Consider the following 55,608-nt stretch of genomic DNA (forward strand, 5'->3'; position numbering starts at 1 on the left):
GAGAACTGCTCGACCTGGGAGACGCCGAAGGTGTCGTCCTCGCCCGGGTCCTCGAAGTCGATCTCCTTGCCGCCCGACGTCATCGGCAGCAGTGCGCCGAGCGCGACGTCGCCGTCGGCGTTCCGCTTGAACCAGATGTTCGGGAAGCCGAGGAAGCGGTGCCAGGCGACGCCCATGTTGGTGTTGAGCCCGACCGTGATCGCCCAGATCATCGTCGTACCGAGCTTGATCATCGCGAACAGGTAGACCAGGTTCTGCAGCGTTTCGACGCTCAGCCCCTTGAAGGCCAGCACCAGGGGGTACGAGGCGAAGTACGCGGGCCCGTAGCTGTCCACGTGGTGCAGCGCGCCCTCAAGACCGCGGAGCAGCATGATCGCGGCGCCGATGATCAGGATGATCGCCTCGACGAAGTACGCCTGGCCCATCTTCGAGCCCGTGAAGCGCGACTTGCGGCCGGCCCGCGAGGGCAGGTTCAGCTGGCGGATCGCGATCAGGACGAGGATGCCGAGGGTCGTGCCGAGCGCGATGAACTCGATGTAGACCTCGTACGGCAGGAAGGTGCCGATGTACGGCAGCACCCAGTCGGCCTTGAAGAGCTGGCCGTACGCCGTGACGATCGTCAGGCCCAGCGTCAGGAAGCCGACCGCGACGAACCAGTGGGCGACGCCCACGATTCCCCAGCGGTTCATGCGGGTATGGCCGACGAACTCCTTGATCAGGGTGATCGTCCGCTGCTTGGGGTCGTCGGTGCGGCTGCCTGCCGGTACCGCCTGTCCGAGACGGACGAAGCGGTAGATCTGTGCGACGGCTCGGGCGACGAGCGCAACGCCGACCACCGTCAGCACCAGCGACACGATGATCGCGGCGAGTTGCATGAGTAGGGCTCCTCGGGCCTGCGAGAGCGGGATCCAGTTGACTACTGCCCACTACTACTAAGCAGTAACTTAATTAGTCTGTGCTGACACTATCCACTTAGTCCACCCCGCTGTAGCCGGACGGGCGGTGATCTGTGTCGCTCAGGTGTGCCTTGGTTCGGCGTGCCTTGGGGAGTGCCGTACGCAGGCAGTCGCGTACGGCTTCCGTCAGGATCGCCAGGTCGAGCACCACACCATGGTGCTCTGCGTAGTGCTGGTCCAGCAGGGCGGGGTCGTCCCACGGCATGCCGGAGCGGGCGCGCACCTGGGCCAGCCCGGTCAGGCCCGGTCGCATCTCCTGCCGCCACTGCCTGGCCCCCGGCCCCGCGGCGCGCGGGTCGCCCGGGGGCAGGGGGGCGGGGCCGACGAGGGCGAGTTCGCCCCGTACGACGTGGGGGAGCCGGGAAAGCACGTCCAGGCGGAAACGTCGCGTGCGCAGGGTGCGCAGTTCGAAGACCCGGCCGCCCAGACCGGTCCTGGGGCGGCGGTCCCAGGCGCCGCCCGGGGTGTGCCGCGCGGTCAGGGCGAGCGCTGTTACGGCGACGGCGGGGGCGGTCAGGATCAGCAGGGCGGTGCCGAGGGTCAGGTCCAGGACCCGTTCGGCCGTCGTACGCGGGGTGAAGTGGTCCGCCAGCCGCCCGGCCCGGTCGGTGAGGCCGGCCAGGCGTGCGGCGGGGCGCGAGGGGAAGTGGCTCCTGGCCGTTCCGGTCACTGCCGGGTAGGAGTGCGGGCGGCGCGGCTCCTCCGTCCCGTACGCCTCCGACCCGTACGCCTCCGTCCCGTACGGCTCCGAGCGGGGCTGGGGTGGTCGGCTCGGCTGGACCTGTGGGGTCTGTGGGGTCTGCGGGATCTGCCGGGTCTGCTGGTCTCCGTGGTTCTTCTGCTGATTCCTCTGGTTCGGCTTCTTCTGGCTCTTCCGGCTCTTCTGGGGCTTGTGAGTCTTCTGGTTCTTCTGCCGTACGCGCGGCTTCCTCGCGTTCTGCATCGCGCCCGCCCGGGGTTCGAGGTTCGATGGTGTGGCGATCCACGGTGAAACCTGCCGGTCGGTGACGGTTGTGACCGTCTCACGGCATTTTGTGACAGAACGATCCCATGGTGGGACGGTGGGGTGGGTGGTGCGCGCGGGGTGTGGCGTGCGCGGGTGGGGTGGTGGGGCAGCCCTGGCGGCCCTGTCAGTGCAGATGTGCTCTGCATAAGCACTTAAGTTGAGTGTGCCCGACTCAGGTCTGTTGACTCCGGGACCGGCGTCGTGCATTCTTGAGTCAGATCCACTCAAGTAGTCAGTTGGAGGAATTGAAATGGCACGTGCGGTCGGCATCGACCTGGGCACGACTAACTCCGTCGTCAGCGTTCTCGAAGGCGGCGAGCCCACCGTCATCACCAACGCCGAAGGCGCCAGGACCACGCCGTCCGTCGTCGCCTTCGCCAAGAACGGCGAGGTGCTCGTCGGCGAGGTCGCGAAGCGCCAGGCGGTCACCAACGTCGACAGGACCATCCGCTCCGTCAAGCGCCACATGGGCACTGACTGGAAGATCGACCTGGACGGCAAGAGCTTCAACCCGCAGCAGATGAGCGCCTTCATCCTGCAGAAGCTGAAGCGCGACGCCGAGTCCTACCTGGGCGAGAAGGTGACCGACGCGGTCATCACCGTCCCGGCGTACTTCAACGACTCCGAGCGTCAGGCGACCAAGGAGGCCGGTGAGATCGCGGGCCTCAACGTCCTGCGCATCGTCAACGAGCCGACCGCCGCCGCCCTGGCGTACGGCCTCGACAAGGACGACCAGACGATCCTCGTCTTCGACCTCGGTGGCGGCACCTTCGACGTGTCCCTCCTGGAGATCGGCGACGGCGTCGTCGAGGTGAAGGCCACCAACGGTGACAACCACCTCGGTGGTGACGACTGGGACCAGCGCGTCGTCGACTACCTGGTGAAGCAGTTCGCCAACGGGCACGGCGTGGACCTGTCCAAGGACAAGATGGCTCTCCAGCGTCTCCGCGAAGCCGCGGAGAAGGCGAAGATCGAGCTCTCGTCCTCGACCGAGACCACGATCAACCTGCCCTACATCACGGCGTCCGCCGAGGGCCCGCTGCACCTGGACGAGAAGCTCACGCGCTCGCAGTTCCAGCAGCTGACCGCGGACCTCCTGGACCGCTGCAAGACCCCGTTCCACAACGTCATCAAGGACGCGGGCATCCAGCTCTCCGAGATCGACCACGTCGTTCTCGTCGGTGGCTCCACCCGTATGCCCGCCGTCGCCGAGCTCGTCAAGGAGCTGACCGGCGGCCAGGACGCCAACAAGGGTGTGAACCCGGACGAGGTCGTCGCCATCGGCGCCGTGCTCCAGGCCGGTGTCCTCAAGGGCGAGGTCAAGGACGTCCTGCTCCTCGACGTCACCCCGCTGTCCCTCGGCATCGAGACCAAGGGAGGGATCATGACCAAGCTCATCGAGCGCAACACCACGATCCCGACCAAGCGTTCCGAGATCTTCACGACGGCCGAGGACAACCAGCCGTCCGTGCAGATCCAGGTCTACCAGGGCGAGCGCGAGATCGCGGCGTACAACAAGAAGCTCGGGATGTTCGAGCTGACCGGTCTGCCGCCGGCCCCGCGCGGTGTGCCGCAGATCGAGGTCGCCTTCGACATCGACGCCAACGGCATCATGCACGTCACGGCGAAGGACCTCGGCACCGGCAAGGAGCAGAAGATGACCGTCACCGGCGGCTCCTCGCTGCCGAAGGACGAGGTCAACCGGATGCGCGAAGAGGCCGAGAAGTACGCGGAGGAGGACCACGCCCGCCGCGAGGCCGCCGAGTCGCGCAACCAGGGCGAGCAGCTCGTCTACCAGACGGAGAAGTTCCTCAAGGACAACGAGGACAAGGTCCCCGCCGACGTCAAGACGGAGGTGGAGACCGCGGTCGGCGAGCTGAAGGAGAAGCTCAAGGGCGAGGACTCCGCCGAGATCCGTACGGCCACCGAGAAGGTCGCGGCCGTCTCCCAGAAGCTGGGCCAGGCGATGTACGCCAACGCCCAGGCCGAGGGTGCGACCCCGGGCGCCGAGGCCCCGGGCGACGACCAGGCCAAGGCCGCCGACGACGACGTCGTCGACGCCGAGATCGTGGACGACGAGAAGGACACCAAGGGCGGTGCGGCGTGACCGAGGAGACTCCGGGCTTCGAGGAGAAGCCCGACGTCCCCTCCGGCGCCAGCCCTGATGACGCCGAGCCGAAGGCTGCCGCCCCCTCCGAGGAGGAGGCGGCGGCCCCGGCCGGGGACACCGACCCGTCCGTCGGTCTGACCGCACAGCTGGACCAGGTACGCACCGCGCTCGGCGAGCGCACCGCGGACCTCCAGCGGCTTCAGGCCGAGTACCAGAACTACCGTCGCCGCGTCGAGCGGGACCGGGTCACGGTCAAGGAGATCGCTGTCGCGAACCTCCTGTCCGAGCTCCTGCCCGTGCTCGACGACGTCGGCCGCGCGCGGGAACACGGCGAGCTGGTCGGCGGCTTCAAGTCGGTGGCCGAATCGCTGGAGACCACCGTCGCGAAGCTGGGCCTCCAGCAGTTCGGCAAGGAGGGCGAGCCCTTCGACCCGACGATCCACGAGGCCCTGATGCACAGCTACGCGCCGGACGTCACCGAGACGACCTGCGTGGCGATCCTGCAGCCGGGGTATCGCATCGGCGAGCGCACCATCCGCCCCGCGCGGGTGGCCGTCGCCGAGCCGCAGCCGGGCGCCACGCCCGCCGCGGCCAAGGAAGAGAAGACTGACGACGAGGAGAGCGGTGGCACCGAGGAGGTCTGACGTCAAGGCGTCCGATCACCACGGTGCACACCGACCGGCCCGGCGGCCGGCCCACGGGCCGGCCGCTCGGCCGATCGTCCGGAAGGAGGGACGTCGATGAGCACGAAGGACTTCGTCGAGAAGGACTACTACAAGGTCCTCGGCGTCCCCAAGGACGCCACCGACGCCGAGGTCAAGAAGGCGTACCGGAAGCTCGCCCGCGAGTTCCACCCGGACGCCAACAAGGGTGACGCCAAGGCGGAGGAGCGCTTCAAGGAGATCTCCGAGGCGAACGACATCCTCGGTGACCCCAAGAAGCGCAAGGAGTACGACGAGGCGCGCGCCCTCTTCGGCAACGGCGGCTTCCGGCCCGGCCCCGGTGGTGCGGGCGGCAACTTCAACTTCGACCTGGGCGACCTCTTCGGCGGGGGCGCCCCGGGCGGCGGACAGGGCGGTGCGGGCGGCGGCTTCGGCGCTGGCGGCGGGGGCGGTCTCGGCGACGTCTTCGGCGGGCTGTTCAACCGCGGCGGCGCGGGCACCCGCGTCCAGCCGAAGCGCGGCCAGGACATCGAGTCCGAGGTGACGCTCAGCTTCACCGAGGCGGTCGACGGGGCCACGGTCCCGCTGCGGATGTCCAGCCAGGCGCCCTGCAAGGCGTGTTCCGGCACCGGCGACAAGAACGGCACCCCCAGGGTCTGCCCGACCTGTGTCGGCACCGGCCAGGTCTCGCGCGGCAGCGGCGGCGGTTTCTCGCTCACCGACCCCTGTGTGGACTGCAAGGGCCGGGGCCTCATCGCCCAGGACCCCTGCGACGTCTGCAAGGGCAGCGGCCGGGCGAAGTCGGCGCGCACCATGCAGGTGAGGATCCCGGCGGGCGTCTCCGACGGCCAGCGGATCCGGCTGCGCGGCAAGGGCGGCGCGGGCGAACGCGGCGGTCCGGCCGGCGATCTGTACGTCGTCGTCCACGTCGACGCCCACCCGGTCTTCGGCCGCAAGGGCGACAACCTCACGGTCACCGTGCCCGTCACCTACCCGGAGGCGACACTCGGCGGCGAGGTCAAGGTCCCGACCCTCGGTGGCCCCCCGGTCACCCTGAAGCTTCCCCCCGGCACCCCCAACGGGCGTACGATGCGCGCCCGGGGCAAGGGCGCGGTGCGCAAGGACGGCACCCGCGGCGACCTGTTGGTCACCGTGGAGGTCGCGGTCCCCAGGGACCTGGGCCAGGAGGCCAGGGACGCCCTGGAGGCCTACCGGAAGGCGACCGCGGACGAGGACCCGCGGGCGGAACTGTTCCAGGCTGCGAAGGGAGCTTGAGATGGACGGCCGTCGACGCAATCCGTACCAGCTGACCGATGAGACCCCGGTGTACGTGATCTCGATCGCGGCCCAGCTCTCGGGTCTCCATCCGCAGACGCTGCGCCAGTACGACCGTCTCGGCCTGGTCTCCCCGGACCGTACGGCCGGGCGCGGCCGACGCTACTCGGCCCGCGACATCGAGCTGCTGCGCACCGTGCAGCAGTTGTCGCAGGACGAGGGCATCAACCTCGCGGGCATCAAGCGGATCATCGAGCTGGAGAACCAGGTGGCCGCGCTCCAGCAGCGCGTCGCCGAGCTCTCGGCGGCGGTGGACGGTGCGGCGGTCGCCATGCAGCAGCGCGAGGCCCAGGTGCACGCCTCGTACCGCCGGGACCTGGTGCCGTACCAGGACGTGCAGCAGACCAGCGCGCTGGTGGTCTGGCGGCCGAAGCCGAAGCGGCCGACGGACTAGCGGGAGCCTGCTTTCGCGTTACGGGGCCGGCTTGGAGCTTAGAACTTGGAGCCTGCCTTCGTGTCACGGGGCCGGGAGAGCGTTCATCCGCTCTCCCGGCCCCTTCGCATGGGCCGTGCCCGTCCGGTTCCTACGGCAGGGCGGTGCTGATCGCGTCGACCGCCATCATCCACATCGGCTGGCCGCCGGTGCCGAACGCGGCGGCCAGCGCGTAGCCGACCGCCGCGTCGGCCGGCTCGACCGCGGCCCCGTCCCGCCACTCGGCGATCACCCGCCGGTCGCCGTCCGAGGAGAAGTCCCCGATGTGCTTGCCGTTCCGGGTCAGCCGGCTGCTCGGGATCGAGTCGGGCACGAGCCGGTAGGACGTACCCGCGCGGCGGACGTCGACCCGGTAGGAGCGGCGGCGGAGCTTCCCCTTCCCGGGCGCGATCGTCGCCTCGCGGCCGTCCACGGTGAGCGTGAGGTGGCGGGGGTCGCGGGTGCCGATGAGGATGTGGTCGTCGACCTCGGCGCCGGGGGCGCGGGTGAGGACGACGCGGGGGATTCTCTCCCCGCTCACGACGAGCATCTCGCCGTGCTCGCCGGTGAGTTCGACCAGGATGTCCCCGTGGTGGTCGTCCTCGACGGCGGCGGGTATGGGTGTGGTGTCGGTCATCTGGGCTTCGTGGTCCTTCGGTCGCGCGGAGAGTTCGTCGTCAGGTCGGTCAGGACTGACGTACGGGATCCTCTCAGGAGGCGACGGCGGGGAGGGGAGCCCGGCCGCCTCCCTCGGCCACGAGCATGACGGTACGCATGAGGTGGCCGCCGTCCTCCCCGGCGGTGAGGACAGCCGCCGCGCCGTTGCGGTGGGCCACCTCGGCGGTGACCCGGTCGCCCGGCGAGACGAAGACGGCGAACGCCTGATGGAGCGCCAACTCGCGGAGGACGTACAGCTGGTTGCGCAGCGGCTCGGCCCGTCCGGAGCGGGCGTCCAGCAGGATCACGTCCGGGCGGTGCGCCGCGACGCACGGCAGGAGGGAGTCCGGCGGGTGCCAGGGGGCGAGGGTCACGTGACCGGTCGCCTGGAGCGTCTTCCGGATCGTCCGGTGGAAGGCCACGCCGTCGGTTGCCAGGACGGCCTGGATCACGGTTCCCCCTGAGGATGACGCCCGGTGGCCACCACCATGCCCTTCGGGCGACGAGCCGGCCACCCCCAACTTGCTGCAGTGCACCATCAGGACCCGTCGCCCCTCCCGTGCGCGGCCCTTCGGTCCGTGCTCGCGTCGCGGCCGGCCTCCGCGATCCCGGAGCGGGCGAGGAGGGCGCCGAGGTGGGTGCGGCTGGTGGCGCCGAGGGTCTGCATGAGTTTGGCGATGTGGGCGCGGCAGGTGCGGACGCTGATGCCCATCTTGCGGGCGACGACGTCGTCGACGTGGCCTTCGGTGAGGAGGCGGGCGATGCTGCGCTGCACGGCGGTGACGGGGGTGCCGGGGGCCGTGGTCGGGAGGGGGTCACCGAAGGGAGTGGCTCCGGCCCACAGGACGTCGTAGACATGAGTGAGGTAGCGGACGAGGGCTGGGTGTGTGATGCGAAGGGCGACGTCGCGTTGAGGTGAGATCGAGATGTAGGCGGCCTGGTCGAAGATGAACATCCGCTCAGCGGTCTGCTCCATGGTGCGGATCCGCAGGTTCCCGTGCGGCAGTCGGTCCACGTACCGCTTCAGGTTCGGGTTGTAGCGCGCGGAGTGCTGGTAGAGGTGACGCATGGCCACGCCGCGCCGGAGGGGCTCTATCGCTCTCGCCCGCGCCTGTTCCAGCATTTCGTCGGGGCGTTTGCTGCCCGGGTGCAGGGTCAGGATGTGCCGCTCGGCAGCCAGGGCCGACTCCTCGACGGAGGCCTGGATCGCGGGCTTCCCCTCAAGCCTGGTGATGGCGGTGTCGAGGGCAGGGAAGGTGATCGAGGTGAGCGACGTCAGCGTGTTGATCATGGAGTTCGAGGAGGCCAGTTGCTCGGACACATCGCGCGCCAGCGAACCGAGCAGTGCCGTGAGGGTGGCAGGCGTCGGCGTGGGGAGCATTCTGTCGGCATCGTGAGGGTCGGGGCGGAGCAGTCCGAGAGCGACGAGACAGGGCGCACCGATGAGGCTCTGGAGTGAGATGTCGCCGCTTTGGAGCGCTGCGGAGTAGAGCCGCATCCCTTGCTCGCAGAGCTCTTCAGGGGCATGAGGGGCATGGGAGGGGTGAGTGGGAGGAGAGGGGTGAAGCGGTTTCGGTACCCGGAATTCCGCCCCTGTGTGCATGCCACCCCTCCAGCTGCCTGCGCGTCAGAGTCCGTGTGAGTTGGCTTCGATGATGCCCGATTCGATGAGGAGGGCGCCGAGGTGGGTGCGGCTGGTGGCGCCGAGGGTCTGCATGAGTTTGGCGATGTGGGCGCGGCAGGTGCGGACGCTGATGCCCATCTTGCGGGCCACGACGTCGTCGACATGGCCTTCGGTGAGGAGCCGGGCGATGCTGCGCTGGACGGTGGTGACGGGGGTGCCGGGGGCCGTGGTCGGGAGGGGGTCGGTGTACGGGGTCGCCTGGGCCCAGAGGACTTCGTAGACGTGGACCAGATAGCGGACCAGTGCGGGGTGGTGGATCTCCAGGGCGGATTCGAGGCCGGGGGCGGCGGGAATGTACGCGACCTTCCGGTCGAAGACGATCAGGCGGTCGATCGCCTGCTCCATGGTGCGTACTTCCAGGTGCCCCGGGGGCAGTTGGTCCAGGTATTCGGCGAATCGCCTGCTGTAGCGCACCGGGTGCTGGTAGAGGTGGCGCATGCGGCCGCCGCCGGCGATGACGGCTTGGGCGTTCTCCAGGCCCTGGCGCAGGTTGCTCACCATGCGATTGCCGCCCGGCTGTGCGGTGAGGACTTCGTCATGGGCGGTACGGGAAGCCTCTCGCAGTGCCGCGACGATGCGTTCTTGCCCTTCGATGACGGTGATGGCCGGATTCGGGGGGTGGGTGGAGACCGAGGTGAGCGGCACCAGGGCGTCGACGAGCTCCGCGGTGGCGGAGAGGCGCTCGAAGACGTCGGCGGCGAACGGCTTGAGCAGTCGCGTGAGTGCGGCTGACGCCGGGAGGGGGATCATCCACGCTTCGTCGCCCGGGTCGGCGCGTACGAGTGCTCGGTGGACGAGGCACGGAGCCTCGGCGAGTTCCGTGCGCAGAATGCGGCCTTGTCGCAGTGCTGTTGTGTAGAGCTTCATGGCCGGATCGCAGAGCCCGTGGACAAGCCCGTGGACGTCGTTCGTTCTGTCCGCGTCCGTCGTCGTGCACATCTGCCGTCTTCTCCCCCGGTCTGCTACACCCTCGATCGAGGCTAGACCCTGGAGTCCGGGCGTGCCGGGGCTCTGCCGGAGCGGCTACTCGGTACCGAGGCGGGACGGGCGCTCGGCGGGCGTCGTTTCCACGATGCCGGACTCGATGAGGAGGGCGCCGAGGTGGGTGCGGCTGGTGGCGCCGAGGGTCTGCATGAGTTTGGCGATGTGCGCGCGGCAGGTGCGGACGCTGATGCCCATCTTGCGGGCCACGACGTCGTCGACATGGCCTTCGGTGAGGAGCCGGGCGATGCCGAGTTGCACGGCGGTGACCGGGACATCGGGTACGGCCGTGTGGTGGTTCTCGGCCAGCGGGACGGCCTGCGCCCACAGGACTTCGTAGACCTGGATGAGGTAGGCGACCAGTGCCGGATGCCTGATCCGTAGCGCGGTGCCGCGGTCGGCCGAGGCGGGGATGTAGGCGACGGACCGGTCGATGATGATCAGCCGCTCGACGGTGAGCTCGGTGGTGCGTACCTGGAGGTGTTGGGCCGGGATCCGGGACAGGTAGTCCCTGACGGAGCTGCTGTACCGGGCCGGGTGCTGGTAGATGTGCCGGATCCGGACCCCGCGCTGGATGGCCGTATGGGCGTTGGCCAGAGACGCTCGCAACGTGCTGGAAGGGCGGTTGCTGCCGGGCTGTGCCGTGAGGATCTCGTCGGTCGAGGTCGCGGTGGCTTCCTTGATGGACGCCTGGATGGTGGCGATCCCCTCCAGCACCGTGATCGCCAGATTGGGGTCGTCGTTGGCGACGGCGGTCAGGGGCAGGAGCGCCTGACTCAGGGAGGCCGCGAGGCGCAGCCGCTCGTCGATCTCCCGGGACACGGGCTGCAGCAGGTGGGCCAGGGCGGCGGACGGCGGTACGGGGCGCATCCACCGGTCGTCCCACGGATCGGGGTGCAGCAGGGCCAGATCGATGAGGCAGGGTACGGCGCTGAGCGCGGATCGTGGCACCCGCCCCGTGCGAAGGGCTTCGCGGTACAGGCGTAACGCGGGCTCGCATACCTCGGTATTCGCGTGTGGATGGGGTATTTCGGCTTCATCTGTAGTCATTTAGTACCCCCCTGCTTTGTGCAGTGCAACAAGTGGACGGTGGTGCCACCGTAGTAGTTGGGGGGATTCTGTATGTGTCGAGGGAGCCGGGAACCCCCTCGGTGTACCTACGGGCGTGGCCGCGCGCTCCCCCGCTGCGCGGTCACGCCCGGATCTGGGGCGGAAGGGTCGGTGAGGAGTTCGCGTCGAGGATTCCCGACCGGGCGATCAGGTAGCCGAGTTGGGCCCGGCTGGTGCTGCCCAGGGCGGCGGAGAGCTTGGCCACGTGCGCGCGACAGGTGCGGACGTTCATGCCGAGCCGGCGGGCGATGGAGTCGTCGACGTGGCCGTCCACCAGGAGTTGGGCGATGGAGCGCTGGACACCGCTGATGCCCTGGGGTGTCGGGTCGTACTTGACCTCTTCCATGAGCGGGGCGGCGCGGGTCCAGAGTTGTTCGAAGACTTTCACCAGGTACTCGACGAGCCCCGGATGGCGGAGTTCCAGGGCGACTTGACGGTCGTCCTGCGCGGGGATGAAGGCGACGGTGCGATCGAAGATGATCAGGCGTTCGATGAGTTCTTCGAGGGTCCGGATCTCCACGTGTGTGTCCGCCATGCGCTCGGCGTATGCGAGGGTGCCGGGACTGTGGCGCACGGTGTGCTGATAGAGCGTACGGATGCTGACGCCGCGGTCCACCACGGACATGCCGCGTTCGAGTGCCTCGCTGAGCCGGTCCTCGCTGCGGCCGCCCCCGGGCTGCACGGTGAGAACCTCGGTGCGGCACTCCGCCGTGGCGAGATCGAGGGCGGCGTTGATCCGGTTGACGCCTTCCAGCACCGTAATGGCATGGGTGGTCGGTGGATCCTGGGCGCTGATGTCCATGAAAGGCTCGAAGGATTCGGTCAGTTCGACCGAGTGCCGTCGCCGTTCCTGTATCTCGCGTTCTATGGGGTGCAGATGTTGTGCCAGGGCGGCGGACGGCGGCACGGGCCGGAGCCATTCCGGATCGTCGGGATCGGGGTGGAGGAGAGCGAACTCCATCAGGCAAGGTGCTGGTGCGACTTCCGCGCGTGCGATGCGTCCGGAACGCAGCGCGCTGGCATAGAGGTGGCCCCCCACCGCACATAGTTCGGTTATCCCGTGAGGATGTGTCGGCTTTGTGTCGCTTGTAGGCATATCTCCACCCCCCATGTTCCTGAACATTCAGGAACATGATGCATCGACTCAGTGGTGTTCGCGTGCCCAGGTGAGACATCGTCGTAGGTGCGGGGGAGAAGAATCCACAAGTGAGGACGAAGCCGACTATGTACAAGCGAATGCTTCGCTCGGCGCTTGCCGCCTCGTTCATCGCAGCCGTGGCCGTGGGTGCGCTGGGCAGCAGCGGAATAGCTTCGAGTGCCGAGGCGGTACCCGTTCCCGGGGACATTGCCTGGGGTGTCGAGGTGATGGCTGCGCCCGGGGACATCGCCTGGGGAACCGAGGAAGCAGCCGTACCGGGGGACATCGCCTGGTTCGTACCGGCAGCGGCACCGAGTGACATCGCCTGGTTGACGTCGCCCCGCGAGGGTGACATCGCCTGGTCCGCCCCGGCCCCTACGGTCGCATGAGCACCCCGCCGGACGACCGCACCTTCCGGCGCGAGATGGCAACCGCCTATCGCTCAGGGTGGCATTTCATCGATCTGCTCACGGCCCTCCCCCGCCGTGGCGACTCGTTGATGGTCACCCTGTTCGGAGAGCCGATCGTCGTGGTGATGGAAGAGGACGAGGACGTCCGCGCCTATCGCTGCCTCCGTCGGCCCCGCGGTGCGCCGCAGCCGGTCCGCTGTGCCGTCAGGTACGGCATGATCTTCGTCAATCTCGATCAGCGGGACCACGAGCTGTTCGACGCAGAACCCCTTTCCGCCACCCCCCGCAGTGCCTGAGCGATTCCCCCGTCGTCACCTATCGCTCCGGCGCTTCCCCCACACAGCGGCGCCACCGTGACCTGAACACGGTGGCGCCGTTGTGCTGTTCCCGTACGGGGGCGGCGTCCGGGGAGCTGTGCGTCAGGCCTTGCCGAGCGCCCGGTCGAGGGTGATCTCGATGACGACCCGGGTCGGATTGATCCGCGGTGCGCGGCCGTAGCGCTCCTCGTGGCGGGCCTCCGCGTCCGCGACGGCCTCCGGTTCGGTGCGGATGACCGCGCGGCCCTCCAGGGTCGCCCAGCGGGCCCGGTCGATCTGGCAGACGGCCACGCGTGCCCCGTCGGGGCCGGCCGCGCGGATGTGGGCGACCTTGCGGCTGCCCCCGTCGGTGATCACGCGCGCCACCCCGGCCTCCGGGTCGTACGTCACGCACACCGGCACCACGTGCGGCGTGCCGTCCGGGCGGGGAGTCGTCAAGGTGGACAGGTGGCTCTCGCGCCAGAACGCGACGTAGGCCGGAGCGGGATCGTGTACGTCTGCCATGGAGGCAGCGTACGAGCAGGGTCGTCCCGGGCCCGCAGCGCGTGCGCATAGCGCCTTGAGTGGATTAGACTCAACTTTGTGTACGTTGATTAAGTCAATGCAGGGCTGACGCACGATCCAACAGCTGCGAGGAGGAGTAACCACACGTGGACGCCGAGCTGACCAACAAGAGCCGGGACGCCATCAACGCGGCCACCAGCAGGGCCGTGAAGGACGGGCACCCCGATCTCACCCCGGGGCATCTGCTTCTCGCGCTGCTGGAGGGGCAGGACAACGAGAATGTCATCGATCTGCTCGCCGCCGTCGAGGCCGACCAGGCAGCCGTACGGGGTGAGACCGAGCGGCTGCTCGGGACGCTGCCGAGTGTCACCGGTTCCACCGTGGCCCCGCCGCAGCCCAACCGTGAGCTGCTCGCCGTCATCCAGGACGCCGCCCAGCGGGCGAAGGAGCTGGGCGACGACTACATCTCCACCGAGCACCTGCTGATCGGCATCGCGGCCAAGGGCGGCCGTGCCGGTGAGATCCTCGACGGGCAGGGCGCCGGGGCCAGGAAGCTGCTGGCCGCATTCGAGACGAGCAGGGGAGGGCGCCGGGTGACCACACCCGACCCGGAGGGCCAGTACAAGGCCCTGGAGAAGTTCGGCACCGACTTCACGGCCGCCGCGCGCGAGGGCAAGCTGGACCCGGTCATCGGCCGCGACCAGGAGATCCGCCGCGTCGTGCAGGTGCTGTCGCGCCGGACGAAGAACAACCCCGTTCTCATCGGTGAGCCCGGCGTCGGCAAGACCGCCGTCGTCGAGGGGCTCGCCCAGCGCATCGTCAAGGGTGACGTTCCCGAGAGTCTGAAGAACAAGCGGCTGGTGTCCTTGGACCTCGGCGCCATGGTGGCGGGGGCGAAGTACCGCGGGGAGTTCGAGGAGCGGCTGAAGACCGTCCTCTCCGAGATCAAGGAGAGCGACGGCCGGATCATCACGTTCATCGACGAGCTGCACACCGTCGTCGGCGCGGGCGCGGGCGGCGACTCCGCCATGGACGCGGGCAACATGCTCAAGCCGATGCTGGCCCGCGGCGAGCTGCGCATGGTCGGGGCGACGACGCTCGACGAGTACCGCGAGCGCATCGAGAAGGACCCCGCCCTGGAGCGGCGCTTCCAGCAGGTGCTGGTCGCCGAGCCGTCCGTCGAGGACACCATCGCCATCCTGCGCGGTCTCAAGGGCCGTTACGAGGCCCACCACAAGGTGCAGATCGCGGACTCGGCGCTGGTGGCCGCCGCCACCCTCTCCGACCGTTACATCACTTCCCGCTTCCTCCCCGACAAGGCCATCGACCTGGTCGACGAGGCCGCCTCCCGGCTGAGGATGGAGATCGACTCGTCTCCGCTGGAGATCGACGAACTCCAGCGCTCCGTCGACCGGTTGCGCATGGAGGAGCTGGCCCTCAAGAACGAGTCCGACCCCGCCTCCAAGCAGCGTCTGGAGAAGCTGCGCCGCGACCTCGCCGACCGGGAGGAGGAGCTGCGCGGCCTCAACGCCCGCTGGGAGAAGGAGAAGCAGGGCCTCAACCGGGTCGGTGAGCTCAAGGAGCGCCTCGACGACCTGCGCGGCCAGGCCGAACGAGCGCAACGCGACGGCGACTTCGACGCCGCGTCCAAGCTGCTGTACGGGGAGATCCCGGGCCTGGAGCGGGAGTTGGAGGAGGCCGCCGAGGCCGAGCAGGAGGCCTCCAAGGACACCATGGTCAAGGAGGAGGTCGGGCCCGACGACATCGCGGACGTCGTCGGCGCCTGGACCGGCATCCCGGCCGGACGGCTGCTGGAGGGCGAGACGCAGAAGCTGCTGCGGATGGAGGGCGAGCTCGGCAAGCGGCTGATCGGGCAGAGCGAGGCCGTGCAGGCGGTCTCCGACGCCGTACGCCGTACGCGCGCCGGGATCGCGGATCCCGATCGGCCCACCGGGTCGTTCCTCTTCCTCGGGCCCACCGGCGTCGGCAAGACCGAGCTGGCCAAGGCGCTCGCGGACTTCCTGTTCGACGACGAACGGGCCATGATCCGCATCGACATGAGCGAGTACGGCGAGAAGCACAGCGTCGCCCGCCTCGTCGGGGCCCCGCCCGGTTACGTCGGGTACGAGGAGGGCGGCCAGCTCACCGAGGCCGTCCGCCGCCGCCCGTACAGCGTCGTGCTCCTGGACGAGGTCGAGAAGGCCCACCCCGAGGTCTTCGACATCCTGCTCCAGGTCCTCGACGACGGCCGGCTCACCGACGGCCAGGGCCGCACGGTCGACTTCCGCAACACCATCCTCATCCTCACCTCCAACCTCGGCTCCCAGTTCCTCATGGACCCGCTGGTCAAGCCCGAGGAGAAGAAGAAGCAGGTGCTGGACGTGGTGCGGGCCTCGTTCAAGCCGGAGTTCATCAACCGGCTCGACGACCTGGTGGTCTTCTCCGCCCTGTCCGGCGACGAGCTCGCCCACATCGCCGGGCTCCAGATCGACCGGCTGGCGGCCCGGCTGGCCGACCGCCGGCTCACCCTGGAGGTCTCGCCCGAGGCGCTGGCCTGGCTCGCCGAGGAGGGCAACGATCCGGCGTACGGGGCGCGGCCGCTGCGCCGGCTCATCCAGACGGCGATCGGCGACCGGCTCGCCAAGGAGATCCTCTCCGGCGAGGTCCGCGACGGTGACACCGTACGGGTGGACCGGGCCGAGGACGGGCTGATCGTCGGCCCCGCCTCGTAACCGCTGGTCACCGGCCGTCGCAGGCTGTCGACGAAAGCCCGGCGGATCCCGTCCTCACCCGCTGTCTGTCAGCTTGTGGCGGATCGGGACCGCCGGGGCTTGCCATGCCCCGCCCGCCATGGGAGAGGATGGCCGCAACCGCACGAAGGGAAATAACGGTGAGCATCGATCCGTCCTCGATTCCTAATTTCGGGGGCCAGCCCGAACCGCAGGCGGCAGGACCGGAGGGCCCCGTCGTCCCTGACCAGGACCTCGTCAAGCAGCTCCTGGACCAGATGGAGCTGAAGTACGTCGTCGACGACGAGGGCGACCTCGCGGCGCCGTGGGAAGAGTTCCGGACGTACTTCATGTTCCGGGGCGAGGACGAGCAGCAGGTCTTCTCGGTCCGTACGTTCTACGACCGCCCCCACGCGCTCGACCAGCGTCCCGTCCTCCTGGACGCCATCGACGACTGGAACCGCCGCACCCTGTGGCCCAAGGTCTACACCCACGCCCACGAGGGCGAGGAGGGCGAGGCGGGTTCCGTCCGGCTGATCGGTGAGGCGCAGATGCTCATCGGCACCGGCGTCAGCCTGGAGCACTTCGTCTCCTCGACGGTGAGCTGGGTGCGCGCCTCGATCGAGTTCGACAAGTGGCTCATCGAGCGCCTCGGCCTCGAGCCGGCCGAGGGCAAGAAGGACGGCGAGGAGCCCGCGGGCGCCTGACGCCACGGTTCCTACAGAGGCCCGGTTCGGGCGGTGGCCATGTTCGCCACTGCCCGGGCCGGGTCTTTCTCGTGCCCTGTGCCCTGTGCCTCGTACGGCCGTTCAGGGGGAGGTTGTCACGGGGACGCCACTGCCCGGGCCGGAGGTCATCGGTTGCCGCCGCCGTCCAACGGCAGGCTGACCCGGAAGGTCACCCCGCCCGCTCCCGCGTCGGGGGAGCGGACGACCTCCACACGGCCGCCGTGCGCCTCGACGACGGCGGCGACGATCGCCAGCCCGAGGCCGGAGCCCTCGTCGCGGCCGCCGGCCGGCAGATGCGCCCGGGTCCGCGACTGGTCGGCCCGGTAGAAGCGTTCGAAGACGCGTTGGGCCTGTTCCTCGGTGAGACCGGGGCCGTGGTCGGTCACCTCGATCACCGCCGACCCGTCCCGGGCCGCCACCCGTACCCATGCCTCGGTGCCGTCCGGGGTGTGGTGGCGGATGTTGGACAGCAGGTTGGCCAGCACCTGCCGCAGCCGGTCCGCGTCCCCAGGCACCAGGACCGGGCCGCGCGCGGCCGACTCCAGCAGGAGCGGACGGCCGGGCGCGAGCACCCGCGCGTCGTCCACGGCCTCGGCGGCCAGTGCCCCGACGTCGACCGGGGCGCGGGTCACCGGCAGGCCCTGGTCCAGTCTGGCCAGCAGGAGCAGCTCCTCGACCAGGGTGCCCATCCGCCGTGCCTCGGACTCGATCCGGGTCATTGCCTGCGCCAGGTCGTCCGGGCGGGCCGCCGCGCCCCGGCGGAACAGCTCGGCGTAGCCGCGGATGGTCGCGACCGGGGTCCGCAGCTCGTGGGACGCGTCCGCGACGAAGCGCCGCAGCCGGTCCTCGGAGCGGGTGCGTTCGGCGAATGCCGACTCGATCTGCCCGAGCATCGCGTTGAGGGCGCCGCCCAGGCGGCCGACCTCGGTGCGCGGATCGACCGCGGGGACCCTGCGGGCCAGGTCCCCGCCGCCGATCGCGGCCGCGGTGGTGGCCATCGCCTCCAGCGGGCGCAACCCGCGTCGTACCGCGCGCCAGGACAGCAGCGTCACCGCGAGCAGTGCCGCGGCCGCCGAGGTGGCGGCGACGACGGCGGTGCGGTGGATCAGTTCGTCCGCCCCCGCCGTCTCCATGGCGACGAGCAGGATGCCGTCGGGGAGGCGGGAGCTGTGCAGCAGCCAGTCCGTGCCGTCGGACGAGGAAACCCGGTGGAACACACCGCCCGCTGTGCCGTTCGTGCCCGACCCGTCCGGCCACATGGCGGCGGGCAGGGCGGCGGGCAGATCGGGCCGGGCGCCGAAGTCCGCCGTCCGGCGCACCCGGCCGTCCTGCGAGCGGATCTGGAAGAAGGACGGGATGTCGCCCTTCCGCGTCGCCGCCCGCCATACGCCGGTCAGCTGGTCCTGTTCCCGGGGCAGCGAGAGCCGCCCTTCGTCCGGTCCGGTCGCGAGGTCCGCGCGCAGCTGCCCGGACACCGCCTCCAGGACCTCGTTGCTCTGGTCGTTGCGCCAGTCCTGGAGGGCGCCGAAGGTGGCGCCCACCGACAGGGCCATGCCGAGGGCGAGGAGCCCGCCGAGGACCAGGACCAGCCGGGTGCGCAGGCTCATCGGTCCTCGCCGCCCCCGGCCCGGGTGCCGTCGTCGGCGATCCGGACGACGTAACCGATCCTCGGCACGGTCTGGATCAGCGACGGTTCGAAGACGTCGATCTTGCGGCGCAGGTAGGAGATGTACGTCTGCACCACGGCGTCGCTGCCGCCGAAGTCGTACTCCCAGACGTGGTCCAGGATCTGACGCTTCGACAGCACCCGGCCGGCGTGCGCCACCAGGTACCGGAGCAGCTTGAACTCGGTGGGCGTCAGGTCCACCGGCACCCCGTGCCGGCGGACCTCGTGCGCGTCGTCGTCGATCTCCAGGTCGGCGAAGGTGACCTTGGCGTGCTCCGCGGGGTGCGCGGTGCGGCGCAGTACCGCGCGGATCCGGGCGATCAGTTCTTCCAGGCTGAAGGGCTTGGTGACGTAGTCGTCGCCGCCGACGGTCAGGCCGGCGATCTTGTCCTCGGTCGCGTCGCGGGCGGTGAGGAAGACGACCGGGGCCAGACACCCCGAACCGCGCAGCCTGCGGGTGGTGTCGATGCCCGAGCCGTCCGGGAGCATCACGTCCATCACGATGAGATGGGGCCGGAACGTTTCGACCTGGGCGATAGCGGCTCCTCCGGTGCCGGCCACCTCGGTCTCGAATCCCTCGTAGCGCAGAGCGGTGGCGACGAGATCGGCGAGATAGCTCTCGTCGTCGACGACCAGAACACGCAGCATCGTTGACTTCACCCGCCAAGTGTCGCCCGCTGCGGCGCTGTTCCAAGGGGTGTTCCGGCATTGACAGAGTTCTCCAAGAACGCTCCATGGGGCCTGGAAGATCTCTCTGGTGATCTGGATGCATGGACAAACTCTGCAGCTTCGTCCTCGGGCGGAAGCGGCTCGTACGGATGATCGTCATCCTGCTGCTGCTCGCCGGAGGCGGAGCCATCGCCCTGCTGATCCCGAACATGGACGAGCGCAACGCCTACCCGGGGCTGGCCGGCTACCAGGCAAACCAGAAGATCACGGAAACGTACGGGAACGGTGGCTACGAGCGGCCGTTCGTACCCGTCGTCACCCTCCCCGAGGGGCAGCGGGCCGACAGCCCCGAGACGACACAGGCGCTCGGGCGGGCCTTCGCGGACGCCGCCGAGAAGGTGGACGCCCGGGTGGTCTCGTACGCCGACACCGGCGACGAGGCGTTTCTCGGTGAGGACGGCCGGACCACCTTCGGTCTGGTCTTCGGCGGACCCGTGGAACAGGGCGGTCTGCCGGGCAGCGCGCTCGGCGAGGCTCCTGAGCTCGGTCCGCTGATTTCGGAGGCGATGCGGGCGGAGCTCCCGCCGGGCTCCGAGGTCCGGGTCACCGGCCTCGACGCCCTGGCCACCGGGGCGGACCAGGGCGGGCTCAATGTGCCCGTGAAGCTGATCGTCACCATCGGTGCGGCGATCCTGGTCCTGCTCTACGTGTTCCGGTCCGCGCTGGCCTTCGTGCCGTTGCTGACCGCGCTGGTCGCCGTACCGATCTCGTTCCTCGGGCTGCTCGCGGCGAGCCCCTTCATCGCGGTGCACGAGACGACGGTGATCATGCTGCCGCTCTTCGGGATCGGGATCGCCATCGACTATGCGCTGATCCTGGTGACGCGCTGGCGGGAGGAGGAGGCCAAGGGCCACCACGGGGACGACGCGGTGCGGCGGGCCATGGCCACCTCCGGGCACGCGATCGTGTTCTCGGCCGGCGCGGTCGCCATCGGCCTGGTCACCATGGTGCTGCTGCCGATTCCGCTGCTCCGCAGCCTGGGCGTCGGAGGCATGATGGTGACCGCGGCCGGCGCCCTGGTCTCGCTGACCCTGCTGCCCCTGCTGCTGAGTTCGTCCGGTCGCCGGATGGCGAAGCGGCGGGAGGCCGGCCGGGAGCGGCCCGGCCTGGAGCGCGAGGCATCCGCCGGGCGGTTCTGGACCGCCGTCGCCGAACGTGTGATCCGGTTCCGCCGGCTGACCGCGGTGCTCGCCGGCGGTGTGCTGGTCGTCCTGTCGGTCACCGCGCTGGGGCTCAACCTGTCGGTGCCCACCACGGACCGGCTCGCCGAATCGGGCCCCGGCCGGGAGGGGCTGACCGCGCTGACGGACGCGGGGGTGCCCTCCGGCACGCTCACCTCGTTCGACGTGTACGTCCCCGGGGGCGCCGACCCGGCGGAGGTGGCCGACACCCTGCGCTCCACGGACGGGGTGTACGCGGTGGCCGCGCCGGAGTCGGAAGCCTGGCGGGCGGACGGCTCTGCCGTCATCACGGTGCTGCCGCGGCACGAGGGCGGCTCGGCGGCCGGGGAGGACACCATCGCGCGGGTCATCGGCGCGGTGCCCGACGGAACGCTCGTCGGCGGCAACGTCACCCAGCAGATCGACTACGTGGACGTCACCTACACGGCGTTCCCGTGGATGCTGGCGGTGCTCTCGCTGGTCACCTTCGTGATGCTGGCGCGCGCCTTCCGCTCGCTGATCCTGCCGCTGAAGGCCATCGTGCTGAACCTGCTGTCGCTCGGCGCGGTCCTCGGCGCGATGGTCATCCTGTGGCAGTGGGGCTGGGGCACCGAGGCTCTGCTCGGCATCAAGCCGGACGGCTCCATCGGAACGTTCGTGCCGGTGACGATCTTCGCCTTCCTGTACGGACTGTCCATGGACTACGAGGTGTTCATCCTGGCCCGGATGCGGGAGGAGTACGACCGCACCGGATCCACCCGGGAGGCCGTCGTGCGGGGCATCGGACGGACCGGACGCCTGGTGACCTGCGCCGCGCTGATCCTTTTCTGCTCCTTCGCCTCCATGGCCTCCGGAGGTGAACTGGACGTCTCGATCTTCGCCTCCGGCATCGCGCTCGGCATCATCATCGACGCCACGCTGATCCGGGGGCTGCTCGTCCCGGCCGTCGTCGCGATGACGGGCAAGTGGAACTGGTGGCTGCCGGCCGGTGCGGCCCGTCTCCTGCGGGTGGAGCCGTCGCCCCTGCGGGACGAGGCACCGTCCGACCCATCTGCCGTGCTCAGCCCAGCCGTCCCAGCCGCTCCACCGCCTCCTCCAGCACATCGTCCTTCTTGCAGAAGGTGAAGCGGACCTGGCTGCGCCCCGCCTCCGGATCGTCGTAGAAGACCGAGTTGGGCACCGCCGCCACCCCGCAGCGCTCCGGCAGGGCGCGGCAGAAGGCGTACGCGTCCTCGTCGCCGAACGGGGTGATGTCGGTGGTGATGAAGTACGTCCCCTCCGGCTCGTACACCCGGAAGCCCGCGGTGCGCAGGCCCTTCGCCAGCAGGTCGCGCTTGCGGCGCATGTCCTCGCGGAAGTCGGTGAAGAAGGCGTCGGGCAGGGCGAGCGCCTCGGCGATCGCGTACTGGAACGGGCCCCCGCTGACGAAGGTCAGATACTGCTTCGCCGCGCGCACGGCCGCCACCAGGGGCGCGTCCCCGGTGACCCAGCCGATCTTCCATCCGGTGTACGAGAACGTCTTGCCCGACGAGGAGATCGACACCGTGCGCTCGCGCATCCCGGGGAGCGCGGCGATCGGGTGGTGCGCCCCCGTGAAGACCAGGTGTTCGTACACCTCGTCGGTGACGACCAGCAGATCGTGCTCCACCGCGAGGGCCGCGATCCCGGCCAGTTCGTCGGGGGTGAGGACCGTGCCGGTCGGGTTGTGCGGGGTGTTCAGGAGCAGCAGGCGGGTGCGCGGGGTGATCAGGGTGCGCAGTTCGTCGAGGTCCGGGCGGAAGTCCGGGGCGCGCAGGGTGAGCGGTACGCGCTCGGCGCCCGCCATCGCGATGCAGGCGGCGTACGAGTCGTAGTACGGCTCGAACGCGATGACCTCGTCGCCCGGTTCGAGGAGGGCGAGCAGCGAGGCGGCGATCGCCTCGGTGGCGCCGGTGGTCACCAGGACCTCCGTCTCCGGGGACCAGGTCAGGCCGTAGAAGCGTTCCTGGTGGGCGGCGACGGCGTTACGGAGTTCCGGGACGCCGGGGCCCGGCGGGTACTGGTTGCCGTGGCCGGCGCGCAGCGCCCGGACCGCCGCCTCCCGGATCTCCTCGGGGCCGTCGGTGTCGGGGAAGCCCTGGCCGAGGTTGATGGAACCGGTCCGCACGGCCAGCGCGGACATCTCGGCGAAGATCGTCGTGCCGAACGCGGCGAGGCGGCGGTTGAGCAGCGGTCGTCCCTGCTCCGGGTTTCCCTGGGTCGCTCGTCCCTGTGTCATGGGCGTCATCCTGTGCCGAAGCTCTGGAGTTGCTCAAGTCCGCTTTGACGCCCCGAGGGCGAGGGCATGCCCCTGTCACACAACAACGGGGAAGCGACGGGGGACCTCGCTTCGGGGGAAGAAAGGTGGGTGAGCGGCATGGTCGGCTTCATCGTCGTGGTGATCGCTGTGGTCGTCGTCGGAGGGCTGGTGGCCGTTCTGCGGGCGACCGGTGGCGGGAGCGGGTCGTCCGCGTCGCGCTCCGGACGCCGGCGTTCCGCGAGCGGGGCCTCGGCCGGTGGCGCCGGCGCCGGCTGGTGGGCGGGCGGCACCGATTCCGGAACGTCCTGCGGAAGCAGCGGATCCGGTGACTCCGGCGGGCATTCGGGCGGGCATTCGGGCGGCCACTCCTGTGGCGGCGGCTCGTCGTGCGGAGGCGGTGGCGGGGGCGGCTGTGGCGGAGGTGGCAGCTGACCGGGCAACGGGAAGCGTCGGGGGACCTCGCTTCGGGGGAGAGAAAGGCGGGTGACGGCAATGGAGATCGTCCTGACGGTGCTGCTGCTGGGGGCGCCGTTGGTGGGCGCCGCGTGGCTCGTGTGGGGGATGGTGCGCGGTAGCGGCCGGAATGCCGGCGGTGGAGGCACGTCTGCTTCCGGCGGTGGAGGCACGCGTCCTCCCGGCAGTGGAGGCACGCGTTCTTCCGGCGGGAGTCGACGCTCCGGGGGGAGCGGACGTTCCGGTGGACATGCGTGCGGGGGAGGGGGTGGCGGCTGTGGCGGGGGCGGCGGTGACTGACCCGGCCGTCGAGGGGCACCGTCACCCACAGTGACCCGATACCGGGCGTCCGGAGGGTGAACTCCCTTCGGACGCCTTTTCGTTGAGCGACGCGGACGTTTTCGGTTGAACAAGTGAACCCGTGGGCCCCCGAGGGGATGGAAACCACGGCAAGTTGGTCGAAAACGCTGTGAGTGCGGCGTACTTCGTGATTCCCTCGTCGAAGAGAACATTCAGCCCTCGGACCCCAGTTGGACCAGATCGGGCGCTCCCCACCTCCCACGCGCAGTCATCAAGGGGGCGTCCTGCTGTCCATGTGTCCATGTGTGTTTGCGGAGCCCACCCATGCTCACCACCCTCCAGACGGCCTATTCCGATACCCGCGCCGCCGACCTGGCCTGGATGCTGGGACGGGAGCCGCTGCCCGCCCTGGCGGTCCTCGATCTCCGGCTCGACGGCGCCGAACTCCAGTTGAGGCTGCTCGGCGCCTCCCACCAGGTCCTCCTCCAGGAGGACCGCGGAGTCTGCTCCGAGACCGTGGCCTGTATGCCCGGCAGCAGCACCCCCCTGCCCCTCGGCGTCGCGAAGCGGCTCGGGGACTGGGAGTACGAATTCGCCGCGCGCGTCGAGACCCTGACCCAGGGGCAGTTCGCCGGGCGCGCACAGGAACTGCTCGCCCTGGTCAGCGACCACCCGCACGGACTGGCGGGCACCTTCCCCGGCAGCCCGTACGCCTTCACCGCGATGCTCGCCCAGCGGACCGAGGGCCAGGTGCGGTGGCGCACCTGGCACGCGTATCCGCAGGAAGGGCAGTTGGTGGTGACCCGGACCCGGGTGGGGGTGCGGATTCCCGCGCCCGCGGCCTGAACGGCAGGGGCACTTACACCCGTGTGGGTGACAAGGTGCGACGGTGTCGTGACGTAGCGTTCGCATCATGATCGACCAGCAGATGTCGCTGCGAGGGGGCGCGGCGCGGCTTCCCGTACGGCCGAGGACCGGCCGGTTCCTTGTGCTGGCCGCGGTCTTCATCTGTGCCGCCTGCGGTCTCGTCTACGAGCTCGAACTGGTCGCGCTCGCCTCCTATCTGATCGGCGATTCGGTCACCCAGGCCTCCGTCGTGCTCTCCGTGATGGTGTTCGCGATGGGCATCGGCTCCCTTCTCGCGAAACGTTTGCGCTGCCATGCCGCCGTCGGTTTCGGGATGGTCGAGGCGGCCCTCGCGCTGATCGGCGGCTCCTCGGCGCTGGTGCTCTACGCCTCGTTCGCCTGGCTCGGCGAGTCGCAGTACGCGCTGGTCGGGTTCTCGCTGGCGATCGGGGTGCTGATCGGGGCGGAGATCCCGCTGCTGATGACGCTGATCCAGCGCGTCGACCGGCAGGACGCGGGCGGGGCCGTCGCCGATCTCTTCGCCGCCGACTACGTGGGCGCGCTGGTCGGCGGGCTCGCGTTCCCCTTTCTGCTGCTGCCGATGCTGGGGCAGTTGACCGGTGCGCTGTTCACCGGCGTGGTGAACGCGGCGGCGGGCGGCGCGCTGGTCCTGTGGGTGTTCCGGCGCGACCTCAGCTCCCGTTCCCGGTGGCTCCTCGTCCTGGTCAACGTCTCGGTGATCGCGCTCCTGGCCACCGCCACGGTGCTGGTCGACGACTTCGAGCGGGCGGCGCGCCGGGCGGTGTACGGGGACCAGGTGCGGGTCGCCGTGCAGACCGGGGTGCAGGAGGTCGTCCTGACCGGGGCCGACCGCGATTCCCTCGACCTCTATCTGGACGGCCGGCTGCGGGTCAGCGCCCGCGACGAGTACCGCTACCACGAGGCGCTGGTGCACCCCGCGATGAACGGGCCCCGCGCCCGCGTGCTCATCATGGGCGGCGGCGACGGCCTCGCCGCCCGCGAGGTGCTGCGCTACCGGGACGTCCGCACGGTCACCGTCGTCGAGCTGGACCCCGCCGTCACCCGACTGGCCCGCACCGACCCCGCCCTCTCCGAGCTGAACGACCACGCCCTGCGCGACCCCCGGCTCACGGTGGTCGGGGCCGACGCGTTCCCCTGGCTCCGGGCCGACCGGGGGCGCTACGACGTGGTGATCTCCGACCTCCCCGACCCGGGCATCACCGCCAGTACGAAGCTGTATTCCGCCGAGTTCTACGGGCTGGTCGCGGAGGCGCTGGCCCCGGACGGGCGGCTCGTGGTGCACGCGGGACCGATGGGGGCCCGGCCGCAGACCTTCTGGACGGTGGAGGCCTCGGTGCGCGCGGGCGGCCTCGCGACCCGCCCGTACCGCGTCACCGGCCGGTACGCCGGCTTCGCCGCGAGCCCGGACCGGGTCGGCGGCGACGAGCGGGAGCGGGAGGACTGGGGCTTCCTCCTCGCCGGACCCGGCGGCCCGGCGCCGCGGCCCACGCTGGCCGCCGGAGGACCCGTACCCCGGTCGCTGGGGGACCGGGAGCTGCGCGAGGGCGCGCGGGCCGCCGCCGACGCCCGGCCGCCGGGGATGATCCCGTCGACGCTGATCCACCCGCGGTACTGGGAGGACGCGTGAGCCCGTCGCGCGGTGGTCCCCGGTTCGCGCGGTGGTCCCCGGGTTTCGGCGGCCGAAGCGCTGACGTCCGGGCCGGGGCCGATTAGGCTCGGTTTCCATGGAGCATGAGGTGTTCGTTCCGGTTCCCGTCCCGACCCTGCTGCGCGTGCTGGCCGATCCCGCCCGGGTCGCCCGCTGCGTCCCCGGTCTCCAGCAGGACGCCGACGCGTCGGCGTCGCCCCTGGCGGGCCGGCTGAAGCTCCGGGCCGGCGGCCACACCATCACCTACCGGGGCGAGCTGCGGCTCACCGGCCCGGAGGGCGGTGGAGGCCCGGACGGGCAGCGCTTCTCGGTGACCGGGAAGGGCGTGGAGGCCCGGGGCACCGGCGCGGTCGAGCTGGCCCTGGCCATCGGCCTCACGGAGGCGGACGGCGGGACGGCACTCGCGTACAGCGGTACGGCGGACGGGGACGGGCGGCTGGTCGAGCTGGAGGAGGGCGCGGCACTCGCGGCCGCCCACCGGCTCCTGGACCGCTTCACCCAGCAGCTGGTGACGGAGTCGCTGGCGGCGCGGGACGAGGGCGAGGGCGCGGGGGAGGGCGATGGTGAGGACGGGGCGGTGACTGCCGAGGGGCTTGAGGGCGACGAGGACGACGCGGATGACGCGTCTTCTCCCGCGGCTGACGAAGAGCCTTCTCCTGAGGTCGATGCCGATGCCGTTGCGGGCGACGACGGCTCCGGGTCCGTGTTCGACTCGCCCGTGCCGCCTCCCTCGCTCGACCCCGTCGCCGGGGTGGAGTTCACCGTTCCGGACGAACCGCCCGCCGAGGCCGCGCACGCCCGCCGCACCATGATCGGGCGCAGTGCCGAGGAGGTCGACCACGCGCCCCCGCGGGGCCGCTACGCCCCCGTGCCCTCCCCGGAGGCGGGCGGTGCGAGCACCACCCTGCGGTGGGTCGCCCCGGCCGCCGCCCTCGCGCTCGCCTCCGCTGTCGTGCTGGGGCGGGCGTTGCGACGCCGGAGGCCCTGAGCGGCCAGTAGGGTCGTCGGGTGAGCAGGAGCGAAGAGAACGTCAGGCTGACCGTCGGCGAAGCCGAGTTGACCGTCGACCCCGGGAACGGCTGCCGGATCAGCAGTCTGCGCGTCGGGGGCGTCGAACTGCTCCGCCAGGGCGAGCGGTACGGCTGCTTCCCGATGGTGCCCTGGTGCGGACGTACCGGGTACGGGCAGTTCCGCAACGGCGACGTGCTCCACGAGCTGCCGCCGAACTCCCCGCCGCACGCCATCCACGGCACCGGCCGGGACACCGCGTGGCGCACCTCCCACACGGCCGCCGACGCGGACGAGGGCCGGGCGGCCTTCTACTACGACCTCGCCGAGCCCTGGCCGTACGAGGGCCGGGTGACGCAGACCTTCGAGCTGACCGAGGACGCCCTGGCGCTCGGCCTCGCCGTCGAGACGTACGGCGACTCCTTCCCGGCCCAGGCCGGCTGGCACCCCTGGTTCCACCGCAACCTCGGCGGCCGGGACGCCGAGCTCTCCTTCGACGCCGGCTGGCAGGAGGAGCGCGGCGCGGACCACCTGCCCACCGGGCGTCGCATCGACCCGCTGCCCGGTCCGTGGGACGACTGCTTCGGCATGCCCGACGGCGTGGACGTGAAGCTCACCTGGCCGGAGCAGCTGGAGCTGACGGTCAGGAGCCGCAGTGAATGGGTGGTCGTCTACGACGAGCAGGACGAGGCCGTCTGCGTGGAGCCGCAGTCCGGGCCGCCGAACGGACTGAACACCGCACCCCGGCTGGTGACCCCGATCGATCCGCTGGAGATGACGGCGACCTGGAGCTGGGTGCGGCTCTGAGCCGGTGCCCGGCAGTGGGCCGGTGCGACACCGCTTACCCTCGTGGACATGACTGACGTACGCGCTGACCTGCTCCAGCAGATCAAGGACAAGGCCGTGGTGCACGGCAAGGTGACCCTCTCCTCGGGTCTGGAAGCCGACTGGTACATCGACCTGCGCCGCATCACGCTGGACGGCAAGGCCGCGCCGCTGGTCGGCCAGGTCATGCTCGACGCCACCGCCGAGCTGGACTACGACTGCGTCGGCGGGCTGACGCTGGGCGCCGACCCGGTCGCCACCTCGATGCTGCACGCCTCCGCCGCCCGCGGTACGAGCCTGGACGCGTTCGTCGTCCGCAAGGCGCAGAAGGCGCACGGGATGCAGCGCCGGATCGAGGGCACCGACGTGAAGGGCCGCCGCTGCCTGGTCGTCGAGGACACCTCGACGACGGGCGGTTCGCCGCTGACCGCCGTCGAGGCGGTGCGCGAGGCGGGTGGCGAGGTCGTCGCCGTCGCCGTGATCGTCGAGCGCGGGGCCGCCCCGGCGATCGCCGAGGCCGGTCTGCCGTACGTCCACGTCTACTCGGTGGCCGATCTCGACCTGGGCTGAGCCCGGGCCGGCCGGGGTGGACGGTTTCACGTGAAACCGGGTCCGCCGAGTGGAGCCGGATGAGGAGTCTGGGAAGATGGGGGCGACGATGACGTCGCCCCCAGGTCAGGGACTCAAGCCTGCACACCCGCACATCCCAAGGAGCGGTCAGATGCCCATCGCAACCCCCGAGGCGTACGCCGAGATGCTCGACCGGGCAAAGGCGGGCAAGTTCGCCTACCCGGCCATCAACGTGACCTCGTCCCAGACCCTGCACGCCGCCCTGCGCGGGTTCGCGGAGGCCGAGAGCGACGGCATCGTCCAGATCTCCACCGGTGGTGCGGAGTTCCTGGGCGGCCAGCACAACAAGGACATGGTCACGGGTGCGGTCGCCCTGGCCGAGTTCGCGCACATCGTCGCCGCGAAGTACGACGTCACCATCGCGCTGCACACCGACCACTGCCCCAAGGACAAGCTGGACGGTTACGTACGTCCGCTGCTCGACGTCTCCGCGGAGCGCGTCGCCAAGGGTCTCAACCCGCTGTTCCAGTCCCACATGTGGGACGGCTCGGCCGAGACCCTCGCCGACAACCTGGCCATCGGCCAGGAGCTGCTGGCCAAGGCCGCCGCCGCCAAGATCATCCTTGAGGTCGAGATCACCCCGACCGGCGGTGAGGAGGACGGCGTCACGCACGAGATCAACGACGAGCTGTACACGACCGTCGACGACGCGCTGCGTACCGCCGAGGCGCTCGGCCTGGGCGAGAAGGGCCGCTACCTGCTGGCCGCCTCCTTCGGCAACGTCCACGGCGTCTACAAGCCGGGCAACGTCGTGCTCCGTCCCGAGCTGCTGAAGGACCTTCAGGCGGGCGTCTCCGAGAAGTACGGCAAGCCGGCCGGCAGCCAGCCGTTCGACTTCGTCTTCCACGGCGGCTCGGGCTCCACCGCCGAGGAGATCGCCACCGCGCTGGAGAACGGCGTCGTGAAGATGAACCTCGACACCGACACCCAGTACGCCTTCACCCGTCCGGTCGTGGACCACATGTTCCGCAACTACGACGGTGTCCTGAAGGTCGACGGCGAGGTCGGCAACAAGAAGACCTACGACCCCCGCACCTGGGGCAAGGCCGCCGAGGCGGGCATGGCCGCGCGCGTCACCGAGGCCTGCGGTCACCTGCGCTCCACCGGTACGAAGCTGAAGTAACCACCCGTAGTCACGGACGTACGGTCGCGGGCCCGGTCCTCCTTCTGGGGGCCGGGCCCGTTGCCGTGCCGGGAAAGAGAGCAGAGGGCCTGTTATGGGTGCGTCTTACGATTTCGACACCGCCGTCGACCGCCGGGGCACCTGGTGCGTCCAGTGGGACGGGGTCGCGGACCGGTTCGGGGTGGACGGGCTGCTGCCGTTCACCATCTCCGACATGGACTTCGCCACGGCGCCGGAGGTCCTGGCCGCGCTGCGGGCCCGGCTGGAACACGGAGTGTTCGGCTACACCACCTGGCAGCAGGACGACTTCCGCTCGGCGATCGCCCACTGGTACGCCACCCGGTACGGCACCACGATCGACACCGGGCAGCTGGTCTACGGCCCGTCCGTGCTCAGCCAGCTCTCCCAGCTGCTCCAGATGTGGACGGGGGAGGGGGACGGCGTCGTCGTCCACACCCCCACGTACGACGGTTTCCGCAAGGCGATCACCGGGCTCGGGCGCGAGCTGCGGGGGGTGCCGGTGGGGGACGAGGAGGCGCTGGAGCGGGAGCTGGCGCGGGCGGACGCGAAGGTGCTGGTGCTGTGCTCGCCCCACAACCCGACGGGGTACGTGTGGACGGCCGAGGAGCTGGCCCGGACGGCCGCGCTGGCCGAGCGGTACGGGGTCGCGGTGATCAGCGACGAGATCCACGCGGACTTCGTGCACGAGGAGTATGCGGGGCGGGTCCATGTGCCGTGGACACGGGTGGCGGGGGCCGGGCGCTGGGCGCTCATCTCCTCCGGGTCCAAGGCGTTCAACTTTCCGGCGCTCACCGGGTCGTACGGGCTGATCGGGGATGCGCGTGACCGGACGGAGTATCTGCGCCGGATGGAGACGGCGGAGGGGCTGGCGTCGCCGGCCGTGCTGTCGCTGACCGCGCACATCGCGGCGTACCGGGAGGGGGCGGCGTGGCTGGACGCGGTACGGGCGTATGTGGCGGGGAACCTGGCGTACGTCGCGGAACGGCTGGGGGCGGACCTTCCCGAGCTGGGGTGGGTGCCGCCGCAGGCCGGGTATCTGGCGTGGATCGATCTGCGGCCGGTGGGCGTTGACGATGCCGCGTTGCAGCGGGTGCTGGTGGAGCGGGAGGGGGTGGCGATCATGGGGGGCTCTGTTTATGGGGCGCCGGGGTTTGTGCGGCTGAACGTGGGGTGTCCTCGGGGGAAGGTCGAGCGGGGGGTTGCGGCGTTGGTGCGGGCTGTGGGGGCCGTGCGGTAGGTGGGTGGTTTCGGGGGCGCTGCCCCGGGCCCCGTTGCGAGGGCTCTGCCCCCGCGCCCCCGCTCCTCAATTGCCGGAGGGGCTTGATTGTGCGGGCCTCCTCAATCGCCGGAGGAGCTTGGTTGGGGCAAGCTGGCCCCATGGCTGCTGCACCCGCGCCCGGTGAGATTCGGGTTGCCTCGTCCGTCGGGCGTTGGGTCGTTCTGACCACCGTGCTTGGCTCCGGCATGGCGATGCTGGACTCCACCGTCATCAACGTCGCCCTGCCCCGCATCGGCGCGGACCTCGGCACCGACATGGCCGCGCTCCAGTGGACCGTCAACGCGTACATGCTCACGCTCGCCGGGCTGATCCTCCTCGGCGGGGCGCTCGGGGACCGGTACGGGCGGCGGCGGGTGTTCGTGGTGGGGGTGGTGTGGTTCGCGGTGGCCTCCCTGCTCTGCGGGATCGCGCCGAACGCGGGGGTGCTCATTGCCGCCCGGGCGCTGCAGGGCGTCGGTGGCGCGCTCCTCACGCCCGGGTCCCTCGCGCTCATCCAGGCCAGTTTTCATCCGGACGACCGGGCGCGGGCCGTGGGGCTCTGGTCCGGGTTCGGCGGGGTCGGGGCGGCCGTGGGGCCCTTCGTGGGCGGGTGGCTCGTCGACGGGCCCGGGTGGCGGTGGGTGTTCCTGCTGAACGTGCCGCTCGCCGCCCTCTGCGTGCCCGTCGCCCTCCGCCACGTACCGGAGTCGCGGGATCCGGCGGCGCACGGACGGTTCGACGTGCTGGGGGCCGTGCTCGGGGCGCTGGCGCTGGCCGGGGTGACGTACGCGCTGATCGAGGCGCCGGGGCGGGGCGCCTCGCCCGTGGTGATCGGGGCTGCGCTCGGCGGGGTGCTCCTCGGAGCGGCGTTCGTCCTCGTCGAGCGGCGGCGGGCGGATCCCATGCTGCCGCCGTCGATCTTCCGCTCCCGCCTGTTCACCTCGGTCAACGTGGTGACCTTCTGCGTCTACGCGGCCCTCGGCGGCTTCTTCTTCCTCTCCGCGATCCAGCTCCAGGTCGTCGCCGGGTATTCGGCGCTGGGGGCCGGTACCGCGCTGCTGCCCACCACCGTGCTCATGCTGCTCTTCTCCGCCTCCGCCGGGGAGCTGGGGCGGCGCATCGGGCCCCGGATTCCGCTCACCGTCGGGCCGCTGCTGGCCGCCGCCGGGATGCTCCTGATGCTGCGGGTGGGGGCGGACAGCGCCACCTTCGGCGGGTACGCGACCGAGGTGCTGCCCGCCGTCCTGGTGCTCGGCGCCGGGCTCGTCGTGGTCGTCGCCCCGCTCACCGCGACCGTCCTGGCCGCCGTGGACACCGGACGGGCCGGGCTGGCCAGCGGGATCAACAACGCCGCCGCGCGGGCCGCCGGGCTCATCGCGGTGGCCGCCCTGCCGCTGCTCGCCGGGATGGGGCCGGAGGCGTACCGGGACGCGGGCGAGTTCGCCGCGACCTTCCGGCGGGCGATGCCGATGTGCGCCGGGCTCCTGGTGGCGGGCGCGGTCATCGCCTGGTGGACGGTGCGCACCCCGGCCGCCGCTGCCGCCGTCCGGAGCGAGCGGCCCGAGTGCGCCGTGCACTGCGGGGTGGTCGCCCCGCCGCTGGAGCCGGAGCGCCGCGACGGGTGATCCGGCTCCAGCCGAAGCGCCCACGGCGGGCCGGGCCCCGGAAGCCCGCGTGAACGCGCTGTGCCACGGGGCCGGGCCCCGGTGCCGCCGGGGCGTCGCGGCAGGCACACTTGAGCCATGTCCATCCACGAGAACCTGCTCGGCGGCCCCGCCCCGACCCACCTCCCCGACGATCCCGAGCCGCGCGAGCTGCTCGCCGCCGGCACCCCGCCCGCCGACGTCGCCGCGAAGTACCCCACCTCCTCGCTCGCCTGGGCGCAGCTCGCCGACGAGGCGTACGAGGGCGGCCGGGTCGTCGAGTCGTACGCGTACGCCCGTACCGGCTACCACCGCGGCCTCGACTCCCTGCGCCGGGCCGGCTGGAAGGGCCACGGCCCCGTCCCGTTCGAGCACGAGCCGAACCGCGGCTTCCTGCGCGCCCTGCACGCCCTGGCGCGGGCCGCCGGGTCGATCGGGGAGACCGAGGAGCACGAGCGCTGCTCGACGTTCCTGCGGGACTCCTCGCCGACCGCCGCCGACATCCTGAGCTGAGCAGTCTTCCCCTGAGCCGCTCCCTGCCCAAGCACCTCGGGCGGGGAGCGGCTTAGTATGCGAGCAGGGGACCGGAGCTCCATCACCTCACGGAAGGGGCGGACCGCTACCCGGAAGCTCGTGTCGAGGAGACAGAAATGTCGACGAATCACCCCGACCCCGAAGCCACCGGTGCGGACACCCCGCACCTGGACTTCGCGGGAACGACTCCGTACGAGGACTATGTCCAGGCGGATGTCCTGACCCACCTCCAGCACCTGCGCTCGGACGATCCCGGCGAAATGGTCTTCCTGGTCACCACCCAGGTCATGGAGCTGTGGTTCACGGTCATCGTCCATGAGTGGGAGACCGCGACCCGCGCCCTGCGCGAGGACCGCATACCCGTCGCGCGCGACGCCCTGAAGCGTTCGCTGCGCGAGCTGGAGGCGCTCAACGAGTCCTGGCGGCCGCTGGCCGGACTCACCCCCGCCCAGTTCAACTCCTACCGGGGATCCCTCGGCGAGGGGTCCGGGTTCCAGTCGGCGATGTACCGCCGGATGGAGTTCCTGCTCGGCGACAAGTCCGCCTCCATGCTGGTGCCGCACCGGGGCGCGCCCCGGGTGTACGCCGAGCTGGAGAAGGCGCTCGGGGAGCCCAGCCTGTACGACGAGACCCTCGCCCTGCTGGCCCGCCGTGGGTACGCCATTCCGGAGGCCGTCACCACCCGGGATCTCACCCAGCGGTACGAGCCGTCGCCCGAGGTCGAGGCCGTGTGGGCGGAGATCTACGCCTCCGACGACCAGAACGACGAGCTGGTGCGCCTCGGCGAGCTGCTCACCGACGTCGGCGAGCTCGTCTGGCGATGGCGCAACGACCACCTCGTCGCCACCCGGCGCGCGATGGGCTCCAAGACCGGCACCGGCGGCTCCGCCGGGGTGGCCTGGCTGGAGAAGCGCGCCACGAAGAACGTGTTCCCCGAGCTGTGGACGGCGCGCAGCCATGTCTGAGACCCCGACCACGACCACGACCACGACTACGACGGAAGACCTTCGTGGGCGGGCGCTGAAGCTTGATGCCGCCGACCCGCTGGCCGACCGCCGTGCGCTCTTCGCCCTCGACGACGGCGTCTACCTCGACGGGAACTCGCTGGGCGCGCTGCCCGTCCACGTACCCGCCCGGGTGCAGGACGTCCTCACCCGCCAGTGGGGCGAGCTGCGCATCCGGTCCTGGGACGAGAGCGGCTGGTGGACCGCGCCCGAGCGGATCGGCGACCGGATCGCCCCGCTCGTCGGGGCCGCCGGGGGCCAGATCGTCGTCGGTGACTCGACCAGCGTGAACGTCTTCAAGGCGGTCGTCGCCGCGAGCCGGCTCGCGGGGGAGGGACGCGACGAGATCCTGGTTGACGCGACGACCTTTCCCACGGACGGGTACATCGCGTCCGCCGCCGCCCGGCTCACCGGTCACCGGATCGTGCCCGTCGCGCCCGACGGCGTACCGGACGCGCTCGGTCCGCGTACCGCCGCCGTGCTGCTCAACCACGTCGACTACCGCTCCGGCCGGCTGCACGATCTGCCCGGGCTGACCGCCGCCGTCCACGCGGCAGGGGCGATCGCGGTGTGGGACCTCTGCCACAGCGCGGGCGCGCTGCCCGTCGGGCTCGACGCGCACGGGGTCGACCTGGCCGTCGGCTGCACCTACAAGTATCTGAACGGCGGCCCCGGTTCGCCCGCGTACCTGTACGTCGCCGAGCGCCACCAGGCGGCCTTCGACTCGCCGCTGCCGGGCTGGAACTCGCACGCCGACCCGTTCGGCATGACCCCCGACTACGCCCCGGCGGACGGTTCCGTACGGGGCCGGGTCGGCACGCCCGACATCGTCTCCATGCTGACGCTGGAAGCGGCGCTGGACGTGTGGGACGGGGTCTCCGTGGACGCCGTGCGGGCCAAGTCGCTGGCGTTGACGGACTTCTTCCTGGAGTGCGTCGAGGCGTACGTACCGGCGGGCCGGGTCGCCTCCGTCACCCCGGCCGCGCACGCCGAACGCGGCAGCCAGGTCGCCCTGCGCTGCGAGGAGGCGGAGCCCGTGATGCGCCGCCTCATCGAGCGGGGCGTCGTCGGCGATCTGCGCCGGCCGGACGTGCTGCGGTTCGGCTTCACCCCGCTGTACGTCGGATTCGCCGACGCGGAGCGGGCGGCGCGGATTCTCGCCGAGGTGCTGGCCGGGGACATGGCTGGGGACACGGCCGTGGACACCGTCGGCTGACGGGTCGTCACCGTCTGTTCGGCCGGGCGGGGGCGGTGCCGAGTCCTGGTACCGTCCCCGCAGGTCAGCCCAGTTGGGCACAGGACACCTGCATAGGCATAGGCATAGGACGGTTGAGCAGCATGTCGGATTCTGCCGCGCGTGATCGGGACGTCGCCGAGATGGAGTCGGCGTTCGCGCATCCGGAGGTCGCTCCCGACCGGTCCGCCGCCTACGGTGACCACCCCGACCAGGTCGTCGACTTCTACGCCCCGCGCGACGGCCGCACCGGCGCCCCGCTCGTCGTCCTCCTGCACGGCGGCGCCTGGCGGGCCCCGTACGGCCGGGCCCATGTCTCCCCGCTCGCGGACTTCCTGGCCCGCCGGGGCTTCGCCGTGGCGAGCGTGGAGTACCGGCGCGGCGGCGACGACATCCCGCAGCAGCGCGACGGCGGGGAGAGCGCCCGGCCGGGCGGCGCCGGTCCCGTCGCGGGGCGCTGGCCGGAGACCTTCGACGACGTGGCCGCGGCCCTGGACGCGATGCCCGTGCTGGCCGCCCGCGAGCTGCCGGGCGCCGATGTGCGGCGGATCGTGGTCACCGGGCACTCGGCGGGCGGGCACCTCGCCTTGTGGGCGGCGGCGCGGCACGTGCTGCCCGAGGGGTCGCCGTGGCGGCTGCCCGCCCCGCCGCCGCTGCGCGGGGTCGTCGCCCTGGCCCCGATCGCGGACTTCAAGGCGGCGGTCGAGCTGGGGGTGTGCGACGGTGCGGTCGCCCAACTCCTGGGCGGAGAGGCCGACTTCGAGGAGCGGGCGGCGCACGCCGACCCCGGGACGCTGCTGCCGACCGGGATCGCCACCGCGATCGTGCAGGGCGTCGACGACATCGTCGTACCCCAGGCCGTGTCCGAGGCGTACGTCGACGCGGCGGCCAAGTCCGGCGAGATGGTCGGGCTGACGCTGCTCGGCGGCGTCGGGCACTTCCCGCTGATCGATCCGGCCGCCGACGCCTGCGCCGTGGTGGCCGAGGAGATCACTCAGCTCGCCTGGTGAATCCGTGACCGGGGTGACCGGGGTACGCCGAATCGCGGCCCGAATCGCAGCCCGAATCTTGGACCGAATCTTGGACCGAATCTTGGACCGAATTGCGGACCGAAGGTGTCCGCAAGGGTCTCTACGTTGGTTCTGTAGCCGCTCAGACGGAGTCGGAACCGACGAAGGAGAACCTCATGACGATCCTGGTGACCGGAGCCACGGGAACGGTCGGCCGCCGCGTGGTCGAGCAGCTGCTGGAGCGCGGCGAGCACGTCCGGGCGCTGACCCGCGACCCGGCGCGCGCGGAGCTTCCGGCCGGCGTCGACGTCGTACGCGGCGACCTCACCGACCCCGCGTCGCTGGTCCCCGCGCTGGACGGGGTGACCGGGCTGCACCTCATCACCTTCGGCGGCGGCCTCTTCGCCCCGCTGGAGACCGGTGAGGAGATCCTCGGCCTGGCCGGGAAGGCGGGCGTGCGCCGGGTGACCGTGCTGCACGGCGGCGGGGACACCCCGATGGAGAGCGCGGTGCGCGCGAGCGACTTCGACTGGACCGTCGTGATGCCGGTGGAGTTCATGGCGAACGCCCTGGAGTGGGCGCCCGGCATCAGGAGCGAGGGCGTGGTGCGCGAGCCCTTCGTCGGCCGGCTGAGCGCGATGGTCCACGAGGCGGACATCGGTGCGGTGGCGGCCGCCGCGCTCACCGAGGACGGTCACGGCGGCCAGGAGTACCTCGTCACCGGACCGCAGGTGCTGACCGTCCGCGACAAGGCGGCGGCCATCGCCGCGGCCCGGGGCACGGCCGTCGAGGTGGTCGAGCTCACCGAGGAGCAGGCGCTGGAGAGCTGGCGGGGCCAGGGCATGCCGGAGGACGTGATCGCGTTCCTGATCGACGTCTACCGGGACACCCCGCCGGAGGGCCGGACCGTGCTCGACACGGTGGAGAAGGTCACCGGGCGGCCGGCGCGGACCTTCGCGCAGTGGGCCGAGGAGCACGCGGACCACTTCCGTGCGGGGGCCTGAAAGGGCTGCTGAGCAGGGGCTTTCCGGTCCCTGACACGGTACGGCGGAGGCGGGTAGTCCTTGAGGGGGATGCCCCGGAATCGGTAGCGATGGTGACGACCCGCCGTCCGCCGCCGCCTACCGTGGAAGCGTGACCGAGACCCAGACAAAGACCAAGGGCCCGGAGTTCCGGGCAGCCGAAGGGGCGATCGACGGCCTGCGGGAGGACCTCTTCCGCCAGGCGCTCGCCTACCGCCCCCTGCCGCCGCTGAACCCCGACGGACGGCTGATCCGGCGGCTGCCCGAGGGGCTGCGCAAGGGCGTCGTCTGGACCCCGCACGCCCTGGTGCTGTTCGCCGCGTTCCTCGTGATGATGGCCGGCTTCGCCGAGTGGGAGTTGCGCCTCCTGATGGGCCTGGTGCCCGCGATACCGGTGGTGATGACCCTCATCAGGCCGGTCGCCGCGTTCTGGGGCTCGATGCTGGCGACCGTCTTCTGCGGGATCCTGAGCAGCGAGCTGTGGGGGGCGAGCACCTTCGCGGCGCAGGTGGTGGTCATGGTCGTCGTGGCCGCCCGGACCCGGCCCCGCACCGCCGCCTGGATGTGGCTGCTGACCCTGCTGTTCGGGGTGCTGGTGGAGGGCGGCGACCCGTCCATCACCGCGCCCCTGGCGACGCTCTCCGCCTTCGCGCTGCTCGTCGTGGCGGTGGTCCAGATCCGGCGTGACGCCGAGCGCGAGGTCACCGTGCAGCGCACCGTCACCGCCGTCGAGCGCGACCGGCGCACCCTGCTGGAGGAGCGCACCACCATCGCCCGGGAGCTGCACGACGTGGTGGCCCACCACATGTCGGTCGTCGCGATCCAGGCCGAGGCCGCCCCCTACCGGGTCGAGAACCCGCCGCCCGAGCTGGAGCAGGCCTTCGTCACCATCCGGGAGAACGCGGTGGCCGCCCTCACCGAGCTGCGCCGCGTCCTCGGGGTCGTACGGGCGGAGGACTACGAGGCCCCGGACGCCCCGCAGCCCACCCTCGCCGCGCTCGACGGGCTCCTGGACAACGTCCGCGAGACCGGCCTGGAGACCGAGAAGGTGATCACCGGGGCCGTCCGCGAGCTGCCGCAGGGCGTCGAGCTGTCGGCGTACCGGATCGTCCAGGAGGCCCTGAGCAACACCCTGCGGCACGCCCCGGGCGCCACCGCCAGGGTCGAGCTCGCCTATGTCCTCGGCGGGCTCGGGCTGCGCGTGGTCAACGGACCCCCGCGCGGCCTGGTCAAGCCCTCGCCGGGGGCCGGGCACGGGATCACCGGGATGCGGGAGCGGGTCGCGATGCTGAACGGCGAGATGACGGCCGGGACGGCGGCGGACGGCGGGTACGAGATCGCGGTCTTCCTCCCCGTACCGCTGTCCCAGGAGCCGGAGCACCCGGAGCAGTCGCAGCAGTCGCAGCAGCCGGAGTCCCGGAACGCGGACGACGGCAACGGTGAAACGATCGTCATCGAACGCGTACGGGACGGCCGCGCATGAGCGACACCGACATCCGGGTCCTGATCGTCGACGACCAGATGATGGTCCGCGAGGGCTTCTCCGTCCTGCTCAACGCGATGCCGGGGATCACCGTCGTGGGCGAGGCGGTGGACGGGCGCCAGGCCCTCGCCCAGGTCGCCGCCCTGCGCCCGGACGTCGTCCTGATGGACATCCGGATGCCGGAGATGAACGGCATCGAGGCGACCCGCGAGATCGTCGCGCGGGACGCCGACGCGAAGGTCCTGGTGCTGACGACCTTCGACCTCGACGAGTACGTCTACCAGGCGCTGCGGGCCGGGGCCTCGGGCTTCCTCCTCAAGGACGCCTCCGCCCGGCAGCTCGCCGACGGGGTACGGGTGGTGGCCTCGGGCGAGGCGCTGCTCGCCCCGACGGTGACCCGGCGGCTGATCACTGAGTTCTCCAAGCTCGCGGAGGCCCCGAGACCGCCCGCCCTGGCCCGGATCGGCGACCTCACCGAGCGCGAGACGGAGGTGCTCGTCCTGATCGCCCAGGGGCTCTCCAATGCGGAGATCGCCTCGCACCTGATCGTCGCCGAGTCCACGATCAAGACGCACGTCAGCCGCATCCTGGTGAAGCTGGGGCTGCGCGACCGGACCCAGGCGGCGGTGTTCGCGTACGAGGCACGGCTGGTCACCCCGGGGTAGCCGGACATACGCCGGACCTGTGCCGGGGGCCTTGCGGCGGGCGCGGGCGCGGGTAGCGTCGGATCATGCACGTGTCCTTCGATCCCTGGTCGCCCGCGTTCGTCGCCGATCCCTACCCCGCCTACACCGCGCTGCGCGCCGCCGGCCGGGCGCACTGGTTCGAGCCGACGGGGCAGTGGCTGATCCCGCACCATTCCGACGTATCGGCCCTGCTGCGCGACCGGCGGCTCGGCCGGACGTATCTGCACCGCTTCAGCCACGAGGAGTTCGGCCGCACCCCGCCGCCCGCCGCGCACGAGCCGTTCACCACGCTCAACGGGCAGGGCATCCTCGATCTGGAGGCCCCCGACCATCCCCGGATCCGGCGGCTGATCTCCAAGGCGTTCACCCCGCGTACGGTCGAGAACCTTGCCCCGACCGTCCGGCGGCTGGCGGCCGAGCTGGTCGACGCCTTCGTGGCGAAGGGCGGCGGGGACCTGCTGGCCGAGGTCGCGGAGCCGCTGCCGGTCGCGGTGATCGCGGAGATGCTGGGCGTCCCGGAGGCGGACCGGGGAATGCTGCGGCCCTGGTCGGCGGCGATCTGCGGGATGTTCGAGCTGAACCCCTCGGAGGAGACGGCGGCCGCTGCCGTCCGGGCCTCCGTCGACTTCTCCGCGTATCTGCGCGGGCTGATCGCCGAGCGGCGCGCGAACCCGGGGGACGACCTGATCTCGGCGCTCATCGCCGCCCACGACGAGGGCGAGCGGCTGACCGAGCAGGAGATGATCTCGACCTGTGTGCTCCTGCTGAACGCGGGCCACGAGGCGACGGTGAACACCACCGTCAACGGCTGGCGCACGCTCTTCCACCACCCGGAGCAACTGGCCGCCCTGCGCGCCGACCCCGGACTGCTGCCCACCGCGATCGAGGAACTCCTGCGCTACGACACCCCGTTGCAGATGTTCGAGCGCTGGGTGCTGGACGACATCGAGATCGACGGCCAGGTGATCGGGCGGGGCGCGGAGGTGGCGCTGCTGTTCGGCTCGGCCAACCGGGACCCGGAGCGGTTCGCGCGCCCGGACACGCTGGACCTGTCCCGGGAGGACAACCCGCACATCACGTTCGGCGCGGGCATCCACTTCTGCCTGGGCGCCCCGCTGGCCCGGCTGGAGCTGGCCGCCTCCTTCGGGGAGCTGCTGCGGAAAGCCCCCGCGCTGCGGATGACGGCGGAGCCCGAGTGGCACCCGGGGTATGTGATCCGGGGGCTGACGGAGCTGCGGGCGGAGGTGTAGGGCTTCCGGCCGGGGCGGGGCGGGGCCGGTCAGCAGGGGGTGGAGCACTCCGGCCTCGGCGGGCCGGCCAGCGCGTCGACGCCGTAACCGATCGCGGCGAGTGCCGCGACGGCGGCGGCCAGGCCGAGGGCTCGTAGCCAGCGGCCCCGGACCGCGGTGAAGACGGTCAGGGCCGTCGCGATTCCGCCGAGGACCATGAGGGGCAGGCCGAACCACACCACGTCCCAGTTGGTCGCGCCCTCGAAGCCGTCGAGGAGGCCGTCCTTGCCGTACGGGGCCCAGAGCGCGATGCCCGCGAGCGCTCCGGCGAAGGCGGTCAGGCAGCCGGCGGTTCCGACGGCGGCTTCGCGGCGCGGGTTCTTGGTCTCCATGCTCCGAGGGACGCGGCGGGGTGCGGGCCCGGTTCCGCTTCCGGGGGCGCTGCCCCCGGACCCCCGCTCCTCAAACGCCGGAGGGGCTGGAAAACGGCCTCACGTCAGCGGGTACGACCTCCGGCCCGACGCCTCGTCGATCTCGTCGTGCGCCTTGGTCAGCAGTTTCATCGCCAGTTCGTTCAGCGCCCTGGCCCCCGCGATCTCCTCGCCGACCCGCTGCTGGTCGGTGTCCGAGGGATGGCGGCTGGCGTAGCCGTGGGCGCGGACCTCTGTTCCGTCGGAGAGGCGGACGAGCGCCGCCGCACGGGTGCGGTGGGTGTCCTCCTCGAATTCGAGGTCGATGTGCCATCCGACAGCGATCCTGGTCATGACGAACACCTCCGGGACGTTCCGGGCGTCTTCTACCAGCGTGCGCCCGCTGTCCCGTCCGCGCTCGCCGGGCCCGGCAGCATCAGCCCCCAGGCGCCCGCCCGGACCGTCCAGGTCCGGGTGCGCACCGGCCCGGCGGTCTGTATGTCCGCCCGGTAGCGGAAGTCCGCGCCGGAGACGGTGACGGCCTTGGCCTCCGCCGTCACGTCCTCGCCCGAGGCGGTGCGGACGACGACGTCGGCCAGGCCCCCGCTGCCCTGGGAGGTCACCGAGACGCCCCGTACCGGCGTGTCCAGGTCGCTCAGCAGCACCCCGTCCGCCTCGATGCGCAGGCGGTGCGTGCCCGGGGTCGTGGCGGCGGCGACCGGGGCCGGGCGGACCAGGGACGTCATCAGCGAGCGGCAGGTGTCCCAGACGGCCGTGACGCCCGAGGGCGGGCCCCCCGGACCGGGCGGCGGCGCGGGGGCGGGGATGCTCAGGCGGCCGAGGACGACGCCGTCGCTGTCGTCGACCAGAAGGTCCAGGCGCCGCACGGAACCGTCCAGCGCGGTCCGCGCGGCCGCCACCGCGCCCCGGGGGACGCCGAGGGCGTGGGCCACCTCCAGGGCGTGCGCCGCGCCGACGGGGATCAGGGAGAGGACGCCGTCGGCCAGCTCCCGTTCCCGGTGCAGCTGGGCCACCGCGCGCAGCAGCGCGTGGTCGTCGCCGACCACCACGGGCCGACGCGAACCCCGCCGGGACAGGGCCCGCGCGAACTCCTCGGGGGTGTCCGGAAGGCAGATCTTGGCGTGCGAGCCGGCGCTCAGCACGTCCTTGGCGATACGCACGGACTCGCCGTCGGTCCGGCGGGCGACCGGGTCGATGACCACCAGGAGCTGGTCGTCGCCGTCGCCGGGGGGCTCTGCAGCCGACACCTCGGTCCTTCCTCGGGTAGCATCTTGGTGCAAGAGCCCCTTGCGCTATTGCGCCAGGGGCTTCGTCTATTCCGGGGCACCCGGTTCGACGGCTCAGGCTTTGCCGTACATCGTCGTGCGGCAGGTACGACCTTTACGTACGCCCCCTGACCTTGGACATGCCCCGCCCGGAAGGGGTGTACGCCTGTGCCCGCACTTGTGCTGCTCGGTGCTCAGTGGGGTGACGAGGGCAAGGGGAAGGCCACCGACCTCCTCGGTGGATCCGTGGACTATGTCGTGCGATACCAAGGCGGTAACAACGCCGGTCACACGGTCGTCGTAGGCGACCAGAAGTACGCACTGCATCTCCTCCCCTCCGGAATCCTGTCGCCGGGTTGTACCCCGGTCATCGGGAACGGTGTCGTGGTCGACCCGGCGGTCCTGCTCTCCGAGCTGAGCGGTCTGAACGAGCGAGGCGTCGACACGTCCAAGCTTCTGATCAGCGGCAACGCTCATTTGATCACTCCGTACAACGTCACGCTCGACAAGGTGACCGAGCGCTTCCTGGGGAAGCGCAAGATCGGCACGACGGGCCGCGGTATCGGTCCGACGTACGCCGACAAGATCAACCGGGTGGGGATCCGCGTCCAGGACCTCTACGACGAGTCGATCCTGGAACAGAAGGTGGAGGCGGCCCTGGAGCAGAAGAACCAGCTCCTGGCCAAGGTCTTCAACCGCCGGGCCATCGAGGCCGGCAAGGTCGTCGAGGACATGCTCCAGTACGCGGAGCAGATCAAGCCGTTCGTCGCCGACACGACCCTGATCCTGAACGATGCCATCGACGAGGGCAAGGTCGTCCTCTTCGAGGGCGGCCAGGGCACGCTGCTCGACGTCGACCACGGCACGTATCCCTTCGTCACCTCGTCGAACCCGACGGCGGGCGGCGCCTGCACCGGCGCCGGTGTCGGCCCGACGAAGATCAGCCGTGTCATCGGCATCCTCAAGGCCTATACGACGCGGGTCGGGGCCGGTCCGTTCCCGACGGAGCTGCACGACGAGGACGGCGAGGCGCTGCGGCGCATCGGCGGCGAGCGCGGTGTCACCACCGGCCGTGACCGCCGCTGCGGCTGGTTCGACGCCCCGATCGCGCGGTACGCGACCCGGGTCAACGGCCTGACCGACTTCTTCCTCACCAAGCTCGACGTCCTCACCGGCTGGGAGCAGATCCCGGTCTGCGTGGCGTACGAGATCGACGGCAAGCGCGTCGAGGAACTCCCGTACAACCAGACCGACTTCCACCACGCGAAGCCGATCTACGAGAACCTTCCTGGCTGGTCCGAGGACATCACGAAGGCCAAGACCTTCGACGACCTGCCGAAGAACGCGAAGGCGTACGTGAAGGCCCTGGAGGAGATGTCGGGCGCCCCGATCTCCGCGATCGGCGTCGGTCCCGGCCGGACCGAGACGATCGAGATCAACTCGTTCCTGTAGGGAGCGGCACCCTGCCCGTGGGGCCCTGGATCCGTTGCGATCCGGGGCCCCACGGCCGTTCTCGCCTCAGACGGTGTCCGTCGCGGCGAGCACCGCTATCCGGCGGCGGCCGGGGGAGAGGGCGGCGACGCCGTAGTCGGTGAAGGCGTCGTTGCAGAACCACTCCGCGTCCGACTCGAAGTGGAACCACGTCGTCTGCCGGACGTGCTGCTCCACCTCCTCCGCGCTCGCGTCCGCCGGGGTGCCGCTGAGGGCCGCCAGGGACTTCCAGGCCCACAGTCGGCCGAACGCGCCGTGTGCCCCGCTGTTGCCGACCGACGCGGTGGCGAAGAGCAGGGACCAGATCTCGTCGGCGGGGCGGCGGGCGATCTCGAAGCGGCCCGTGGTGCCGAGCCCCTCGACGCAGCCCATCGGCAGGGTGGGCAGCAGTGCGGGGACCCGGTCCGGCTCCACTTTCTCGTCCGTCCCGAAGACCCAGGCCTCCGAGTGCCCCCAGCCGCCCGCCTCCGGGGCGGAGATGATCGCCTCATGCAGGTCGAGGGTCGCGATGTCCACCAGGGCCGACCGCTCTTCCGTACGGGGCGTCGGCGGGTCCACCCGGCCCTCGGTCGGCAGGGTGGTTCCCACGGGGTGTCCGCTGCCATTGATCGAACGGCTGGGGAGGACGACGCGGGTCTCCAGGCCGCTGCGGTACGGCGGCAGCCACGTCAGCGGATGCCCGTGGGTCACGCGCTGCCAGTCGGCCATCGCCGGGAACGCGTCCACGTCCACGTCCCGCAGGATCAGTTCATGGAAGAGGCAGATGCACAGCTCGTCCAGCCGGCCCTTCGCGTCGTGCTCGGAGAGCGGGCCCACCAGGTCGGCCGCTTCCCGGTGCTCCGCCAGGAGCGAGGCCACGAAGCGGGGCGCGAGGCCGACCCCCGGGGCCTGATCCCGGGTGAACAGCCGCAGGAGCTGGGTCAGGCTGTCCTGGCCGGGGGTGATGGCCAGCACCCTGACGAGGTGCGCGAGCTGGCGCTCGTGCTCACGCTTCTGCTCGGCCGCCGCTTCGATCCGGCCCGTCAGCTCCACCGCCAGGTCGGCCACCTGGCGGGAGTCTCCCTGGGCGGCGCGCTGTTCGGCGGTGTGCCAGGCGAAGCGGCCGCGATCGTCATCCGTGTCGTCCACGGTCGCTCACTTTAGGCGGACAGCGCGGCCGTTGATGGTCCAGACCTTGACAGGTCCAGACCAATGCGGTTTGGCTGGTGATCCCCATGTCGGCCTGCCGGGGCGCTCGGTGTGCCGCGCCGAAGGAGTGAGCAGCTCTGTACCGCATCGATCGCTTCACGAAGTTCCTGGCCGTGTCGGCCGCCCTCGCCGCCGCCCTCGTGACGGCGGTCCCCGCCGCCTCCGCCACCGCCCCCGCCGCCGAGCCCTGCGCGCCGCTCCACAGCGCCACGGCCGACTACCGCGCCGGCGACACCGTCTCCCATTACGGCCGCAACTGGAGCGCCAAGTGGTGGACCCGGGGCGAGAATCCGGGTGCGGGATCCGCCTGGGCCGACCGGGGTGCCTGTACGGGCGGGGTGTCCGACTTCGTCATCGGCGAGGCGGAGTTCGACGCGATCTTCCCGGACCGCGACCCCTTCTACACGTACCAGGGCCTGATCGACGCCCTGCACGCCTACCCGCGCTTCGCCAACGTCGGTACGCCGCAGACCCGGGCCAGGGAGGCGGCGGCGTTCCTGACGCACGCGGACTTCGAGTCGGTGGGGCTGAAGTACGTCAAGGAGATCAATGAGGAAAACTACTGGCGCAAGTGCGACGACACCCAGCCCTTCGGGTGCCCGGCGGGCCGTGAGGCGTACTACGGGCGCGGCCCGATCATGTTCAGTTGGAACTTCAACTACAAGGCCGCCGGGGACGCCCTCGGGCTCGACCTGCTGAACGACCCGTGGCTGGTCGAGCGGGATCCGTCCGTCGCCTGGGCCACCGCCCTCTGGTACTGGAACACCCAGAACGGCCCCGGCACCATGACCTCGCACGACGCGATGGTCGGCGGCGCGGGCTTCGGCGAGACGATCCGCTCGCTCAACGGGGCCCTGGAGTGCGACGGCGGCAATCCGGAGTCGGTGGCCGCGCGGGTGGAGCGGTACGAGCGCATCACGGGCCTCGTCGGGGTGGCCCCGGGGTCCGGGCTCACCTGCTGAGCCTGTCGTGGGTGCGTCCGCCGGGTGGCCGGAACCGTCCGCATGCTGGGCGGGCCGGAAGATTTTACCTTCGGGTCCGCCCCGGTTCGTGAGTGATCCGGATGGACTCCCTCCGGAATAGGGGCTGTTGAGAGCGCTCTTGACGCGCACGTTCAGGGCGGCCGCGGCCCGGACCGGTGGAACCTGCGCCCACTCCGAGGATGGTCTAGACCTTGACAGGTCCAGACCATCCTCGCTTGAGTGTCGGCACCCCCACGGCGGCGCACGGCCGGACGTCGCGCCGCGTCTAAGGAGTGTGATCACGTGATTCGACGTGTCATGGCCCTGCTGGTCGCGCTCGGCGCGATCGTCGCGGCGCTCGTCGTCCTCCCCGCCGCCACCGCGCAGGCCGCCACCTGCGCCACGGCCTGGAACTCCTCATCGGTCTACACCGGAGGCGGCACCGCTTCCCACAACGGCCGCAACTACACCGCCAAGTGGTGGACCCAGAACGAGACGCCGGGCACCTCCGACGTCTGGGCCGACAACGGCGCCTGTGGCGACGGCGGCGGTGAGGAGCCCGGTCAGAACGACGGATTCGTCGTCAGCGAGGCCCAGTTCAACCAGATGTTCCCGAACCGGAACGCCTTCTACACCTACCAGGGCCTGACCAACGCCCTGGGCGCCTACCCGGCCTTCGCCAACACCGGCAGCGACGAGATCAAGAAGCGGGAGGCCGCGGCCTTCCTCGCCAACGTCAGCCACGAGACCGGCGGGCTGGTGTACATCAAGGAAGTCAACGAGGCGAACTACCCGCACTACTGCGACGCGAGCCAGCCCTACGGCTGCCCGGCCGGCCAGTCCGCGTACTACGGCAAGGGCCCCATCCAGCTGAGCTGGAACTTCAACTACAAGGCGGCCGGTGACGCGCTCGGCATCGACCTGCTGAACAACCCGTACCTGGTCGAGCAGGACGCTGCCATCGCCTGGAAGACCGGCCTCTGGTACTGGAACACCCAGTCCGGCCCCGGCACCATGACCGGCCACAGCGCCATCGTCGACGGCGCCGGCTTCGGTGAGACCATCCGTTCCATCAACGGTGCGATCGAGTGCAACGGCGGCAACCCGGCGCAGGTCCAGAGCCGGATCGACACGTTTACCGCCTTCACCCAGGTCCTCGGCACCACCACCGGCTCGAACCTGAGCTGCTGACCCCACCCGAACGGGGGGTGCGTCCGGCTCACGCCGGGCCCCCCCGTTTCGGCGCTCACCCCAACTGCGGCTTCACCGACATCAGCAGATGCCGGTGGGTGTCCGTGCCCGCCTCGTCCGTGATCATCGCGCGCTGACCCGCCCCCAGCAGCAGGAGACGCAGCGACGGATCCGTGAACGTGGCCAGGGCGTCCGCCAGATACCCGGGGTTGAAGGACACGGTCAGCTCCTCGGCCCCCTCCAGGGCGGCCGGCAGCCGCTGGGAGGCCACGTCGTCCTCGTAACCCGCCCGGAGCGTCACGGAGTCGTCGGCGCGGGAGAAGGCCATCTGTACGGGGCTGTCGCCGTCGGCGACGACGGAGACCCGCTTGACGGCCTCCGTCAGCCGGGCCCGGTCCACCACGGCGACGGCCGGGTCCTCCATCGTGAACAGCTTCTCGTGGCGCGGCAGCCGGCCCTCGAGGAGTCGTACGGTGGTCCGCATCCCGGCGTGCTCGAAGCCCGCCGAACCGGCGTCCAGGGCGACGCTCACCAGCCCGGCCCGGCCCAGCGAGCGGGCGATCTCGGTGAGGCGGCGGGCGGAGACGATGACGTCGGCGCTCTCGGCGGGGGCGGTCGCCTTCCACGGGAGGGTCCGTACGGCGAAGCGGTACCGGTCGGTCGCGGCGAGCGTCATCGTGTCGCCGTCGAGCCCCAGCCGGATCCCGGTGAGCGCGGGCAGCGTGTCGTCGCGCCCCGCGGCCACCGCCACATCGGCCACGGCCGCCGCGAACAGCTCCGCGTCCACCGCGCCCCGGACCTGCGGCAGCGCGGGCAGCGCCGGGTAGTCGTCCAACGGCAGCACGGAGAGGCCGAACCGGGCGCCGTCGCCCGACACCGTGAACCGCGAGCCCTCCACCGCGCACTCGACGGGGCCATCGGGCAGCACCTTGCAGATGTCCAGCAGCCGCCGTCCCATGACGAGCACCCGCCCGGGGCGCGGGACCTCGGCGTCCACGTCGATGTGCGCGGACGCCTCGTAGTCGAGGCCGGAGATCCGCAGCCGTCCGCCCTCGCCCCCGGCCTCGCCCTCCGTGTCCAGCAGCAGGCCGCCCAGCACCGGGACCGGTGACCGTACGGGCAGGACGCGGGCCGCCCAGGCCACGGCCTCGGTCAGGGCACTGCGTTCGATGCGGAACTCCATGGGGCGCCTTTCCTCGGACGTCGAAAGCCGGAAGCCGGAAGCCGGTAGCCGGAAGCCGGGAGCTGGTAGCTGGAATCCGACTCCTGCGTACGACGTTAGAAGGCACCACTGACAATCGGGCCCGGGCGGGAAACAGGAACGCGGGAACCGGCGACAGCGACCACCCCCGTGAGCCGCTGCCGCCGTGTTCCCGCTCCTGTGTTCCGGCGTTCCCCCGTCTCCCCCGACGTGCCGGAACACGTTCGGACGATAGAACGGGGGGTAGGGAGACCGGGAGATTCAATACGCCCAGTGGGGCGGCCACGGGGGTATCAGTCCGCACAGTCGGGCGGGTGGGTGGTCCACCGCCACCGCGGCTGTGTCCTGGGCGGGAACGGGGAACGGGTGCGAGCACGGGAGCGTGCGGACGATCTTCTGCGGATGCACCGGCTGGCCCGCGCCGGCGGGACGGACGGGCTGCTGCGCTGGCTGGCCGGGCGGGCGGAGGGGTGGGCCGGGCTCGTCGGGCCGGACGGGACGGTGCTGCACGCGGCGGCCCGTACGGCGCGGGCGGTGGTCCCCGATGTCGCGGGCCTGGTCGCCGAGAGCGCGAACGCCCTGACGGAGCGCGGGGCGCGGGCATACTCCCTCGACACCGGCGCGCACACCGCCCTGTTGTTCCCCCTGAGCACCGACGACCCCGCCGCCCCGGTGCTCGTCGTCGTCGCGCCCCGCCCGGTGGCCGCCGGGCTCGCCACGCTGCTGGCCGACGTGGTCCTGCCGCTGGCCCTGTGCCGGCAGGCCGAGACGCTGGAGCGCAGGCGCCGCCGGGTGGACCTCGCCGAGTCCCGGGGGCGCGAGGCGGTGCTGCACCTGCTGATGACGGGCCAGCTCTCCATCGCCCAGCAGGTCGCCGGTGCGCTGCGCCCCCGGCTCCCCGATCCGGTACGGGTGTGTGTCGTGGAGTGCTCCGGCGACAGGCGTGATGGGCGCGATGGGCGCGATGGGCGCGACAGGCGCGACAGGCGCGATGGGCGCGACGAGGTGGTCCAGGTCTGCGTGGACGCGGACGGCGGCCGGTCCTGGATCGTGCGGTGCCCCGTCTACGCTCGCCACCTCATCCTCGTGATGCCCGCCGACGAACAGGGCCGGGACGCCGTTCCGACCGACGAGGCCGTCGCCGACCGGGTGGGCGACTGTGTGGTGGGCGTCAGCGAACCCGTACCGCTGGCGGACACCGCGACCGGTTACCGGCAGGCCTTCCACGCCCTGGCCGTCGCCCGCGAACTCCCCACCCGGCACGCCCGGTTCGGGGTCTCGCCGGATCCGGCGCTCGTCGTCGGACCGGCCGGCCGGCAGTGGGCGAACGAGCTGCTGACCCCGCTCCTGACCCATGTGCCGCGCCGCGCGCAGGACCCCGGGAGCCAGGAGCTGGCGGCCACGGCCGCGTCCTGGCTGGCGTTCTCGTCGCATGCCACCGACCACCTCAAGGTCCACCGCAACACCCTGGCCGCCCGCCTGAAGCTCATCGGTGATCTGCTCGGCCTCGACCTGCACCGGCTGGCCGACCAGGCCGCCCTCGACCTGGCGCTGCGCGTCCGCGCCACCCCCGCCCCGGCGTGCACCCCCGAGCCCGCCCCGTACGCCACCACCGGATCCGGTACGGGAGAGACGGCGCGGGACCTCGACGCCATCCTGCGGCGCCCTGCCGTACGGGACTGGGCCGACCAGCAACTGGCCCCCGTCATCGGCTCCGAGGAGACCCTGCGCACCTGGTTGCGCTGCGAGGGCCGCCTCGGGCCGGCCGCCGCCGAGCTGGGTATCAGCGTGCCCGGCACCCGCAAGCGGCTCACCCGGCTCGAAACGGTCCTCCAGCGCTCGCTGCTCCGGCCCCCGAGCGCCCGCTACGACCTGTGGCTGGCGCTGCGCGCCCGCGATCTGGCGGCGCCGGTCTAGGAGGCCTCGTCGGAGCGCGGTCGCGCCCACAGGGGTCCGTCATCCGCCGCAGCACGACGAACCGCCCCTCCGCCCCTGCGCCACCTCGCGTCCGAGCGGGGTCAAGGCGTGCACCACCTCGCCGCCCCTGCGCGTACTGGTGATGAGCCTCGCCCTGCGCAGCACCGACGCGTGCTTGCTCGCGGTCCCGATCGACACACCGATCCGCAGGGCCAGTTCGCCCGTCGCGCACGGCGAGGCCAGCGCACGCAACGCCATGGCCCGGGTCCGCCCCAGCAGTTCGGGCAGGCCCCTGTGCGGGTCCCCGACTCCGGAGCTGCGGCTCGCCGGGTAGACCAGCACCGGTGGCAGGTCGGGATCGATGAGGGTGACGGGACGCCCGGTGCAGAAGAAGGACGGGACGAGTGAGATACCCCGGCCGCGCAGGTGGAGGTCACCGCTTCGCGGATAGTCGGCGACCAGCGTCGGCGGCTCCCAGCGGATCGACGGCGACAGTGTGCTCAGTAATCGTTCGGCTCCGCCTTCCAGCACGTCCCGGCTGTGGTGCGCGCGGTCGGTGTGCACCACATCGTCGATCACGTGCAGTTGGGGGGCCAGGAGTTCCCGGAAGTACGTGACGATGGCGCCGTCGAGCTCCTGCCGGGCGGCGCGGTCGCCCTCCGCGAGCTGCCGGAGCCATGAGGACGGGGTGCGCTGCCCGAAGCATGCGGAGAGCTCGGTACGGAGGCGAGCCGCCGGGGTGGTGAGCATGAAGTCACGGGCGGCCTCCATCCCGTCTCTGTGCGGTGGCGGGGTGAGGAAGTCCGGGAAGTCTCCTCGGGCCGGCACCAGCGTGGTGAGCAACCGGATCGGACCCCTGAGGTCGCTTCTGGCCAGCCGCTTTCGTACGTGCCGCAGCCACGGCGCGTGTTCGGATGCGGGCTGCCGGGCCTGCAGGGTGTGCAGGCTGTTGACCATCTCCCACATGAGGTCGGGACGGGTGGTCACGGTGATGCGTGCCAGGTCGTCTGCCGTGAAATGGATACGGAGTGCCATAAATCCCCCCGAATGAACGTATCCGTTTTCCCTGTGCTGAAAACCCCTGGATCGGTCTTCCCGGGCCTCCTCATCATCGAAGTAGCTCGTAAACGAGCGCTGAACGAACGCACGAACGACCTGAAGGGGGAACACGCGCATGCGTCAGATTCGGAGCACCATCACGAGGACAGCCATGGCCGCCACCGCGCTCGCCACCGGCGCCGTACTCACGCTGGGCGGATCGGCCAACGCGGCGGAGGCTGCGGGCACGATCCACGGCTGCCCGTCCGGCGCCGTCTGTCTGTACCCGGGCGCGGGCTGGAACGGCGACAAGCCGAGCCACGCGTTCTACTCGTACGGGACCCACAAGATCTACAACCAGATCGGCAAGAAGCGCTGGTTCAACAACCAGACCGGCGGTGCCAAGGCGTACCGGTGCACGGGCTCCAACGGCACCGGCTGCGGGGGCAACCAGAGGGCCGGCACGTACCACGACTACAACTTCACGCCGATCAATTCCGTGAAGCTGGCGAAGTAGCGGACCAGCGACTTCGGCGTCTGCGGCGTGCCTACGGGGCTCTCAGCAGACGCCGAAGTCGCGCCATCCGGGCTTGAACCGGGGCCAGCCGGCCTTGTCGGACCAGTCGTCGCGGTCCTCGCGCATGGTGATCCGGTCGTTCTCGCCCCGCTGTCCCGTGGCGTGGCCGACGACGCCGTCGCCCTCCGACTGGAACAGGTGGAGTTCCGAGCGGCCGTCGCGGTCCTGGTCCGTGGCCCGCAGCCCGTACACGACGGTCGTGGACGTCACGTCGACCGTGCCGGTCCGCTCGCTGCGCAGATCACGGTCGAGCGGACCGTAGTGCACCTCGTTCACGACCATGTTGTGCACCGGATCGTCACCCTGGTGCGCCTGGCTGTAGAAGAGGGCCAGATCCAGATAGCCGTCGCCGTCGAAGTCGCCGAAGGTGCCCTTGGTGACCATGTCTTCCTTGGTCGCGCCACGCAGCTTCTGCCAGAATCCGCGTGCGGCACCGGGGTTGACGGTGGTGCGGTCCGAACCGCGCTGGAACACCACGTGACTTGAGCCGTTACGTTTCGGATCGCGGATCAGGTCGAGGTGCCCGTCCGCGTCCACGTCGGCGCGCAGCGTCGTGTCGTCGACCGCGCAGATCGCCTGCGGAGCATGGTCGCCCGGCCCGCCCGGTCCGCCGCCCCACAGGAGCCACCACCCGCCGACGGAGGCGAGGACGAGTGCGGCTCCCGCGACGACGGCTGTCCTCCGGATGCCGATCAGCCCGTCCAGCCGAGGAACGCCGACCAGGCGTCGGGCGCGACGGCGAAGGCGGGCCCGTCGGGCACCTTGGAGTCACGGACGTGGACGGCGTGGGGGCAGGCGGCGACCTCGATGCACTCGCCGCCGCCCGCGTTGCTGTAGGAGGACTTGTGCCAGTCGAAGCCGACCTCGATGCAGTTACCGCCGCTGTCGCTGCTGTAGCTCGACGTGAACCACCGGAGGGTGCTGCTCATTCCTTCACTCCTGCCAACCGCTTGATGAGGTCCAGCGATTCACGAGGACCCAGGGCCTGTGACCGGATCTTCGCATAGCGCTGAGCGTACGTGCTCACCTTTGCCGGGTCGCTGATGAGCAGGCTCTCCTCCTGCGCCTCCAGATAGACGAGATGCTCATGCGCTGGAGTCTCCACCAGGCTCATTCCACCGTGACCGGCCGCGTACTCCCCGTACTTCCCGGCGTCCATGGGCAGCACGAGCAGCGTGACGTTGCGACGCCGTGCGCACTCCACGAGATGGAGCAACTGCTCGCGCATGACCTCCTCGCTGCCGATGACCCGGCGCAGGACGGCCTCGTCGATGATGACCTCGATCATCGGGAGCGGGTCCCGGTCGAAGAGGGCCGCGCGGGCCATCCGGAGCTGGACCAGCTCCTCCACGCGCTCGTCGGAGAGCGGCGGGTATCCGCCACCGATCAGCGCCCGCGCGTACGCCTCCGTCTGGAACAGCCCGTGGATGACGTTGGTGACGAACAGCTGAAGACTGACCGCCGCCTCCTCCAGCAGTGCGTAGTCCTGGAACTGCTCCGGCAGCCGCTCCATCCGCATGTACCGCCGGGCCGTCAGGAAGACGCCGGTGCCGTTGCCCAGGACCCGTTCCAGCTCGACCAGCATGGCGTCGCTGGCGGGCTGCGCGCAGGTCTCCATCGCGCTGACCGCCGCCGCCGAATAGCCGAGCTCCTGGCCCTCCTGTTCCTGCGTCCACCCCCGCTGGATACGCATCATGCGTGCCATTTCGGCCACCATGAGCGCCGTCGGGCTAGCAGTTTCCTTGTTCTCAGCACTCGCCATCACACGATCTCTTTTCGACTCAACCGAACTCAACCGGTCACTACTCGAAACCGTTGAACTCAACTCCACTCCAGTGGAGTTCGCGCAGCTCAACGGCTATGCGACGCACCTCGGCAGGCATGGATAACGCTAGGTGATGGGGGTCACAATCGTCCCGTGAACGCACTTAATGGTGGGCTGAGAGCTGAATGGATTCCGGACTCCGGATTTCACCTCCGCAAGGCGGGCGTGCAATTCGACGCCGTTCGTGTGGACGGCGACGACGGGCGGCGGCTGGCCGATCTGATGGAGGAGCTGGTCGGCGGTGAACCGGGGCCCGTCGTCTCCGAGTCGAACGGCCGGCGCGGGGTGTACTTCCTCGTCCCGGCGGGGTCGACGGCCGGGCGGCCCTGGCCGCGCGGGGCGACGACCTTCAACGCGGCGACCGGCCGGATCAGTTACGTACCCGTCCCGGCGCTCGGGGGTGACACCTGGCCGCTGATGTGGCGGTACCCGCCGTCGCGCACGGGACGGTTCGTGCACACGCTGATCCTGTTCAACGCGGCGTACGCGTTACTGAGTTGAGCGCCCCAGATAGGTCGCGGGCCCGGGGTCCGTGACCGGGATCTCGTGGAAGCCGAGACGGTCGTAGAAGGCACGGGCCTTGGTGTTGGCGGTGAGCATGCCCAAGTGGACCGCTTTGACGTCCTGCTCGGCGAGGGCGGCGAGGAAGGTGTCCATGAGCCGTCGTCCGTGCCCCGCTCCCTGGTGGCTCGGCAGCAGGTCGATGTGCAGATGGGCCGGATAGTCGGCCAGCTCCGGCCGGATCATGTGCTCCGGGTGGTGCATCAGGGAGGTCATCGCCTCGGCGGGGGTGGCCGGTTCGCGTACGGGGGCCGGGTAGCGGTCGGCGAGGCCGGGGAGCCATTCGGCGCGGTAGCGGTCGACGAAGGACGCGGTGTCCGCCGTACCGATGATGTAGCCGACCGCGCGCCCGCCGTCCTCCACCACGAAGGCCAGGCCCGGTTCCAGGGCGGCGTAGGGCGCCGCGAAGATGTTCGGCAGCAGGCTGGGGTCCGGGTAGAGATGGCGGGCGTCCTCGCCCGCGTCCCCGGTGCGTACGCAGATGTCGAAGAGGGCCTCGCGGTCCTCGGGGCGGTACGGACGCAGCACGGGCGGCGGCGGAGGAGTCATGCGGGGATCCTTCAGGCTGCGGGAGCGCTCCCGCAAGGGGTTTCCCGCCAGTCCTGGCCGGTTCTCGGTCCGCCGACTCCCCGGGGCGGGGTCGGGCTTGACACTAAAGTGCATGAGCGTGCAACCTTCTGGTCGTCCGTCAACTCCTGCCGCTCTGCCGGGGGAAGTTGTTGCTTGCGCGATCAATGACCTGGAGGTCTGCGCATGGCTGATCCCGTGAAGATCAAGATCTGGTCCGACTACGTCTGCCCCTTCTGCATGCTGGCCGAAGGCCCTCTCGAAGAGGCGATCGACGAGGTCGGGGCCGAGGTGGAGGTCGAGTGGATGCCGTTCGAGCTGCGCCCCCACCCCCAGCCCACCCTGCGGCCGGAGGACGACTACCTGCCCGACATCTGGAAGCGCGCCGTCTATCCGATGGCCCGCCGCCTGGGGGTCGACATCACGCTCCCCGACGTGTCTCCCCAGCCGTACACCGCTCTCGCCTTCGAGGGCTACCAGTACGCGGCCGAGCATGACCTGGGCACCGCCTACACCCGGCGGATGTTCCGCGCCTTCTTCCAGGAGAGCCAGGACCTGGGGCAGGTCGACGTCCTCGTCGCCCTGGCCGGTGAGGTCGGCCTGGACGAGGACGGGTTCCGGGCCGCGCTGGCGGACGGCACCTATCGCGCCCGGCACCAGGAGGCGCTGCGGGAGGCGGCGGCCCACCGGGTGCAGGCCGTTCCCACCATGCTCATCGGCGACACCCGGATCGAAGGCGTTCCGCGTCCCGCCCAGTTGCGCAAGGCGATCCTGGACGCCCAGGCGCAGCAGGCGGAGGACGCCGCCGTCTACGGCGCCGCCT

General features: G+C 71.0%; 53 protein-coding genes (2 of these 53 cut by a window edge). 31 read left to right on the top strand and 22 right to left on the bottom strand.

Translation table 11 applies throughout. The annotated features are described in order from the left end of the window. Both ACIQPT_RS07150 and ACIQPT_RS07155 read right to left on the bottom strand, forming a co-directional pair. On the bottom strand, positions 1-875 hold the start of the coding sequence (locus ACIQPT_RS07150) for a (Fe-S)-binding protein (protein WP_401153447.1). Its footprint begins 1,393 nt before the window's first position; 875 of the gene's 2,268 nt are visible here — the first part of the coding sequence; the start codon lies at positions 873-875; its stop codon lies beyond the left edge, outside the window. A gap of 97 nt (positions 876-972) precedes the next feature. Further along, positions 973-1,899: a sugar transferase gene (locus tag ACIQPT_RS07155; RefSeq protein ID WP_401153449.1), complete on the bottom strand. Its 927-nt coding sequence runs from the start codon at positions 1,897-1,899 to the stop codon at positions 973-975. A gap of 313 nt (positions 1,900-2,212) precedes the next feature. On the opposite strand from ACIQPT_RS07155, the gene dnaK reads away from it, so the two are divergent. The 4 genes from dnaK (at position 2,213) to ACIQPT_RS07175 (ending at position 6,463) form a co-directional block, all read left to right on the top strand. After that, on the top strand, positions 2,213-4,069 hold the full coding sequence (gene dnaK / locus ACIQPT_RS07160; RefSeq protein ID WP_401153450.1) for a molecular chaperone DnaK: 1,857 nt from the start codon (positions 2,213-2,215) through the stop codon (positions 4,067-4,069). Next, the gene (grpE, locus tag ACIQPT_RS07165; protein ID WP_401153452.1) at positions 4,066-4,716 is read left to right on the top strand and encodes a nucleotide exchange factor GrpE; all 651 of its coding nucleotides are present in this window, start codon (positions 4,066-4,068) and stop codon (positions 4,714-4,716) included. The genes dnaK and grpE overlap by 4 nt, the downstream gene beginning before the upstream one ends. Positions 4,717-4,812: 96 nt before the next feature. Further along, entirely contained in the window at positions 4,813-6,009 is a 1,197-nt protein-coding gene (gene dnaJ, locus ACIQPT_RS07170) for a molecular chaperone DnaJ (RefSeq protein ID WP_401153453.1), read from the top strand. A 1-nt stretch (position 6,010) separates the two neighbouring features. Further along, entirely contained in the window at positions 6,011-6,463 is a 453-nt protein-coding gene (locus ACIQPT_RS07175; RefSeq protein WP_007452885.1) for a heat shock protein transcriptional repressor HspR, read from the top strand. A gap of 130 nt (positions 6,464-6,593) precedes the next feature. Here ACIQPT_RS07175 and ACIQPT_RS07180 read toward each other — a convergent pair whose 3' ends face one another. The 6 genes from ACIQPT_RS07180 to ACIQPT_RS07205 all read right to left on the bottom strand — a co-directional run bounded on the left by ACIQPT_RS07180 (position 6,594) and on the right by ACIQPT_RS07205 (position 12,009). After that, the gene (locus ACIQPT_RS07180; protein WP_401153455.1) at positions 6,594-7,118 is read right to left on the bottom strand and encodes a hypothetical protein; all 525 of its coding nucleotides are present in this window, start codon (positions 7,116-7,118) and stop codon (positions 6,594-6,596) included. Between the two features lie 73 nt (positions 7,119-7,191). Then, the gene (locus tag ACIQPT_RS07185) at positions 7,192-7,590 is read right to left on the bottom strand and encodes a hypothetical protein (RefSeq protein WP_401153457.1); all 399 of its coding nucleotides are present in this window, start codon (positions 7,588-7,590) and stop codon (positions 7,192-7,194) included. Positions 7,591-7,676: 86 nt separating this feature from the next. Then, positions 7,677-8,519 (bottom strand): helix-turn-helix transcriptional regulator, encoded by an 843-nt coding sequence (locus ACIQPT_RS07190; protein WP_401153458.1) that lies wholly within the window; start codon positions 8,517-8,519, stop codon positions 7,677-7,679. A gap of 246 nt (positions 8,520-8,765) precedes the next feature. Beyond that, positions 8,766-9,761, bottom strand: a complete 996-nt coding sequence (locus ACIQPT_RS07195) for a LuxR C-terminal-related transcriptional regulator (protein ID WP_401153460.1) — start codon at positions 9,759-9,761, stop codon at positions 8,766-8,768. 84 nt (positions 9,762-9,845) lie between these two features. Further along, positions 9,846-10,853 (bottom strand): LuxR C-terminal-related transcriptional regulator, encoded by a 1,008-nt coding sequence (locus tag ACIQPT_RS07200; RefSeq protein WP_401153461.1) that lies wholly within the window; start codon positions 10,851-10,853, stop codon positions 9,846-9,848. A gap of 142 nt (positions 10,854-10,995) precedes the next feature. Then, positions 10,996-12,009 (bottom strand): helix-turn-helix transcriptional regulator, encoded by a 1,014-nt coding sequence (locus ACIQPT_RS07205; protein ID WP_401153463.1) that lies wholly within the window; start codon positions 12,007-12,009, stop codon positions 10,996-10,998. A gap of 427 nt (positions 12,010-12,436) precedes the next feature. On the opposite strand from ACIQPT_RS07205, the gene ACIQPT_RS07210 reads away from it, so the two are divergent. Continuing rightward, the gene (locus ACIQPT_RS07210; protein ID WP_003967571.1) at positions 12,437-12,757 is read left to right on the top strand and encodes a hypothetical protein; all 321 of its coding nucleotides are present in this window, start codon (positions 12,437-12,439) and stop codon (positions 12,755-12,757) included. 123 nt (positions 12,758-12,880) lie between these two features. On the opposite strand, the gene ACIQPT_RS07215 is transcribed toward ACIQPT_RS07210, so the two are convergent. Then, the gene (locus ACIQPT_RS07215; RefSeq protein ID WP_401153465.1) at positions 12,881-13,282 is read right to left on the bottom strand and encodes a pyridoxamine 5'-phosphate oxidase family protein; all 402 of its coding nucleotides are present in this window, start codon (positions 13,280-13,282) and stop codon (positions 12,881-12,883) included. Positions 13,283-13,428: 146 nt separating this feature from the next. On the opposite strand from ACIQPT_RS07215, the gene clpB reads away from it, so the two are divergent. Both clpB and ACIQPT_RS07225 read left to right on the top strand, forming a co-directional pair. After that, on the top strand, positions 13,429-16,014 hold the full coding sequence (clpB, locus tag ACIQPT_RS07220; protein WP_401153466.1) for an ATP-dependent chaperone ClpB: 2,586 nt from the start codon (positions 13,429-13,431) through the stop codon (positions 16,012-16,014). 158 nt (positions 16,015-16,172) lie between these two features. After that, positions 16,173-16,718, top strand: coding sequence for a YbjN domain-containing protein (locus tag ACIQPT_RS07225; RefSeq protein ID WP_401153468.1), 546 nt, complete (start codon positions 16,173-16,175; stop codon positions 16,716-16,718). A 146-nt stretch (positions 16,719-16,864) separates the two neighbouring features. On the opposite strand, the gene ACIQPT_RS07230 is transcribed toward ACIQPT_RS07225, so the two are convergent. Together ACIQPT_RS07230 and ACIQPT_RS07235 are read right to left on the bottom strand one after the other, a co-directional pair. Continuing rightward, positions 16,865-18,346, bottom strand: coding sequence for a sensor histidine kinase (locus ACIQPT_RS07230; RefSeq protein ID WP_401153469.1), 1,482 nt, complete (start codon positions 18,344-18,346; stop codon positions 16,865-16,867). Further along, positions 18,343-19,053 carry a response regulator transcription factor gene (locus ACIQPT_RS07235; RefSeq protein WP_401153561.1) on the bottom strand — a complete coding sequence of 237 codons (711 nt, stop codon included), beginning with the start codon at positions 19,051-19,053 and terminating at the stop codon, positions 18,343-18,345. Before ACIQPT_RS07235 ends, ACIQPT_RS07230 begins: the two co-directional genes overlap by 4 nt. 122 nt (positions 19,054-19,175) lie before the next feature. Between ACIQPT_RS07235 and ACIQPT_RS07240 the strand changes: the two genes are divergently transcribed. After that, the gene (locus tag ACIQPT_RS07240) at positions 19,176-21,419 is read left to right on the top strand and encodes an MMPL family transporter (RefSeq protein ID WP_401153470.1); all 2,244 of its coding nucleotides are present in this window, start codon (positions 19,176-19,178) and stop codon (positions 21,417-21,419) included. Here the strand turns inward: ACIQPT_RS07240 and ACIQPT_RS07245 are convergent. Then, on the bottom strand, positions 21,355-22,551 hold the full coding sequence (locus tag ACIQPT_RS07245; RefSeq protein ID WP_401153471.1) for a pyridoxal phosphate-dependent aminotransferase: 1,197 nt from the start codon (positions 22,549-22,551) through the stop codon (positions 21,355-21,357). The two genes, ACIQPT_RS07240 and ACIQPT_RS07245, sit on opposite strands and share 65 nt — an antisense overlap. A 1,098-nt stretch (positions 22,552-23,649) precedes the next feature. Here ACIQPT_RS07245 and ACIQPT_RS07250 point away from each other — a divergent pair. The 16 genes from ACIQPT_RS07250 to ACIQPT_RS07325 all read left to right on the top strand — a co-directional run bounded on the left by ACIQPT_RS07250 (position 23,650) and on the right by ACIQPT_RS07325 (position 40,592). Then, positions 23,650-24,171, top strand: coding sequence for a DUF2617 family protein (locus ACIQPT_RS07250; RefSeq protein ID WP_401153473.1), 522 nt, complete (start codon positions 23,650-23,652; stop codon positions 24,169-24,171). A 67-nt stretch (positions 24,172-24,238) separates the two neighbouring features. Further along, entirely contained in the window at positions 24,239-25,840 is a 1,602-nt protein-coding gene (locus ACIQPT_RS07255; RefSeq protein ID WP_401153475.1) for a polyamine aminopropyltransferase, read from the top strand. A gap of 97 nt (positions 25,841-25,937) precedes the next feature. Continuing rightward, entirely contained in the window at positions 25,938-26,849 is a 912-nt protein-coding gene (locus ACIQPT_RS07260) for an SRPBCC domain-containing protein (RefSeq protein ID WP_401153476.1), read from the top strand. A 20-nt stretch (positions 26,850-26,869) separates the two neighbouring features. Further along, positions 26,870-27,676 (top strand): aldose 1-epimerase, encoded by an 807-nt coding sequence (locus tag ACIQPT_RS07265; RefSeq protein WP_401153478.1) that lies wholly within the window; start codon positions 26,870-26,872, stop codon positions 27,674-27,676. Positions 27,677-27,724: 48 nt separating this feature from the next. After that, a complete protein-coding gene (gene pyrE / locus ACIQPT_RS07270) occupies positions 27,725-28,264 on the top strand; it encodes an orotate phosphoribosyltransferase (protein ID WP_030082052.1) in 540 nt (179 codons plus the stop codon). A 151-nt stretch (positions 28,265-28,415) separates the two neighbouring features. Further along, positions 28,416-29,447 carry a class II fructose-bisphosphate aldolase gene (fbaA, locus tag ACIQPT_RS07275; protein ID WP_401153480.1) on the top strand — a complete coding sequence of 344 codons (1,032 nt, stop codon included), beginning with the start codon at positions 28,416-28,418 and terminating at the stop codon, positions 29,445-29,447. 94 nt (positions 29,448-29,541) lie between these two features. After that, positions 29,542-30,705, top strand: a complete 1,164-nt coding sequence (locus ACIQPT_RS07280) for a MalY/PatB family protein (protein WP_401153482.1) — start codon at positions 29,542-29,544, stop codon at positions 30,703-30,705. Between the two features lie 140 nt (positions 30,706-30,845). After that, the gene (locus tag ACIQPT_RS07285) at positions 30,846-32,351 is read left to right on the top strand and encodes a DHA2 family efflux MFS transporter permease subunit (protein ID WP_401153484.1); all 1,506 of its coding nucleotides are present in this window, start codon (positions 30,846-30,848) and stop codon (positions 32,349-32,351) included. A 117-nt stretch (positions 32,352-32,468) separates the two neighbouring features. Further along, positions 32,469-32,882 carry a DUF3151 domain-containing protein gene (locus tag ACIQPT_RS07290; protein ID WP_103534698.1) on the top strand — a complete coding sequence of 138 codons (414 nt, stop codon included), beginning with the start codon at positions 32,469-32,471 and terminating at the stop codon, positions 32,880-32,882. 137 nt (positions 32,883-33,019) lie between these two features. Continuing rightward, positions 33,020-33,868, top strand: coding sequence for a tryptophan 2,3-dioxygenase family protein (locus tag ACIQPT_RS07295; protein WP_401153485.1), 849 nt, complete (start codon positions 33,020-33,022; stop codon positions 33,866-33,868). Further along, entirely contained in the window at positions 33,861-35,123 is a 1,263-nt protein-coding gene (gene kynU / locus ACIQPT_RS07300) for a kynureninase (protein WP_401153487.1), read from the top strand. Before ACIQPT_RS07295 ends, kynU begins: the two co-directional genes overlap by 8 nt. 122 nt (positions 35,124-35,245) lie before the next feature. Continuing rightward, on the top strand, positions 35,246-36,151 hold the full coding sequence (locus tag ACIQPT_RS07305) for an alpha/beta hydrolase (RefSeq protein WP_401153489.1): 906 nt from the start codon (positions 35,246-35,248) through the stop codon (positions 36,149-36,151). Positions 36,152-36,327: 176 nt separating this feature from the next. Then, a complete protein-coding gene (locus tag ACIQPT_RS07310; protein ID WP_401153490.1) occupies positions 36,328-37,155 on the top strand; it encodes an NAD(P)H-binding protein in 828 nt (275 codons plus the stop codon). Positions 37,156-37,285: 130 nt separating this feature from the next. Continuing rightward, positions 37,286-38,656 carry a sensor histidine kinase gene (locus ACIQPT_RS07315; protein ID WP_401153492.1) on the top strand — a complete coding sequence of 457 codons (1,371 nt, stop codon included), beginning with the start codon at positions 37,286-37,288 and terminating at the stop codon, positions 38,654-38,656. After that, a complete protein-coding gene (locus tag ACIQPT_RS07320) occupies positions 38,653-39,321 on the top strand; it encodes a response regulator transcription factor (RefSeq protein ID WP_007452924.1) in 669 nt (222 codons plus the stop codon). Before ACIQPT_RS07315 ends, ACIQPT_RS07320 begins: the two co-directional genes overlap by 4 nt. Positions 39,322-39,386: 65 nt before the next feature. After that, a complete protein-coding gene (locus ACIQPT_RS07325) occupies positions 39,387-40,592 on the top strand; it encodes a cytochrome P450 (protein ID WP_401153494.1) in 1,206 nt (401 codons plus the stop codon). Between the two features lie 29 nt (positions 40,593-40,621). Here ACIQPT_RS07325 and ACIQPT_RS07330 read toward each other — a convergent pair whose 3' ends face one another. From ACIQPT_RS07330 to ACIQPT_RS07340, 3 genes are all read right to left on the bottom strand, one after another. Continuing rightward, positions 40,622-40,963 (bottom strand): hypothetical protein, encoded by a 342-nt coding sequence (locus ACIQPT_RS07330; protein ID WP_401153496.1) that lies wholly within the window; start codon positions 40,961-40,963, stop codon positions 40,622-40,624. A gap of 99 nt (positions 40,964-41,062) precedes the next feature. Continuing rightward, a complete protein-coding gene (locus ACIQPT_RS07335) occupies positions 41,063-41,335 on the bottom strand; it encodes a DUF1876 domain-containing protein (protein ID WP_103534689.1) in 273 nt (90 codons plus the stop codon). A 32-nt stretch (positions 41,336-41,367) separates the two neighbouring features. Beyond that, on the bottom strand, positions 41,368-42,249 hold the full coding sequence (locus ACIQPT_RS07340; protein WP_401153498.1) for a diacylglycerol kinase: 882 nt from the start codon (positions 42,247-42,249) through the stop codon (positions 41,368-41,370). A gap of 186 nt (positions 42,250-42,435) precedes the next feature. On the opposite strand from ACIQPT_RS07340, the gene ACIQPT_RS07345 reads away from it, so the two are divergent. Then, the gene (locus tag ACIQPT_RS07345) at positions 42,436-43,719 is read left to right on the top strand and encodes an adenylosuccinate synthase (RefSeq protein WP_205084861.1); all 1,284 of its coding nucleotides are present in this window, start codon (positions 42,436-42,438) and stop codon (positions 43,717-43,719) included. Between the two features lie 66 nt (positions 43,720-43,785). On the opposite strand, the gene ACIQPT_RS07350 is transcribed toward ACIQPT_RS07345, so the two are convergent. Beyond that, complete coding sequence (locus ACIQPT_RS07350; protein WP_401153500.1) at positions 43,786-44,886, bottom strand: DUF6183 family protein; 1,101 nt, start codon at positions 44,884-44,886, stop codon at positions 43,786-43,788. 173 nt (positions 44,887-45,059) lie between these two features. On the opposite strand from ACIQPT_RS07350, the gene ACIQPT_RS07355 reads away from it, so the two are divergent. Then, positions 45,060-45,908 carry a glycoside hydrolase family 19 protein gene (locus ACIQPT_RS07355; RefSeq protein ID WP_401153501.1) on the top strand — a complete coding sequence of 283 codons (849 nt, stop codon included), beginning with the start codon at positions 45,060-45,062 and terminating at the stop codon, positions 45,906-45,908. A 303-nt stretch (positions 45,909-46,211) separates the two neighbouring features. After that, entirely contained in the window at positions 46,212-47,099 is an 888-nt protein-coding gene (locus ACIQPT_RS07360; protein ID WP_401153502.1) for a glycoside hydrolase family 19 protein, read from the top strand. Between the two features lie 55 nt (positions 47,100-47,154). Here ACIQPT_RS07360 and dnaN read toward each other — a convergent pair whose 3' ends face one another. Continuing rightward, a complete protein-coding gene (dnaN, locus tag ACIQPT_RS07365; protein ID WP_401153503.1) occupies positions 47,155-48,282 on the bottom strand; it encodes a DNA polymerase III subunit beta in 1,128 nt (375 codons plus the stop codon). A gap of 420 nt (positions 48,283-48,702) precedes the next feature. Between dnaN and ACIQPT_RS07370 the strand changes: the two genes are divergently transcribed. Next, entirely contained in the window at positions 48,703-50,217 is a 1,515-nt protein-coding gene (locus ACIQPT_RS07370; RefSeq protein ID WP_401153563.1) for a helix-turn-helix domain-containing protein, read from the top strand. 39 nt (positions 50,218-50,256) lie between these two features. Here ACIQPT_RS07370 and ACIQPT_RS07375 read toward each other — a convergent pair whose 3' ends face one another. Further along, the gene (locus ACIQPT_RS07375; protein WP_401153505.1) at positions 50,257-51,252 is read right to left on the bottom strand and encodes an ArsR/SmtB family transcription factor; all 996 of its coding nucleotides are present in this window, start codon (positions 51,250-51,252) and stop codon (positions 50,257-50,259) included. Between the two features lie 139 nt (positions 51,253-51,391). On the opposite strand from ACIQPT_RS07375, the gene ACIQPT_RS07380 reads away from it, so the two are divergent. Further along, positions 51,392-51,772 (top strand): hypothetical protein, encoded by a 381-nt coding sequence (locus tag ACIQPT_RS07380; RefSeq protein WP_401153506.1) that lies wholly within the window; start codon positions 51,392-51,394, stop codon positions 51,770-51,772. A gap of 42 nt (positions 51,773-51,814) precedes the next feature. Here the strand turns inward: ACIQPT_RS07380 and ACIQPT_RS07385 are convergent, their stop codons facing one another. The 3 genes from ACIQPT_RS07385 to ACIQPT_RS07395 form a co-directional block, all read right to left on the bottom strand. Then, complete coding sequence (locus ACIQPT_RS07385; protein ID WP_401153508.1) at positions 51,815-52,369, bottom strand: hypothetical protein; 555 nt, start codon at positions 52,367-52,369, stop codon at positions 51,815-51,817. A 155-nt stretch (positions 52,370-52,524) separates the two neighbouring features. Next, on the bottom strand, positions 52,525-52,761 hold the full coding sequence (locus tag ACIQPT_RS07390) for a DUF397 domain-containing protein (protein ID WP_401153510.1): 237 nt from the start codon (positions 52,759-52,761) through the stop codon (positions 52,525-52,527). After that, the gene (locus ACIQPT_RS07395) at positions 52,758-53,594 is read right to left on the bottom strand and encodes a Scr1 family TA system antitoxin-like transcriptional regulator (RefSeq protein ID WP_401153511.1); all 837 of its coding nucleotides are present in this window, start codon (positions 53,592-53,594) and stop codon (positions 52,758-52,760) included. The genes ACIQPT_RS07390 and ACIQPT_RS07395 overlap by 4 nt, the downstream gene beginning before the upstream one ends. A gap of 156 nt (positions 53,595-53,750) precedes the next feature. On the opposite strand from ACIQPT_RS07395, the gene ACIQPT_RS07400 reads away from it, so the two are divergent. Then, positions 53,751-54,158: a hypothetical protein gene (locus ACIQPT_RS07400; protein WP_401153513.1), complete on the top strand. Its 408-nt coding sequence runs from the start codon at positions 53,751-53,753 to the stop codon at positions 54,156-54,158. Here the strand turns inward: ACIQPT_RS07400 and ACIQPT_RS07405 are convergent. Then, positions 54,147-54,767: a GNAT family N-acetyltransferase gene (locus tag ACIQPT_RS07405; RefSeq protein ID WP_401153515.1), complete on the bottom strand. Its 621-nt coding sequence runs from the start codon at positions 54,765-54,767 to the stop codon at positions 54,147-54,149. The genes ACIQPT_RS07400 and ACIQPT_RS07405 overlap by 12 nt on opposite strands. Before the next feature lie 204 nt (positions 54,768-54,971). On the opposite strand from ACIQPT_RS07405, the gene ACIQPT_RS07410 reads away from it, so the two are divergent. Continuing rightward, positions 54,972-55,608 carry the 5' portion of a DsbA family protein gene (locus ACIQPT_RS07410; protein ID WP_401153517.1) on the top strand. 23 nt of this gene lie beyond the right edge of the window, so 637 of the gene's 660 nt are visible here — the first part of the coding sequence; it begins with the start codon at positions 54,972-54,974; its stop codon lies off the right edge, out of view.

The sequence above is a fragment of the Streptomyces sp. NPDC091289 genome (assembly GCF_044757365.1).
Lineage (GTDB): Bacteria > Actinomycetota > Actinomycetes > Streptomycetales > Streptomycetaceae > Streptomyces.

What these genes read in the sequence shown, in the direction of transcription:
- ACIQPT_RS07155 (WP_401153449.1), bottom strand. Translation starts at nt 1,899, where the DNA reads ATGCAGAACGCGAGGAAGCCGCGCGTACGGCAGAAGAACCAGAAGACT.
- dnaK (WP_401153450.1), top strand. Translation starts at nt 2,213, where the DNA reads ATGGCACGTGCGGTCGGCATCGACCTGGGCACGACTAACTCCGTCGTC.
- dnaJ (WP_401153453.1), top strand. Translation starts at nt 4,813, where the DNA reads ATGAGCACGAAGGACTTCGTCGAGAAGGACTACTACAAGGTCCTCGGC.
- ACIQPT_RS07175 (WP_007452885.1), top strand. Translation starts at nt 6,011, where the DNA reads ATGGACGGCCGTCGACGCAATCCGTACCAGCTGACCGATGAGACCCCG.
- ACIQPT_RS07180 (WP_401153455.1), bottom strand. Translation starts at nt 7,118, where the DNA reads ATGACCGACACCACACCCATACCCGCCGCCGTCGAGGACGACCACCAC.
- ACIQPT_RS07190 (WP_401153458.1), bottom strand. Translation starts at nt 8,519, where the DNA reads ATGCTCCCCACGCCGACGCCTGCCACCCTCACGGCACTGCTCGGTTCG.
- ACIQPT_RS07195 (WP_401153460.1), bottom strand. Translation starts at nt 9,761, where the DNA reads ATGTGCACGACGACGGACGCGGACAGAACGAACGACGTCCACGGGCTT.
- ACIQPT_RS07200 (WP_401153461.1), bottom strand. Translation starts at nt 10,853, where the DNA reads ATGACTACAGATGAAGCCGAAATACCCCATCCACACGCGAATACCGAG.
- ACIQPT_RS07205 (WP_401153463.1), bottom strand. Translation starts at nt 12,009, where the DNA reads ATGCCTACAAGCGACACAAAGCCGACACATCCTCACGGGATAACCGAA.
- ACIQPT_RS07210 (WP_003967571.1), top strand. Translation starts at nt 12,437, where the DNA reads ATGAGCACCCCGCCGGACGACCGCACCTTCCGGCGCGAGATGGCAACC.
- ACIQPT_RS07215 (WP_401153465.1), bottom strand. Translation starts at nt 13,282, where the DNA reads ATGGCAGACGTACACGATCCCGCTCCGGCCTACGTCGCGTTCTGGCGC.
- ACIQPT_RS07230 (WP_401153469.1), bottom strand. Translation starts at nt 18,346, where the DNA reads ATGAGCCTGCGCACCCGGCTGGTCCTGGTCCTCGGCGGGCTCCTCGCC.
- ACIQPT_RS07235 (WP_401153561.1), bottom strand. Translation starts at nt 19,053, where the DNA reads ATGCTGCGTGTTCTGGTCGTCGACGACGAGAGCTATCTCGCCGATCTC.
- ACIQPT_RS07240 (WP_401153470.1), top strand. Translation starts at nt 19,176, where the DNA reads ATGGACAAACTCTGCAGCTTCGTCCTCGGGCGGAAGCGGCTCGTACGG.
- ACIQPT_RS07245 (WP_401153471.1), bottom strand. Translation starts at nt 22,551, where the DNA reads ATGACACAGGGACGAGCGACCCAGGGAAACCCGGAGCAGGGACGACCG.
- ACIQPT_RS07250 (WP_401153473.1), top strand. Translation starts at nt 23,650, where the DNA reads ATGCTCACCACCCTCCAGACGGCCTATTCCGATACCCGCGCCGCCGAC.
- ACIQPT_RS07255 (WP_401153475.1), top strand. Translation starts at nt 24,239, where the DNA reads ATGATCGACCAGCAGATGTCGCTGCGAGGGGGCGCGGCGCGGCTTCCC.
- ACIQPT_RS07260 (WP_401153476.1), top strand. Translation starts at nt 25,938, where the DNA reads ATGGAGCATGAGGTGTTCGTTCCGGTTCCCGTCCCGACCCTGCTGCGC.
- pyrE (WP_030082052.1), top strand. Translation starts at nt 27,725, where the DNA reads ATGACTGACGTACGCGCTGACCTGCTCCAGCAGATCAAGGACAAGGCC.
- fbaA (WP_401153480.1), top strand. Translation starts at nt 28,416, where the DNA reads ATGCCCATCGCAACCCCCGAGGCGTACGCCGAGATGCTCGACCGGGCA.
- ACIQPT_RS07280 (WP_401153482.1), top strand. Translation starts at nt 29,542, where the DNA reads ATGGGTGCGTCTTACGATTTCGACACCGCCGTCGACCGCCGGGGCACC.
- ACIQPT_RS07285 (WP_401153484.1), top strand. Translation starts at nt 30,846, where the DNA reads ATGGCTGCTGCACCCGCGCCCGGTGAGATTCGGGTTGCCTCGTCCGTC.
- ACIQPT_RS07290 (WP_103534698.1), top strand. Translation starts at nt 32,469, where the DNA reads ATGTCCATCCACGAGAACCTGCTCGGCGGCCCCGCCCCGACCCACCTC.
- ACIQPT_RS07295 (WP_401153485.1), top strand. Translation starts at nt 33,020, where the DNA reads ATGTCGACGAATCACCCCGACCCCGAAGCCACCGGTGCGGACACCCCG.
- kynU (WP_401153487.1), top strand. Translation starts at nt 33,861, where the DNA reads ATGTCTGAGACCCCGACCACGACCACGACCACGACTACGACGGAAGAC.
- ACIQPT_RS07305 (WP_401153489.1), top strand. Translation starts at nt 35,246, where the DNA reads ATGTCGGATTCTGCCGCGCGTGATCGGGACGTCGCCGAGATGGAGTCG.
- ACIQPT_RS07310 (WP_401153490.1), top strand. Translation starts at nt 36,328, where the DNA reads ATGACGATCCTGGTGACCGGAGCCACGGGAACGGTCGGCCGCCGCGTG.
- ACIQPT_RS07320 (WP_007452924.1), top strand. Translation starts at nt 38,653, where the DNA reads ATGAGCGACACCGACATCCGGGTCCTGATCGTCGACGACCAGATGATG.
- ACIQPT_RS07325 (WP_401153494.1), top strand. Translation starts at nt 39,387, where the DNA reads ATGCACGTGTCCTTCGATCCCTGGTCGCCCGCGTTCGTCGCCGATCCC.
- ACIQPT_RS07330 (WP_401153496.1), bottom strand. Translation starts at nt 40,963, where the DNA reads ATGGAGACCAAGAACCCGCGCCGCGAAGCCGCCGTCGGAACCGCCGGC.
- ACIQPT_RS07335 (WP_103534689.1), bottom strand. Translation starts at nt 41,335, where the DNA reads ATGACCAGGATCGCTGTCGGATGGCACATCGACCTCGAATTCGAGGAG.
- dnaN (WP_401153503.1), bottom strand. Translation starts at nt 48,282, where the DNA reads ATGGAGTTCCGCATCGAACGCAGTGCCCTGACCGAGGCCGTGGCCTGG.
- ACIQPT_RS07370 (WP_401153563.1), top strand. Translation starts at nt 48,703, where the DNA reads ATGCACCGGCTGGCCCGCGCCGGCGGGACGGACGGGCTGCTGCGCTGG.
- ACIQPT_RS07375 (WP_401153505.1), bottom strand. Translation starts at nt 51,252, where the DNA reads ATGGCACTCCGTATCCATTTCACGGCAGACGACCTGGCACGCATCACC.
- ACIQPT_RS07380 (WP_401153506.1), top strand. Translation starts at nt 51,392, where the DNA reads ATGCGTCAGATTCGGAGCACCATCACGAGGACAGCCATGGCCGCCACC.
- ACIQPT_RS07390 (WP_401153510.1), bottom strand. Translation starts at nt 52,761, where the DNA reads ATGAGCAGCACCCTCCGGTGGTTCACGTCGAGCTACAGCAGCGACAGC.
- ACIQPT_RS07395 (WP_401153511.1), bottom strand. Translation starts at nt 53,594, where the DNA reads ATGGCGAGTGCTGAGAACAAGGAAACTGCTAGCCCGACGGCGCTCATG.
- ACIQPT_RS07405 (WP_401153515.1), bottom strand. Translation starts at nt 54,767, where the DNA reads ATGACTCCTCCGCCGCCGCCCGTGCTGCGTCCGTACCGCCCCGAGGAC.